Here is a 55842-nt window from a genome sequence, read left to right as displayed (position 1 = left end):
GGCGCCCTGGCGTCCGGAAACACCTCCCGAGCTGACGGCATGACGCAAGACCTCGAACTCCAAGTTAGGAAAGATGACAACGACCGCGAAGGGTTGAACTGGGCACGTATTGCCGGTATCACCTGCGCGATCGCTGTGCATGCCGCGGCGCTCCTGTTGTTGCTGGCCCCAATGACGCCACCTGCCCAGCAGCAGGACGAAGAGCAGGTGACGATGGTCAACATCATCAAGCCTCCGCCGCCGCCCCCGCCGCCGCCGCCGCCGCCGCCGGAACCGCCCAAGGAGCTCAAGCAGCCTCCGAAGGAACTGTCCCCGCCGCGACCGACCCCGACTCCCCCGCCGCCGGACCAGCCGCCGGTCGAGAATCTGGACCCGAGTCCGATCGACCCGCCTGCGCCGCCGCCGGCCCCGCCTGCGCCGCCGACGGCCGCCAGCGACATCGGCTCCAGCGTCGATCCGTCCTCGCGTCGCCTGAATCCGCCGAAGTATCCGCCGACCGAAGCCCGTCAGGGCGTAGGCGGTACCGTAGTCCTGGTCATCAGCATCGACGCCCAGGGCAACGTCATGGACGTGCAGGTCGAAAAATCCAGCCGTAATCGCAATCTGGATCGCGCGGCCATGGACGCTGCCCGCAAGTGGCGCTTCAACCCTGAAGTGCGCAACGGTCAACCGGTCGCCAGCCGCGTCCGCGTTCCCGTCGATTTCGTCCCGCCGACCTGATCGGGGTCGGCGCGACTGTTGTCCCGCCTGATGAACACCGCTTCTTCGTAATACCTTCTTTCCTTTCCACGACATTCAAAGGTAAGCGTCATGCTGCAGCAAACCACCACCGCCGCCGCCGGAGGCTCCAACGCTGAAGCGCTTCAGCAGATGAGCTTTTCGCATCTGTTGCAGAACTTCGACCTCGTCGGCTGGATCGTGTTCATCACGCTCACGCTGATGTCGGTTCTGTCGGTCTACTGGATCGTCATCAATTTCGTTAAGAATCTGCGCCTGCGCGGCTCTTCCGACCGCGTCGTCAGCACGTTCTGGGAAACCCCGAACGCCCAGGACGCGATCCGCTACATGGAAGAACAGTCGCGCAGCGAACCGTTCTCCAAGATCGCCCTCGACGCCGCCCAGGCCGCCGCTCACCACCAGCGCCACGAAGGTTCGCGTCTGGTCGAGTCGCTGAACCGCTCGGAGTTCGTCGATCGCGCCCTGCGTCAGGCCGTGACCCGCGAGAGCTCGCGTCTGGAAGCCGGTCTGACCGTGCTCGCCACCGTCGGCTCGACCGCTCCGTTCGTCGGTCTGCTCGGTACGGTCTGGGGCATCTACCACGCCCTGCTCCGCCTCGGCGCCAGCGGCGAGTCCTCGATCCAGGCCGTTGCCGGCCCGGTGGGTGAAGCGCTGATCATGACCGCGATCGGTCTGTTCGTCGCGATCCCGGCCGTGCTCGCCTACAACTTCTTCGTGCGTCTGAACCGTGTCACGAACAACAAGTTCGACACCTTCGCCCACGACCTGCACGACTTCTTCGCCACCGGCTCGCGCGTCGGCGAACTGTCGAACAAGCGCTAATCAACACTGACGCCTCTCATTTAGCGTAGTTGGAGTTCGGACATGGCCTTCAGTACAGGCAACGACAACGGCCCCATGGCCACCATCAACGTCACGCCCCTCGTGGACGTGATGCTGGTGCTGCTGATCATCTTCATGATCACCGCGCCGCTGATGACCCATAAGGTCGAGATCAAGCTGCCCGAAGCCACGCTCACCAAGACGGAGGAGCCGCCCAAGACTCCGCCGATCACCTTGGCGATCCAGGAGAGCGGTTCGCTGTACTGGAACGATGAGCCGGTCACCCGCGACCAGCTGGAGAGCCGTCTTTCGGTTGAAGCACAAAAGACCCCGCAGCCGCAGATCAACGTCCGCGGCGACCGCACCACGAAGTACCGCGTCGTCAACGACGTGGTGACCATTGCGCAGAGGCAGGGCATGCGCAAAGTCGGCTTCATCGCGATCAAAGAACGTTAATCGGAGACCGAGCACATGGCTTTCAGCAACAACTCCGATAGCGGCGCGATCTCCGACATCAACGTGACCCCGCTGGTCGACGTGCTGTTGGTGCTGCTGATCATCTTCATGGTCACGGCGCCCACGGTGTCTTACCCGATCGACGTCAACCTGCCGCAACCGACGTTGAACCCGCCGCCCCAGACGCAGGAGCCGCCGCCGCCGATCGCGCTGCGGATCGATGCGACTGGCCAGGTGTTCTGGAACGACAACCCGACGCCGCTGCAGGCGATCCCGGGGATGATGAAGGAAACGGTTCAACGCGATCCCACCAATCAACCTCTGCTAGAAATCGACACCAACGAAGACGCCGAATACGGCATCCTCGCCAAGGTGCTGGCTTACGCCAAAAACGCAGACATGAAAAAGATCGGTTTCGTGCAGAAGTAATTCTTGCGAAACCGACGCTTACCGTCGTGAGAACGCCGCCCACCGGGCGGCGTTTTTTTATGCGCGATCGTCCCCTCTTGCGCGACGAACTGTGACGGGATTAACGTGAAGCCGGGCGTCCCGCCCCAGGATGGAGGTGCTTATGGCCGGCTCCGCTTACTCCGTTTCCGCCTACCGCAACGACGATGTCGTCGCCGAAATCAACGTCACGCCCCTGGTCGATGTGTTGCTGGTGTTGTTGATCATCTTCATGGTCACCGCGCCGGTCCTGACCGGGCAATTGAACCTGAGCCTGCCCGTTCCTAGCGACAAGCCGGTACCGGTCGCGCCCAAGGCGATGCTGATCGTCGAGCAGGACGGGAGCTTCGAGCTCGATGGCCGCAGTCTGTCGGCAACCGAGTTGCCGGCCACTCTCAAGGCGCTCGCGGTGGCCTCGCCCGACACGGTCCTTGAGGTCGGCGCGAACGCCGATGCCGATTACCAGGGCTTCACTCATGCGATCTCGGCGGCGCGCGACAGCGGCTTGAGCAATATCTCGACACGCTGATCGTTCTTGCGTGCGCTGATCGTTGGCATCGATGCAGTTCGCACCGATGCAAGCCGGGACGGCCGCCTGCGAGGGCGGCCGTTTTCATGGCCTCGCGGCTGGCCTCGCGTCGCGACTGCGTTAATTCGGTCCTGCGCCTGCAACGGCGCTAACCTTCTGTAGGAGCGGCGTCCTACTGGATTTCCTTCGGTCACAAGCCGCGACCAAGGGATGCGCAGAGCCGACAACGCCGTCGTCGCTCGTCGAAGCGGTGTACTTTCGCAGGGTAGGAGCGGCGCGAGCCGCGACCGCGCTGTGATGGTCTTGCGGCGCGTCTATCAAGCGAGAGCAGAGCTTCCGTCCGCTGACGCGGCCGGGTTACTTTCTTTTGCTAAGCCCAAAAGTCCGTCTGGATTCCCTTCGGTCAAAGGTAACCAAAGGGAGGGCTCTCCTTGCAAGGGCACAGGCCACGAGTTCGCGGCTAGCGCCGGGATTTTTCGATAGGACATCCTTGTCCTATCGAAAAACGGCGCACGTCCTGTGCGCCGCCCTCCGGGTCTACGATCGCATCGCAAGTTCGCAACTGCGCCAAGCTTTAGCGGCAACGGCAACGCTGTTGAGACATAGACGCCCATCCCGGCCGACGACGGCCGCTGAACGATCGCGGTCGCGGCTCGCGCCGCTCCTACCCCGAAGCAGCGTCGGTGTTGCCGTTGCTGTGCGCCGAGCCGCACTCGCGAAGGCGATAGAAGACCCGGAGGGCGGCGCGCAAGGATGCGCGCCGTTTTTCATCGGGACAGGGATGTCCCGTATGAAAAATCCCTGCGGATGCACCGCTCGTGCGGGCCCGTGATTCAAAGAAAAGCATTTTTCTTTGGTTACCTTTCTTTTGTTGCTTATGACAAAAGAAAGTAACCCGCCGCTTTAGTGGCGGAAGCTTTTGGCGTTTGATCTTGATCTTGCTTGAGCGTTACGCCGCAAGATCGAAAGGGCGCGGTCGCGGCTTACGCCGCTCCTACCCTGCGACAGCACGCCGCTTCGATGAGCTACATCGGCGCTGGTGCCTCTGCGCGTCCCGCGGTCGCGGCTTACGCCGCTCCTACAGGAGACTGTGGCGAATAACACCGCAAGATCGAACGAGCGCGGTCGCGGCTCGTGAGCGTAGGAAATCCCCGTGGGACGCCGCTCCTACCCCGCGCGCCGATACGCGACCAACGCCCGCTCAACGCGCCTTCGCGATCACATCCAGATATCCGCGCACCGTCGCATCCAAACCTTGATACAAGGCCTCGCCGATCAGGGCATGGCCGATCGATACTTCGAGTACGTTCGGTACGCCGCGCAGGAAGGCACCGAGGTTAGCCTGGCTGAGGTCGTGGCCGGCGTTGACGCCGAGTCCGGCCGCCTGCGCGCGTCGGGCGGCGGCGGCGAAGGTTCGCAGAGCGGCGTCGAGGTCGCCGCCCTCGAAGGCTTCGGCATAGGGGCCGGTATAGAGCTCGACCCGCGCGGCGCCGAGTTCGGCGGCGCGCTCGATGCCGTCGCGGTCGGCGTCGGCGAACACGCTGACGCGGCAACCGAGTTCGGCCAGTTCGGCGATCAAGGGGCGCAGCCGGTCGCCGTCGCGCTCGAAATCGAAGCCGTGGTCGGAGGTGAGCTGGTCGTCGCCGTCGGGCACCAGGGTGACCTGCGCGGGACGGGTTGCCCGACACAGCTCGATCAGGCCGGGATAGCCCTCGCGCGGCGGTGCGAACGGATTGCCTTCGATGTTGAATTCGACGCCGCGGGCGCGGGTCAGTTCGGCGAGCGTGTAGACATCGTCGGCGCGGATATGGCGTGCATCGGGACGCGGGTGCACGGTGATGCCGTGGGCACCCGCATCGAGGCAGGCCTGCGCGGCGTGGCGCACATCGGGCTCGCCGCCGCCACGCGAATTGCGCAGCACGGCGATCTTGTTGACGTTGACACTGAGGGCGGTCATGACGCGAAGCGTAGCGCGCCGCGTCAGGCACGGCGAGTGGTCGGGTGCTTGGCCAGGCGATGCCGCCGGATTGCGCCCGGTCCGGCGCGGCCGGACTCGCGGCGGAGAGGCTTCAGTTCGGCGAGGATTCCGACTGCGACGAAGCGGCGAGCTTGCGCGCTTCGGCCTGCTCGCGCAGGCGGCGCAGTTCCATCGGATCGACGATCGAGGACACATCGCGGCTGGTGTTGTCCAGGCGTCGCGCGAGCAGACTCATGACGCCGGCGATCATCAGGCCGAGTGCGGCCAACAGGCTGACCGCCAGGATCCCCGGCGAGGTGGTTTTCAACGCCAGCACGAAGGCGGCGGCGGCCAGTAGCAGGTAAACCCAAGGCATTGCGGCGTGCTCCCTGACGAAAAATCCCGATGGCGGTACCGGGCCGGTACGGACGGCTCCGACCGGGTCCAGGCCGAGTGTAGCGCGCACCCGCGGCGGCGGCAGCTGGAGCCGCCGGCGGATGCGACCAGCGGCACAAACCGCTAGAGCAACGGCGAGACCAGCCGCGCCAGGGCCTCGGGCAGGCGCGCGCGCCACAGCGAACGTTCCCGGTCCGGGCGTACCCGCGGCGCTCGCGAGCACTCTTCCTGAATAAGGGCCGCCAGCTCGCCGGCGAGCTGCTCGTTGTAGAACATCACCGAGATCTCAAAGTTGAGGCGAAAGCTGCGGTGATCGAAATTGGCGCTGCCGATGATCGCCATCTTGTCGTCGCACAGCAGCGCCTTGCTGTGCAGCATGCGCGGGCCGTACTCGTGGATCTTCACCCCGGCATCGAGCAACTCGTCGAAGTAGGAACGCGCCGCGTACGTCACCAGGCGGCTGTCGCTGAGCTTGGGCACCAGCAGGCGCACGTCGAGCCCGCCCAGCGCGGCCGAGGTCAGGGCCATGCGCGCGGCCTCGCTGGGCACGAAATAGGGCGTGACCAGCCAGACCCGGCGTTGTGCGGCGTGGATTGCGCCGACGTGCACGCGGTGGATGGCTTCCCAGGGCGAATCCGGCCCGGAACTGACGACCTGCGAGGCCACGCGCCCGGGTTGCGGCGGCGGATGTTGCATCTTCAGCGGCGGCTGGCCGGTGGCGTAGCACCAGTCCTCGGTGAAGACCAGTTCGAGCTCGCGCACCACGTCGCCTTCCAGGCGCAGATGCAGGTCGCGGTAGGCGTCCTCGCGCAGCCGCTCGTCTTCCTCGTCGGTGATGTTGATGCCGCCGGTGTAACCGACACGGCCGTCGATGACGACGATCTTGCGGTGGGTACGCAGGTTCAGCCACGGCCGGCGCCAGAACCAGCGCAGCTTCATCGGATGGAACCAGGCCACTTCGGCACCGGCCTCGAGCAAGGGCTTGATGAAACGCCGCGAGGTCTGGCCGGAGCCGACCGCATCCATCAGCAGCCGCACCTTGACCCCGGCCCGGGCGCGCTCGATCAGGGCGTCGCGCAGGGCGGTGCCGGTGCGATCGGGCAGATAGATGTAGTACTCCAGGTGGATGTGCTCGCGCGCCTGGGCGATGTCGGCCAGCAAGGCGGTGTACTTGGCGCCGCCGTCGATCAGCAGGCGCACGTCGGTCGCGGTGGTCGGCGGCAGGCCGGTGGTGGCCTGGCCGAGCTTGGCCAGTTCGATCGCTTCCGGCGACGGCGTCAGGCCCGCCGGCGGCGCCGGCAGCGAGGCGCGGGCGCGCACCCGGCGCAGGCGCTGGCGGTGGATGCGCAGCGGGCCGAAGAAGTAATAGATCAGGAAGCCGATGTAGGGCAGCGCCGCCAGGCTGATCAGCCAGCTGATCGTCGCCACCGGCTCGCGCTTCTGCAGCACGATCCAGAAGCCCAGCCCGAGCAGATACACCGCCCAGCCGATCGTCAGATACAGGCCGAGGTGGGGAATGGCGAGCAGGTCTCGCCAAAGGTCGGGCAACAGATCCAGCACGTGTCGGAACTCCATCGATGCAGCGGCGCCGCCGGCACGGCCGCGCGGGCCTAGGCTAGCCCGCCGGCCCGGGCCGGCATAGCCCGGACGCCGTACGCATCGCGGCGGCGACTGCCGATGCCGGCAAAGACCGGCCGCGATCCGGCGACGTAGGATGCGGCATCGCCCGCCCGAACCACAGGAAGGATTCCCATGATTCACCGGTTCCTCATCGCCGCCGCCTTGCTCGCCCTGCCCCCTTCGCCGGTGTTCGCCGCCCAGGCCGAACCACGCAGCATCCACGTGTCGGGTTCGGCTGAGATCAAGGTCGTGCCGGACTTGATCCTGCTCGACGTCGGCGTCGAATCGCGCCATGCCCAGCTCGACCAGGCCAAGCGCAGCAACGACGAGAACGTCGCCAAGGCGCTGGCCTTCCTCAAGCGCAGCGGCGTGCCGGACAAGGACGTGCAGACCGATTTCATCAGTATCGAACCGACCTACCACACCGACTATTCGTTCACCAAGCCGCAGATCTACATCGTGCGCAAGAGCATCGGCATCAAGCTGAGCCGCATCGGCGACCTCGAGAACGTGTTGACGGGGCTGCTGGGCAGCGGCGTGCAGTACATCCACGGCATCGAATTCCGTACTTCGCAATTGCGCAAGCACCGCGATGCGGCGCGGGCGCTGGCTGTGCAGGCGGCCAAGGAGAAAGCCGACGCGCTGGTCGCCGACCTGGGCGTGCGGCGCGGCCCGGTGCTGAACGTGTCGGAGTCGTACTCCGGCGGCTGGTGGCGCAGCGGCAGCCGTTGGGGCAATGGCATGAGCGGCGGCCAGATGGTGCAGAACGTCATGCAGAATAGCGGCGGCGGCGAAGCGGCCGACGGCGAAACCCTGTCGGTCGGCCAGATCAGCGTCAGCGCCTCGGTCAGCGCCAGCTTCGCGATCGAGTAATTCCCGGCAGGGAATACACGACCCGCGGCAAGCGATGCCGCGGGCATGCCTGCCTCGCCGCATTCAGCTTGCCGGCAATACGCCGGCGCAACCGAGCGATGCAACCTAGCGATCCAGTCGCGTCGCGAAACCTGCGACGGCGCCGGCGTAGGCTGCGCGGATGGACGCTGCGCGCAAAGCCCAACTCTCGATCCAGCCCACCGCTTTCAAGGGGCGCGGCGCGGCGTCGTACGTCGCCGGGCGCTACGCCGTCACCACCGTCCAGGGCGAGGACGACGGTTGGGGTTCGGTCTACGCAGACGCCGATGCGAGCTCGCGCCCGGACACCCAAGTGCGCGAGGAAACCGCGCGCAGCATCATCACCCGCAACGATTCGCCCGACATCGGCTTCAGCCAGTCGGTCAATCCCTATCGCGGCTGCGAACACGGTTGCGTGTACTGCTTCGCGCGGCCCTCGCATGCCTACCTGGAACTGTCGCCGGGTCTGGATTTCGAGACCCGGCTGTTCGCCAAGGTCAACGCCGCCGAACGCCTGCAGAACGAACTCGCCCGCCCCGGCTACCAGTGCGCGCCGATCGCGCTCGGCATCAACACCGATGCCTACCAGCCGATCGAGCGCCGTTACCGCATTACCCGCGGGGTCATGGACGTGCTCGACGCCTGCTCGCATCCCTTCAGCATAATCACCAAGAACGCCTCGATCGTGCGCGACGTCGAAGTGCTGGCCTCGATGGCGCGGCGGCGCCTGGTGTCGGTGTATTTCTCGGTCACCACCTTGGACAACCAGCTCTCGGCGAAGATGGAGCCGCGCGCCTCGGCGCCGCATTCGCGGCTGAAGGCCATGCGCACCCTCGCCGAAGCCGGCGTGCCGGTCGGTGTGCTGGTCGCGCCGACCATCCCGATGATCAACGACGGCGAGCTCGAACAGATCCTCGCCGCCGCGCACGAGGCCGGTGCGCGCGCCGCCGGTTACGTGCTGCTGCGCCTGCCGCACGAGCTCAAGCAGGTCTGGCGCGACTGGCTGCAACTGCACTACCCCGATCGCGCCGCGCACGTGATGAGCCTGATCCAGCAGATGCGCGGCGGCAAGGACTACGACAGCGCCTTCGGCAAGCGCATGCGCGGCGAAGGTCCGTTCGCGCAGCTGATCGGGCAGCGTTTCCAGAAGGCCTGGCGCAAGCACGGCTACGGGCGGTTGCCGGCCTTGGACACCAGCCAGTTCGTCGCCCCGCGCAAGCCCACCCCGCAGTTGGAATTGTTCTGAGCCGGCATCGACGGCGGGTACCCCGGCACGGTCGCACTCAGCACGCGGCTTCGCGCGCTGCCGCCGCTGCACCGATGTCTTCCTCGATGTCCTCGCCGACCCGATCCGGCATGGCCGCCGGCTCGTGCGCCGAGGCGTTGCCGAGCAGTACATAGGCGAGCCAGGCGATCGCCGCGGTGACGCCGGCCAGACCGTACATCAGCCAGGCGAAAGCCTCGTCGTAACTGCGCAGCAGCACGGCGGGGTCGAGCGCGGGCAACAGTGCCTGCGCGCGCGCGGCGTCGCCGGTGGCCAGGCGTTGCGCTGCCTCGGCGAGGGCGTGGCCGTCGAGCGCGCCCAGGTCGTGCAGACGCAGCTTGAGCAGGCTGGCCAGGGCCGCGGCGGCGACCGCGATGGCGAGGCCTTCGCCGGACACGCGGCTGGCGCCGAACACGCCGGCGGCCATGCCGGCGCGTTCCTTCGGCACCACGCTGATCGCCAGCCCGTCCATCAGGCCCCAGGGCACCGCCGAGCCGGTGCCGATCAACAGCATCGGCGCGATCAACTGCGCTGGCGAGGCGTCGCCGGCGATCGCACCGAGCCAGACCAAGCCGGCGGCGGCGAGCAACAGGCCGGCGCCGCACAAGGCGCCGGCGGCGATGCGATGGCTCAGCACCGCGGCCAGGATCGGCACGACCAGCATCGGCGCCGACAAGGCGATCATCAGCAGGCCGGCGTCGAGCGCACTGTGGCCGTGGATGCCGATCAAACGCACCGGCAGCACGATGATCAACACCAGGTAGCACAGGCCGGTGCCGATCGGCAGCAACTGCGCGCCGACGAAACGCGGCAGACGGAACAGGCTGAGGTCGAGCATCGGCCGCGCCGCCCGCGTCTCCACGCGCACGAACAGCGCCAGCAACAAGGCCGCGCCGGCCAAGGCGGCGAGCACCCAGGGATCGCTCCAGCCGCGTTCGGGCGCTTCCAGCACGCCGACCGTCAACAGCGCGAGCATCGCGGTCGAACTCAGGCTGCCGCGCCAGTCCAGGCCGGTCGCGGCGGGATCGCGCGACTCGCGCATGCGCGGCAGGCCGAACACGGTGGCCAGCGCGGCGATCACCAGGCTCGACAGGAACACCGCGCGCCAGCCCTGTGCCTGCACCAGCCAGCCGGCGAGGCTGGGCCCGAACGCCAGGCCAAGGCCGAAACTCGTTCCCAGCAGGCTGAAGGCGCGGATGCGTCCGGGGCCGTGGAACTCCTGCGACAGCGCGGCGTTGCCGCCGGCCAGGGCGAGCGCGGCGGCGATGCCCTGGACGATGCGCAGGGCATTGAGCGTCGTCAGGTTCGGCGCCAGCGCCAACAGCAGCGACACCACCGCATAGGACACGATGCCGATGGCGAAGATGCGCTTGCGTCCATAGGTGTCGGCGAGCGTGCCGGCCGCCATCAGGCAACTGCCGAAGGCGAGCATGAAGGCGTTGGTCATCCAGTTCAGCGCGACCGGGCTGCCGCCGAGTTCGGCGGCGATGGCCGGAATCGCCACCGGCGGGCCGGTGAAACTCAGCGGCAACACCAGCCCGGCCAGGCACACGGCGCCGAGGATCAGGAAACGGTCGAGGCGGCCGGAGGCGTCGGCCGTGGGGTCGGAAGGGGGCATGGCGATTCGCGCGAGGGGCAGGCCGCCAGGGTAGAAGCGCCGCAATCGAAGAAAAACATCGGTCTGATCCGCGCTTTATGGAACAATTGTCCGCAATTGCGCCAACCGGAACCCCGATGGACAAGCTCGGCAGCCTGCTCGCCTTCGTCCGCACCGCCGAGACCCGCAGCTTCGTCGCCGCCGGGCGTCACATCGGAGTGTCCGCGTCGGCGGTCGGCAAGAGCGTGGCCAAGCTCGAACAGCAGCTCGGCGTGCGCCTGCTCCAGCGCAACACCCGCAACGTGCGCCTGACCGAAGAGGGCCGCATGTTCTACGAGCGTTGCCGGCCCTTGCTCGACGAACTCGACGAAGCCGAAGCGATGTTGACCCATGCGATGCAAGCGCCGCGCGGACGCTTGCGGGTGGGCCTGCCGACCGCGGGCTATCGCTTTCTGGTGCCGGTGCTCGGCGAGTTCCGCGCACGTTATCCCGAGGTCGAGCTGGAACTGGATTTCGACGATCAGCTGGTCGACGTGATCGACGGCGGTTTCGACGTGGTGATCCGCAGCGGCGACATGCCCGACTCGCGGCTGCGCGCGCGCCGGCTCGGCCCGTTCTGCTTCATGCTGTGCGCCTCGCCCGACTACCTCGCGCGGCGCGGCGAACCGCGCCTGCCGTCCGACCTGGAAGCGCACGACTGCATCCATTTCCGCTTCGCCAACAGCGGCAAGGTGCAGGAGTGGTCGCTGCGGCTCGAGCCCGGCGAAGCGCCGCCGCACCTGCCGCCGGCGTTGATCTGCAACAACAGCGAAGCGGCGGTGCTGGCCGCGGTGCACGGGCTGGGCATCGTCTACACCGTGGATTTCCTGGTCCGCGACCGGCTCGCCTGCGGACAGTTGCGGCGCGTGCTGCCCGGCTTCGAGACCCAGCGCGGGCAGTTTTGGGCGCTGTGGCCGGCGCACCGGCATATCTCGCCGAAGCTACGGGTGTTCCTGGACTTCATCGACGAACATCTGTTCGTGCACCAACCGATCGCATGACCGAGAACCGACGCTACGCCGTCGCTGACGCCATCGCACAGCGCGCAGTCCGATGCAGCCGCTGGAAAACGACGGCGTTCGCGAGCAAGGTGTGTCCGGAAAGGTCGACGGCATGCGCGAGGCCCGCGCCGATGCCGTCGTCGATCCCCCAATGCCCCTCTTCAGCGCAGCCCAGGACCCCGCCGCCGTGACGCCACCCGCCCTCGCCTCTTCCGCATTGCTCGCCGTAACGCTCATGGCTTCGGCATCGGCGTTCGCCGCCCCGCCCGCTTCGGCGAAGCCCTCTTTCGATTGCGCCAAGGCCGCCAGCGCGGTCGAGAAAGCGATCTGCGGAAACGACGGCCTGGCACGCGCCGACGCCGCGGTCGGCCGCGCTTACGAGCGCCTGCGCAAGTCGCTCGATGCCCAGGCCGCGAGCGGACTGCGCGAGGACCAGCGCTGGTTCATCGGCATTCGCGATGCGGCCTACGACAACGCCACCGCGGCGAACCGGACGCAGTCGCTCAAGGCCTTGCTCGACGACCGCGTGCGTACTCTGTCGCAGATACGTGCGCAGCCGGCGGCGGGATGGGTCGGCAGCTGGCGCAACCTCGCCGGCGGCATCGACGTGGTCGACGACGGTGCCGGCCGTTTGAAGGTCGAGGCGAATGCCGCGCATCCGCTCGATGGCCGCTGGTTGTGCGATGCCAGCGGCAGCGGGCGTAGCGCCGGCGCGGCGTTGACCGTGCAGGTCGAGGGCGGCGAGCGCAGTTCCCTGAAGCTGACCCGCGAAGGCGCGGCTTTGCGCGTGCAGGCGCTGGATGCGAGCGGCAAAGCCTTGCTCGGTCCCGACTACTGCGGCCACAACGGCAGCCTCGAAGGCGTGTACTTCGCGGTGCCGCCCGGCAGCGACTGAGCGACCGACGACCGGCCGCATTGGCCGCCGAATCGCAGGCTGCGGATCGTTGGCGAGTCGATGAAAAACGGCCCCGCTGCGCAGGTGCGCAACGGGGCCGCAACAACGGCAGGTGCGGCTAGTTCAGGGCACGGGCCGCTCAGCTCTTGCAGCGCAGACCGGTCGAACCTTCCGGCAGCGAGACGTTGACCGCTTCCCAGGCGCAGGCCACCGACTTCACCACGCTGGCCTTCAGCAGGCCCTTGTCGACCAGGTCCTGGGCCGCGGTCTGGGTCGCTTCGCGCGCCTGCGGATAGGACGACTGCGAGGTCAGGTACAAGGTGTTGGCGCGGTACCAGATCTGCCCGGCGGTGTTCGGGGTGATGCCCTTGAGCCCGGTCGCGCCGTTGCAGACCAGGTCGGCCGGCAACAGGGTCTTGCGATGCGACTTCGGCACCTTCTGCCCTTCGGCGAGCAGATAGAAGAAGTGGTTGCCGACACCGGAGGTGTAGTGCGGGTCTTCGTCGGTGAAGCCGCCGGCCGGGTAGCAATCGAAGGAACCGCTGCCGTCCTCGGCGACGTCGAGGCTGGGCTTGAACATGTAGCGCAGCGGCGTGCCGTCGAGCATGACGTTCTCGCCGATCAGGTAATCCGGCGGGTCCTTCGGGCTGTTGTCGAAGAACTCGACCAGGGTGCCGTGGATGTCGGAGGTGGCTTCGTTGAGGCCGCCGGCGTCGCCGGCATAGGCCAGGTTCGAGGTCGCCTGGGTCACGCCGTGCGACATTTCGTGGCCGGCGACGTCGAGCGCGACCACCGGGTTGGAGATGCCGTAGTCGCCGTTGCCGTAGACCATGCGCTTGGCCTCGCCGTCCCAGAACGCGTTGGTGCCGCCGGCGTCGATGAAGTAGAAGATCGAGAAGGTCACGTTGACGAAGCTTTCCACGCCCTTGCTGTCGCCGAAGATACCGACGCGGTCGTACAGCTTCTTGTAGTAGTCCCAGGTCTTCGACACGCCGTAGTGGGCTTCCACGCCGGTGCGCTCGATGTTGGACATCTGCTCATTGCCCCAGACGTTGTCCTTGTCGAACATCGGCGGTGCGGTGAAATCGCCGCCGCCGAAATACAGGTCGACCACCGTGCCGCCGGTGTTGTGCAAGGTGCCGCCGCCGCGCTTGTCGTCGCGCAGCAGATAGCCCGCGCCGCGGCCGTCGCTTTCCTCGGCGCCGACCTTGCTGGTCGAGATCGCGACCTTGCCTCGGGTGATGGTGAAACCCTCGCCCTGGGCCGCTTCGGCGCTGTAGATCTTGCTGTCGCGGCCGAGGAAGGCGCCGTTGTCGGCATCGACATAGATCATGTCGTGGACCGGACGCTCGGCCTTGTTGAGGCCGCGGAAGGTCACTTCGTACGCGAGTTTCGGCTGGTTGTCCTGGGCGAAATACACCACGCGCGAGGTCGGCTTATCCATGAAGCGGCCGGCGAAATGCACGCCGGCGTCGGTCACCGCTTGCGCCACCGACAGCTTCGGCGCCTTGGCGCCGCCCTGGCCGAGCTTGAGGTCCATGGTCTTGCTGACCGAGGTCAGCAGGCCGTCTTTCATGTGCGTGACCAGGTCGCCGCCGATCACCGGCAGGCCCTGGTAATCGCGATTGAAACGCACGTGCTCGCTGCCGTCGGCTTCGACGACGACATCGCGCGGCAGGTATTGCTCGGCATCGATCGCCTCGCGATCGGCCTGGGCGCCGGTGCCGTGCAGCTTCTGCGCGAGCAGTTGTTCGCGAGCGCGTGCCACCGCCGGATGCTTCGCGAGCTGGGCGCTGGGCGTAGCGCCGGAGACGGTCGGCGCGAGTGCGAAGCCCGAGGAGTGCGCATTGGCGTGAGCTGCGGCGGCCGTCTTGGCCGATGCATTTGCGGCGTTGCTGCCGGCCTGCGCCGACGCGTTGCCCGCATCGCGGTAGTGCTGCGCGGTGACCAGCGCGGTCGCGGTAGTGCCGGTCACCGCCAGCAGGATGGAAGCGGTCAAGACACGTTGTTTCATGGACATGCGGTTTCTCCGAGTCGTAGATCGAAATAAGAAAAGACCAGCCAAGAGCCGCCGCGCGAACGCAGTCGCGAAGCGGTGTCGTGCATTGCGGCAGAGGTCGTGCATGCCCCGAAGACGATTCGTCGCAAGCGGCGGCTCGTCTTCTTCGGCCCCTCCCCATAGATGGGAACGCGCCCGGGTAACGACCCCCTACCTGGAGAGCAGCGGCGATGCGTATCGCGTATACGAATTGAGATGCGCGTCAGACTGTGTGCGCGTATGCAATATCGTCGACGAGGCGACGACATTGCGGGGGATGCGAAATCGCACGCGGGGCGTGGGGGATTCGGCCCGTATCTTCGTCTCGGCATCGGGTTCGCGGTTGCGGCTCGCGCGGCTGCTACAGGAGACTTCCGTTTTCGAGGCACCCTGATGCTTCAAGGGTAGGAGCGACGCGAGTCGCGACCGCGCAGTCGCCCGTGTCTGCGCCGGTAACCGCAAGTCCGCGGTCGCAGCTTGCGCAGCTCCTACAAGAGGCTTCGAAGCTTCGAGGCGATCTGCTGCTTGAGGGTAGGAGCGACGCGAGTCGCGACCGCGCGGTCGCCCGTGTTTGCGCCGGTGGCCGCAGGCCCGCGGTCGCAGCTTGCGCAGCTCCTACAGGCTTCGAAGCTTCGAGGCGATCTGCTGCTTCGGGGTAGGAGCGACGCGAGTCGCGACCGCGCGGTCGCCCGTGTCTGCGCCGGTGGCCGCAAGTCCGCGGTCGCAGCTTGCGCAGCTCCTACAAGAGGCTTCGAAGCTTCGAGGCGATCTGCTGCTTGAGGGTAGGAGCGACGCGAGTCGCGACCGCGCAGTCGCCCGTGTCTGCGCCGGTGGCCGCAGGCCCGCGGTCGCAGCTTGCGCAGCTCCTACAGGCTTCGAAGCTTCGAGGCGATCTGCTGCTAGAGGGTAGGAGCGACGCGAGTCGCGACCGCGCAGTCGCCCTTGTCTGCGCCGGTGGCCGCAGGCCCGCGGTCGCCGCTTGCGCAGCTCCTATAAGGGGCTTCGGGCTTTCGAGGCGATCGGAGGCGCGAACCCTCAGCGCCGCGGCGCCGGCATGATGTGCGACAGGTAGATGCGGCTGTCTTCGAAGATGCGGATGGCGACCGGCAGGCCGAGCTGCACGGTGAGGTGGAAGGCTTCGGTCTTGGCCGCTTGCGAGGCCTGGATGGCGTCGTTGAAGCATTCGTCGGCGACGTCGCAGGAAAGGCGACGGCCTTGGTAATCGGATTCGCTCAGTTGCACCGTGTAACGCATGACCGCGCCTGGATTCGGAGGAATCGAAAGGAAGAAGGGCCCCGGCCCAGCTGGACCGCTTGCTCAAGGCGGCGACCGATCCTTTGCTGAGCGGCTTCCTTGCCAACGCACTCGTCGCGCTGCCGGGGCCTGTGTAAGTTGAGGCAAGCTGTGACCGATTGCTCTCAGTGGATCGCCGAACGTGGCGTAGGAAATTCCCTACCCTTCGAGCGCGAGCGGATCGCCGATGGCAAAGGAGACTGCGAGGTGGCCGCCGGCCCGCGAGGCCGAGGCGCATCGTCGAAACCCAGTCGAAGCATGCGACGGCGAAGGCGCCGCGGCCGTCAGGACGACAACGGCCACAACGGCCCATCGAGCCACAACCAACGCGCCATCCAGGCGCTGACCAGGGCGACCATGGTCGTCAGCGGCAAGCCGATGCGCAGGAAATCGTTGAAGCGGTATTGGCCCGGCCCGAGGATCAGCAGGTTGCCGTGATGGCCGATCGGGGTCAGGAAGGCGGCGACCGCACCGAGCGCGGTGCAGACCACGAACGGCGTCGGTGGCAGGCCGAGGGACTGCGCCAGCGAGATCGCGATCGGGCCGAGTAGCACGGTGGTGGCGGCGTCGGACAGGATCTGGGTCAGCAAGGCGGCGGAGGCGAACATCACCAGCAGGATCGCCAGTGGCGACCAGCCCGCGACCACATGCAACAGGCCCTGCGCGAGCAATTGCGCGGTGCCGGTCTGTTCCATCGCCACGCCGAGCGGGATCACCCCGGCGATCATCACGAAGATGCGCACGTCGATCTCGCGATAAGCCTGTTCGACGTCGACGCAGCGCGTGGCGACCATCGCCACCGCGCCCAACAGGAAGGCCAGCGACGCCGGCAGCCATTCGGTGGCCGCGGCGATCACGGTCGCGGCGAGGATCGCCAGCGCCAGCGGCGCGCGGATGCGGCGGCGCGCTTCGCCGGCGAACGGCACCAGCATCAGGAAGCCATGGTGCGCGGCCAGTTCGGCGAAACGCGAGGGCCGGCCCCACAGCACCAACAGGTCGCCTTCGCGCAGGCGTGCGTCCGACAAACGCGGCGCGACTGCGCCCTGGCGACGCCACAGACCGGCGATGACGGCATGGAAGCGGCGCGCGAAATCGAGTTCGCGCACGCTGCGTCCGATGAACTCCGAGCCCGGCGCGACCACCGCCTGGACCAGCTGCGGTTCGCCGTCGCCTTCGCCGGTGACGCTGTCGCCGAAGCGCGCGATCGCATTGAGATCGAGCCCGCTGTCGTCGTGCAGCGAGGCGAAGGCGTCGGCCGACGCTTCGACCAGCAGGATGTCGCCGCTGATCAGCGGGCTGCTCGGGCCGAGGTCCTGGCGGCGTTGGCCGTCGCGCAGCCAGCCGGTCAGGACGAAGCGGTCGCCGAGGGCTTTCTGCAACTCGGCCAGCGGGCGCGTGCTCCAGCGCGAGCCTTCGACGATCAACAGTTCGGTGCGGTAACGGTCCAGGCGCAGATAACCGTCGTCGCCGTGCTCGCCGCCGCGCTTGGGCAACAGCCAGCGCGTGGCGAGCATGTAGACCACGCCCAGCGCGACCAGGGCCAGGCCGATCGGGGTGATCGAGAAGATGCCCAGGCCCGGTGCGCCGGTGCGTTCGATCAGGTTGTCGGCGAGCAGGAAGGCCGGCGCGCTGACCAGGGTCAGGGTGGTGCCGAGGGAGGCCGCGAACGACATCGGCATGAGCAGGCGCGACGCCGACAGCCCGCGCGCCTTGGCGAAGCGGGTCAGGATCGGCAGCATCATCGCCGTGACCATGACGTGGTGGGTGAACGAAGACAGCGCCGCCACCGCGGGCATGGTGACCGCGATCGCGCGGCTCTCGCTCTTGCCGGAGGCGTCGCCGATCCACTGGCCCAGGCGCTCGGTGATGCCGGTCGCGGCCAGGCCGCCGGAGATCACGAACACCGCCGCGACGATGATCGCCGGCTCGCTGGCGAAGCCCGACAAGGCCTGCTTGGCGTCGAGCACGCCGGTCAACACCAGCGCCAGCAGGGTCAGCATGGCGGTGACGTCGACCCGCAGCCGTTCGCTGATGAACAGATACAGTGCTGCGCCCAGGATCAGCAGGAAGGCGATCTGAGGAAAATCCATGCCGGCATTGTGCTCGACTTGGCTGTGTCGGCGCCGTATGCGACCGTCTACCGTGCCGTCACGAGCCGGGCGGATACACTCCCCGGTCACATAATCCGCCGAAGACCCTTGTCCCTGCACCGATGAGCCTACCGCGCGCCACGACCACCGCCGACCACGCCACCGCTGCAGTGGCGTCGAAGATGGGCGACGATCGTTTCCGTCAGGCCATGGCCGCGTCGAACATCGGCATGGCCATCGTCTCGATCGAGGGCATCTGGCTGGAAATCAATCCGGCGCTGTGCGCGATGCTGGGCTACCGCGAAGACGAGTTGCGCGGCCATCACTACAGCGAAGTGACCCATCCCGACGATCTGGCGATCAGCAACAACCTGGTCACCGCGCTGGTCAACGGCAGCCTGGCCTCGGTCGACGAACACAAGCGCTATGTGCATCGCGACGGCAGCGAGGTCTGGGTGCAGCTCAACGTCGCGGTGATGCGCGACGAGTCCGGCGCGCCGCAGTATTTCATCTCGCACATGCGCGACATCCGCGGCGAACGCGAGGCCGGCATCGCCCTGAGCGCCCGCATCGAGGAACGCGGCGCCGCGCTCGACGCCTCCAACCGGCAGCTGCAGCTGTTCGCCGACGCGGTCGCCCACGACCTGCGCGCGCCGCTGCGCTCGATCGAAAGTTTCTCCGCCCTGCTCAGCGAACGCGCGATCGAACGCTTGAACGAGACCGATCGCGATTACCTGGGGCGCATCCGCGCTGCGGCCTCGCGCATGACCAGTCTGCTCGCCGCGCTGACCGAGTTGTCGCACGTGACCCGCGCCGAGATGCGGGTCGCGCCGGTCGACCTGAGCCTGCTCGCCGACTGGGTCGGCGCCGAGCTGCAGGACGCCGATCCGCGCCATCGCGGCGAAGTTTCAGTCCAGCCCGGCCTGCAGGTCGAGGGCGACGAGCGGCTGCTCAAGCTGATGTTGAACCAGCTCATGCACAACGCCTGGAAGTTTTCGTGCGAGCGCGAAGGCCAGGTCGAACCGGTGCGCATCGAGGTCAGCGGCGAGACCGTCGCGGGCCGCCTGCTGCTGACCATCCGCGACCACGGGGCCGGTTTTGACATGCGATATGCTCACAAGCTGTTCGAGCCCTTCCAGCGCCTGCATGGGCCGGACCAGGGCGGCGGTCACGGTTTGGGCCTGGCGATCGCGCGTCGCGTGGTCGAGCGCCACCGCGGCGAGCTGCGCGCTCATTCGCAGCCCGGTGCGGGCAGCACCTTCATAGTGGAATTGCCTGTCGCCACGACAGGCGAGGAAAATACAGATGCATAAGGAAATCCTGCTGGTCGAAGACAATCCCGACGACGTCGAGCTGACCCGGCTCGCTTTCGACGAGGCCAAGATCGCCAACAGGCTGGTGGTGATGGGCGACGGCGCCGAGGCGCTGGATTACCTGTTCGCACGCGGCCGTTATTCCGATCGCGACCCCAGCGATCTGCCGTCGATCGTCTTGCTCGACCTCAATCTGCCTAAGGTCGACGGCCGCGAAGTGCTGCAGGCGATCCGCGCCCACGAGCCCACCCGCACCCTGCCGGTGGTGGTGCTGACCACCAGCACCGAGCCCTTCGACGTCGAAGCGAGCTACGCGCTCGGGGTCAACAGCTACATCCAGAAGCCGGTGGATTTCGAGCAGTTCGTGTGGGCGGTCAAACAGGTCGGCTTGTACTGGCTGGTGTTGAACCACCCGCGTAATCCCTGAGGTTTGGCGGGTTGGCGGCAACGATTGGTCGCTAACAGCTAACAGCAAATCCCCCTGCCCCCTGCCCAAACGGGGGAACTTGCGGGGGATGCGTGCTTGTACGCGCGATGCCTGCGTCGATTCGCCTGCTTTCAGAAGGCGGCTGGCACCTGCGTAATGGCTGCGCCGGGCGATTTGCTTTCGCCCGCTACGCAAGCAACCTCATGCCTGGAGCCTTAGCGCCCGCCGAACAACTGCTCCGCGCGCTGGAACAGGATCCAGCTGGTCGCGATGTATTTGTCGCCGCCCTTGGGCCGGTTGCCGCGGTGGGTGTGGGTGAACGCGGCCGGTGCGATCAGCAGGTCGCCGGCGCGCGGGACGATCTTGCGGCGCTGGTACAGGAACTCGGTCTCGCCTTCCTCGAAGCCGTCGTTGAGGTAGATCGTCCACAACACGTGGCGGTGCAGGGTCTCGGCGCCCGGGTCGCGCGGGTACAGCTCGCAATGCCAGTACGGATAACCGCCGCGATCGGCGGTGTAGCGCTGCAGGTTGATCGAACCCGGACGGAACACGGTCTGGGCGATCGGCGCCAGTGCGTTGTCGTCCATCTCGGCCATGCGTTCGGGGGTGAGACGGTGGCGCTTGCCGTCGGCCGACGGCGCTTCCAGCATCAGCGGCGCGATCATCGTGTGCGGGTAGCGGCGCAGATAGCTCAGCAGGCCGCGGAACACCGCCAGGTTCAGGGCGATCTCGACGTCCTTCCAGCCTTCGCGGCCGGTGATGGTCAGGTCGCGGCTGTCCTTGAGGTCGGGCATCACCCCGCCGCCGACCCGGCCCGGCTCGCTCTCGCGGCTGGCGTCGAACCGGCGCAGCAGATCCGCGCATTGCTCGCGCGTCAGAGCCTCGGGATAGACCTCGATGAAATCGTCCGGGGCGTCGATCGTCGATGACATGGCTGGGGAAGCGAGCGCGGGAAGGCGGTCATCCTCGCACGCGAAGCGCGTTGCAAAAAGGCAACGGCGCCGATGCGCCTGTTTACACGGAGCGCTCGCGAGCCTATCGGCCGCCGAATCAAGCCCCACGGGGGATTGCCGCGATCGCCGCATCGACCGGTCCGGGGCAGGCAGGTAACGCGGCCGCAACGCTTTCGCCGGACAGTCTCGGGGCGACGCCGCCGAACGGAGAAAATAATCAATTAATTCAAATGCTTGAATTGTTGGCACGGCTTTCGCGACGGCTCCCGTATCAGTGCCGTCGAGACCCATCGAGCGGCCAGGTTTCCCGGTGCTGTCGGTTCCGACGGCGCTCGCGTCGGGACGGAGGTGTGAGGCCTCCGTCCCGATTTTTTGGCCGCGCTTCGCATTGCCCTCGCTGTTTGCCGTTCCCCCTTTGGGCAGAGGGACAGGGGGGATTTGTTCTTTCCCGCCTCGACGCATCGCGCCGAACAGCAAATCCCCCGCGTCGTAGTCGATTCGGGCTTCGTGCTCTGTCGGGCGCTCGCCCCCTTTGCCAAAGGGGCGATGCGAGAAAGGGAGCGTAACGGACGCACTCGTCTATCACCGATAGCGATGTCGGGGCTCAGCGCGCCGCAACCGCGGCCAGAGGCTCGCCTTCGCTCGGCCAGGGGTCGGCCCAGGCCGGGATGCGCATCAAGTCGTCGAGCCAGCGCAGGATGTTCGCGAACGCATCGAGCGGCATGTCCGATTCGCGCCAGTAGGCCGCCATCGAGGCGAGTTGGAAGTCGGCGATCGTCAGCCGGCCGCAAGCCACGTAGCGACGATCGGCCAGATGCGCGTCGAGCACGCGGGCGAACCTGATCAGTCCCGCGGTTTCCGCCGCCAACAGCTCCAGGTCCGGCGGACCGAGTCCGAACGTGTTCTTGACCACGTGCTCGAAGTAGAACGGCGAGACCGCGTTCGCCCAGTGGCAATCGTTCCACGACAGCCAGCGCAGCACTTCGACTTGTTCGTCGGGCGAGTGCGCCGGCCACATGTCCGACCCTTGCTTGATGCACAGGTAAGCCATGATCGCCGAGGACTCCCACAGCACCCGCTCGCCATCGACCAGGGTCGGCGCCTTGCCGTTGGGGTTGAGGGCGGTGTAATCGGCGGCCTTGAGCTCGCCGGCCATCAGGTCTTTCTCGATCAGCTCGGCGTCGATGCCGAGGTGTTTGACCAGCGCCAGTACCCGTCGCGGTGCCTGCGCCCTGATCCAATAGATCCTCATATCGGTGCTCCGTTGCCTGGGGTGGTATCCATCCGACGAACGGCAGGGCGGCGAATCGACACGGCAGGGCCGTCGTCGCCTGCGCGCGACGCGGGTCGCGGCGGACGTTACGGCCCTGGGTGGCGGCGTAACCATATGATTGTATTCAGTATTTTTCGCCATCCGGCGATGGCCGCCGGCGCTTGCCCGGCGCATGGGCTGCTGAAGCGGCGGTCGCTCGGAGGGTGCGGGCGGTATCGCCCGACGCGGGATGCGCTGCGGTCCGAATGAACTCAACAAGGGCCGCGTATCGTGCCGGAATGATGCATGAGTTCCTCATATCGAACCGCGTCGAGCTGATCGCCCGATGCCGGGCGAAGGTCGCCTGCCGCGCACCGCCGGGCGTTCCCGAAGCGGAGCTGGACCATGGCATCACCATATTCCTCGAGCAACTGATCAAGACCCTGCAGGTCGAACGGACCTCGGAGCCCGCGCGCAGCCGCAAAGTGTCCGGGCCGACCGGCGGAGGCAAGCCGGCCTTGTCGGAGATCGGCGAAACCGCGGCGCTGCACGGCAAGGAACTGCTCGCGCACGGCTACAGCATCGACGCGGTCGTCCACGATTACGGCGATCTGTGCCAGGCGATCACCGACCTGGCATTCGAACGCGACGTGCGAATCGATATCGACGAGTTCAGGACGCTCAATCGCTGCCTCGACAATGCGATCGCCAACGCGGTGACCGAATTCGGCTATCAACACGATTTCGCCCTCGCCGGCCAGCAGGTCGACGCGTTGAACGAGAAGCTGGGGTTCTTCGCCCACGAATTGCGCAATCACCTTTGCACCGCGACGCTCGCGCTGTCGATCATCAAGGAGGGCAACGTCGGCCTCGGCGGCGCCACCGGCGGCGTGCTCGACCGCGCTCTGGTGAGTCTCGGCAACTTGATCGACCGCTCGCTGGCCGAGGTGCGCATGACCGCCGGGATGCCGGTGCATCAGCACCTGTTTTCGCTGGCCGAATTCATCGCCGAGATCAAACTGTCGGCGTCGCTGGAAGCGCAGGTCAGGAGCTGTAGCCTGGCCGTGTCGAACGTCGATCCCTTGCTGGCGGTCGATGCCGACCGCGACCTGCTGTTGTCGGCGGTGGGCAATCTGCTGCAGAACGCGTTCAAGTTTTCCCATCCCGGCAGCGAGATCGTCCTCAACGCCTATGCCGCCGCCGACCGCATCCTGATCGACGTCGAGGATCGTTGCGGCGGCTTGCCGCCAGGCGATGCCGAGCGCTTATTCCATCCTTTCACCCAGGCCGGGGCGGACACCAGCGGCCTGGGATTGGGATTGTCGATCGCCCGGCGCAGCATTCTGGCCAACAAGGGCGAACTCAGCGTCCGCAATCTTCCCGGTTCGGGCTGCGTGTTCACCATCGACCTGCCGCGCCGTTCGCTGGCGCACGCCGGACGCTAGCCGAGCGGCCGGCACGGAGCCCTCGCAACGAAGCCGGGCCGGGCTCAGACCGTTTCGGCTTCCTCGGAGACGTCGTCTTCGCTGCTGCGCATGCCGAGTTTCTGCATGAGGCGGTACAACGTCACCCGCGATACGCCGAGTTCGCGCGCCGATTCGCCGAGGCGGCGGCGGTTGCGGTGCAGGGCGCGTTCGATCGCTTCGCGGGTGGCGGCGTCGCGCGCTTCTTCCAGGGTCATCGGTTGGCCGTCGCCGAGCGCACCGATGCGCAAGTCGGCGGCGGTGATGTAGCGGCCCTCGGCCATCACCACGGCCTGGCGCACGCGGTTGATCAGTTCGCGCACGTTGCCGGGCCAGGCGTGGCGGTGCATGGCGTGGCGCGCGCACGGCGAAAAACCCCTCAGGCCGCGGGTGTTTTCCCGCGAGTAACGCTGCAGCGCGTAGTCGGCGAGCAGGTCGATGTCGCCGCCGCGTTCGCGCAGCGGCGGCACCTGCAGGCGCAGCACGCACAAGCGGTGATAGAGGTCGCTGCGGAAACGGCCTTCGGCGACGGCGAGGTCGAGGTCGTGATGGGTCGCCGAGACGATGCGCACATCGATCTTGGTGGGGCCCTGGCCGCCGAGCCGGTCGATGCTGCCTTGTTCGAGGAAACGCAGCAGCGAGGTCTGGCTTTCCAGCGGCAGGTCGCCGATTTCGTCGAGGAACAAGGTGCCGCCGTCGGCCATTTCGATGCGGCCCAGCTTGCGTTGCTGCGCGCCGGTGAAGGCGCCGCGTTCGTAGCCGAACAGTTCCGACTCGATCAGGTTGTGCGGAATGGCGCCGCAGTTGATCGCGACGAAGGGATTGCGCTGGCGGCGCGAATGGCGGTGGATCGCCATCGCCGCGAGTTCCTTGCCGGTGCCGGTTTCGCCGGCGATGAAGGCCGGCGCGTCGGTCGATGCGGCCTTGTTCAAGATCCGGCTCAGCGAACGCATCGCCTCGCTTTCGCCGACCATGCCGTCGACGTAGCTGGATGCGGCATCGTCGTTATGACCGCAGGCCAGCGCGGCCATGCCGTAGGCGTGGCCGATCACCGTATGCAGCACGGTTTCGGGGCAGGGCAGGGTGACGTAGTCGTAGCAGTAGTCGCGGATCAGGCGGCGCACGATCGGGTCTTCGACCTGGTCGGCGGTGACGCCGGCGATCCAGCCGGCGTTGTGCGTGCTCAAGGCCGGACCGAGTTCGTCGAGGTCGCGCGCGTCGAAGCCTTCGCGCAGATCGATCAGCACCGCATGCGGCAGGCGCAGGTTGGCGTGCAGCATGCGTAGCGCGCCGCGCGCATCGACGGCGCGGCGTAAGGTCCAACCCAGGGTCTGCAACGCCGCCAGGGCGTGCATGCGCCCGGCGCCGCCGGGGCTCAGATACAGCAGCTCGCGGCCGCCGAAATCGCGCGCCGGAGCTGGTTTGGGCGAAGTAACGCCGTTGGTCGCGTAGCGACCTCCCAAGTCGCGCCGAGTACTGTTCGACATCGCTTTTCCCCGCGGGCGCAAGGCGCCGATAATTACTGCAAGTGTTACTACCAACGCACACTCGAAGCAAAGCCGGTCATCGGGCGACCGGTATCGGCGGCGATGCGCGTTTAGGCATCGCCGCGCGTCGATTCATCAACGCGGTTCAGTTCGTTCAGCCGGGGGCGGGCCGAACGAGTGGGGGCATCTCGGGAGTGATGCCTCGGCGGCATCGGCATTCCCTCCCGGAGCGGGAGGGAGCCCTGTTCATAGTTTGATCGAGCCGGCCTTAGGCCTGTTCAGCATCGTGTTCGCGGTGATAGCGCACCGCGGTTTCGACTTCCTGTTTGCTGCCGATGAACACCGGCACGCGCATGTGCAGGCCGGTCGGCTGCACTTCGAGCATACGCTGGCGGCCGGTGCTGGCGGCGCCGCCGGCCTGCTCGACCAGGAAACTCATCGGATTGGCTTCGTACATCAGGCGCAGCTTGCCGCCCTTGTCGGCGCACTTGGCGTCGAGCGGATAACTGAAGATGCCGCCGCGGGTCAGGATGCGGTGCACGTCGGCGACCATCGAGGCGACCCAGCGCATGTTGAAGTCCTTGCCGCGCGGGCCTTCCTTGCCCGACAGCAGATCGGCCACGTAGGCCTGCATCGGCGGCTGCCAGTGGCGCTGGTTGGACATGTTGACCGCGAATTCCTTGGTTTCCTCGGGAATGGTCATGTTGCGCGTGGTCATCACGAAGCTGCCGACTTCGCGGTCGAGGGTGAAGGCATGGGTGCCGTTGCCGATGGTCAGCACCAGCATCGTGCTCGGGCCGTAGGTCGTGTAGCCGGCGCAGACCTGTTCGGTGCCGGCCTGGAGGAAGTCCTTGTCGGCGGCCTGGGTCACGCCGTCCGGGCAACGCAGCACCGAGAAGATCGTGCCGACCGAGATGTTGACGTCGATGTTGGACGAACCGTCGAGGGGATCGAACAGCAGCAGGTAGTTGCCGCGCGGATAGACGTCGGGGATCGGGTGCGAGGTGTCCATCTCTTCCGAGGCCAGGCCGGCGAGGTGGCCGCCCCAGGCGTTGGCTTCGAGCAGGATCTCGTTGCTGAGCACGTCGAGCTTCTTCTGCGCCTCGCCCTGGATGTTCATGCTGGCTTCGCCGGGGGTGCCGGCTTCGCCGAGCACGCCGCCGAGCGCGCCCTTGCCGACCGCGATCGAAATGGTCTTGCAGGCGCGGGCGACGACTTCGATCAGCAGGCGCAGGTCGGGGTTGATGCGTCCGGCGCGCTGTTCTTCGATCAGGTAGCGGGTCAGGGAGATGCTGCTGGGAACGGGGGAGGGTGCGGACATGGCGGGGGCGGTGGCGGCGAGGGCCGCCATTGTCGCCGATGCCGCGTGCGCGGCGCAGTCCTGCGGCGCGCGTGTTCAGTCGGGACGCAGGCCGTCCGGGCGCAGGCTGTCGGCCTCGCGGCGCAGGTGGCGCTCGGTCACGCCGAAAGTCTGGGCGACCTCGCGCTGGCTGCGGCCGGCGCGCACCGCGGCGCGGATGCCGACCCGGCGCAGGCCGACGAACACGCCCCAGGCCGAAGGGATCTCGATGGTGCCGGCGGCGCTGGCGCGCTCGAGCAGGCGGCGGTGGGTGGGGGCGTCCAGCTCCACTCCGAGCCGGGTCGAGCAGGCCTTGCGGCTGCGCGACAGGTACAGCCGGCGGCCGCCGTGGCGGCGCACCAGCCGCAGCATGGCGTCGAAACCTTCGAGCGCGGCGACCTCGGCCGCGACCCAGGGCAGCGACGACAGCACCTCGACCCGATGCGCTTCGCAGAACCGGCACAGCACCTCGAACTCGACCGATTCCGGTTCCGGCAGGCCGGCGAAGCAGGGATGCGACTCGATGGCCGCTTCGACGGCGTCAGTGCGTAAAGAGATAGTCATGTCCGCCAGAACGCGGCAGGCGCCTGGCCGTGAAGCGTCGAGGGCGCTGCGCAGGACGAACCGCGACGCAGGCGGCGCTTACGAGGACGAGGTGCATGCACCGCTGGGATGTTCGAGCGCGAAGTCGGCGCTGCGAATGGCGTGCGTTTCGCGTTGCGGTTCACCAAGCGAGCGAGCGGTCCGGCAGGGGCCGCGTTTCACCGACAGGAGAATGAAGATGCGCTATTTGATTCAACCTTGTAATTCGCCGCTTGCCATCAGCCGATGCGAATGGGCGAGCGCGCGAGCGATTGGTCCGGTCGACGGCCAGGCCGTGCCCACGGTGCGTTTTCTCCAGTTCTTTTCCTCCATCGGCATTTTCGCCAGCAATGCCGATCGCAGCCGGGTGATCGGCATCAATCTGCCTTTGTCAGACGAGCAGGACAACCTGTTCAGCGTTGACGACGTGGCTTCGGTGACCGCGTTGCTGGCGGATTTCCCGGAGAATCGGTCGATCGTCGGCAATATCGCGCTGTGGCAGAACAATCTCTGGAAGCCCTTCGACGCCTTGGTCGACAGCGTGCCGTATGCCGAGCAGATCGATTACGGCGGGGGTATCTACGCCGCGGGCTTCGACATCGTCGGCGGATTGCAAGTCTTGTTTCGACGGAGCTAGCGGACGCGGCAGTGCCGGAAACGTCGAGCGCGAACGGATTCGTGCCGGGCCGGGTTCGGTACGAAGCGGCGCTGCGGACCGCGTCCGCATATCGCGCTGCGGCGCGGGCCGCTAGAAGGGATTCTGGCGCGGCATCGGCTGCGCCCCAACCACAGGAGAGTTCCGATGCCCTATCAGATCAATCGTTGCTTCACCCCGCTCAACATCGGCGAATGCGAATGGGCCAGCGCCCAGGCGATTCTGCCCGTCAACGGCCAAGCCGTGCCGACGGTGCAGTTCGGCAACTTCACTTCCTGCATCGGCATCGTCGCCAGCAATGTCGACGCCACCGAGGTCATTGGTATCCACCTGGTCATGATCAACGATCAGGATGAAGCGTTCACGGCGGCCGACGTGCCCACGGTGATGGCGCTGTTGGCGGACTTTCCGGAGAATCAGTGCATCGTCGGCCAGATCGGGTGGTGGCAGGATAATGTCGGGCCGGCTTTCGATGCCCTGGTCAATGCCTTGCCGAACGCGGGGCAATCCGATCAGGGCGACGGCATCTACGGCGCCGGCCTCAACAGCGTCGACCAGTTGGAAGTGCTGTTCCAGCCGCTGAACCCCTAATCGCGACAGCGCACGCGACAGCGCAAACGCAGGATTGGGCCCGGTTCGATCCGGCACTCGCCCGACACGCCCGATACGACGCAAGCAGGCAGGCGGCGAAGCGCTACCATGGCGCGTTCGTCCGCCTGTCCCGGTGCCGTGTCCGAATCCGCGCCCAGCCGCAAAGTCCTGCACGTCGACATGGACGCGTTCTACGCGTCGGTCGAGCAGCGCGATGCGCCGGAACTGCGCGGCCAGCCGGTCGTGGTGGCCTGGCGCGGCGCGCGTTCGGTGGTGTGCGCGGCCAGCTATGAGGCGCGCAAGTTCGGCGTGCGCTCGGCGATGCCGGCGGTGCGGGCCGAACGCCTGTGCCCGCAGGCGGTGTTCGTGCCGCCGGATTTCGTCCGCTACAAGGCGGTCTCGCGCCAGGTGCGCGAGATCTTCGCCCGCCACACCGACCTGATCGAGCCGCTGTCGCTCGACGAGGCTTATCTCGACGTCACCACCACCAAGACCGGGTTGCCGTCGGCGACCGCGACCGCCGAGGCGATCCGCGCGGCGATCCGCGAGGAGACCCGGCTGACCGCATCGGCCGGGGTGGCCTCGAACAAGTTCCTGGCCAAGATCGCCTCGGACTGGCGCAAGCCCGATGGTTTGTTCGTGATCCGCCCGCACCAGGTCGAGGCCTTCCTGGCGCCGCTGCCGGTCGGGCGATTGCCCGGGGTCGGCAAGGTCATGGAGGCCAAGCTCGCCGAGCTCGGTGTGAGCGTGGTCGCCGACCTGCGCGCGCTCGGTGCGCTGGCGCTGGAGCAGCGCTTCGGCCGCTGGGGCCGGCGCCTGCACGAACTCTCGCTCGGCATCGACCACAATGCGGTCGAGCCGGAGCGGCCGACCCTGCAGGTGTCGTCGGAGGACACCTTCGAGCGCGACCTGCCGTTGGAGCAGGTCGAGGCCGACATCCGCCGGCTCGCCGGCAAGACCTGGGCCGGCTATCAGCGCGAGCTGCAGCGCAGCCCGGGGCGGGTCGCGCGCACTGTGGTGCTCAAACTCAAGACCGCCGACTTCCGCATCCTCACCCGCAGCCTGACCGCGGCGCATCCGCCCGCCGACGAGACCGAGCTGGCCGACATCGCCTGCGCCTTGCGCGCGCGGGTCGAGCTGCCGGCGCAGACCTTGTTCCGCCTGGTCGGCGTCGGCCTGTCGGGGTTCGCCGAAGACGAGGACGGCGCGGTCCAGTCGGACCTGTTCGAGCACGAGCCGAGGTCCGACTGAGGGCGCAGCCGATACGCGCTCCAGGCTCAGGCCTCGGCGGTCTCGTTTTCCATCCGCACCACGTAGCGCATCGCGTCCATGCGCAGCGCACGCACCGGCGCTTCCAGCCCGCGCGCGGCGTCGCTCCACAGCGGCGACTGGCATTGCAGGTTGAGGCAGCCGAAGCGGCGCGCGGCATCGAGCGCGTGGCGGAACAGTTCGGCCTCGATGCCGCGATCGCGCCAGGGTGCGCGCAGGTAAGGGTCGTCGAGCTGCAGGCAATAGGCGCGTTCGAGCATCGAGAAACCGGCGGTGGCGCTGGCGTAGCCGACGTGCAGGCCGTCGACTTCGGCGATCCAGGCCCAGGCGCCGAACGGCGGCTCGAACAGCACTTCCATCAGCTCCAGCGCATCGCTGCGCGGCGGGCCGTAGGGCCGGCGCTCGAGGGCGAGCTGCTCGGCGTGTTCGTTGCACAGCTCGATCAGCACGGCGGCGTCGTCGCGGACCACCGGGCGGACCACGAGGCCGGCCAAGGTCCTGGGCGCGAGGGCGGATGGGTCGGGGGCGGCTAGCTGGGGCTTCATGGGCAGCGGATTCCGGGAGAGGGAGGGGGAGGAGGCGGTACGGGCAGGGGCATCGGTGCCGCGTCGTCGTCGTCGCGGCGGCGGTGCGGACGCGGGTGCGGGCGCGTCGATCCGCGCCGGCGGGGGTAGCATCGTCGTCAGCGGCGCGCGCGAGGCGCCGACAGCGGCGGCGAAGAACGGCGGGGCGAGCATGGCGAGGCTCCGTACCGGGGGTGCAGCGCATCCTGCGCGCCTGCCTTTAAGAAGTTTTTAATCGTGCCGGCGCACTGTGCGGCCGGCGATGCGACAAGGTGACGCAAGGCGAGGCATGAACATCCTGCTGGTGGAAGACGACGCGATGCTCGCCGAGGCGGTGCGCGCAGGCCTGATACACGACGGTTGGCGCGTCGATTGGGTCGCCGATGCGCCCTTGGCGAAGACTGCCTTGGTCGATCACGACTTCGACGCGGTCCTGCTCGATCTCGGCCTGCCCGGCGGCAGCGGCCTGGGCGTGCTGGCGACTTTGCGCGGCCGGTACGACGCCACCCCGGTGCTGATCGTGACCGCGCGCGACAAGCTCAGCGAACGCATCGCCGGGCTCGATGCCGGCGCCGACGACTACATCGTCAAACCTTTCCAGCTCGACGAGTTGTGCGCGCGCTTGCGCGCGGTGATGCGGCGCAGCCAGGGCCGGGTCTCGCCGGTGCTGAGCTGCGGCACGGTGGTGCTCGACCCTGCGCGGCGCCTGGTCACCCGCGACGGCGAACCGGTCGCGCTGAGCGGGCACGAGTTCCGCACCCTGATGCTGTTGCTCGAACGCCAGGGCCGGGTGGTCACTCGCGAGCAACTTGAGGAAGCCGTGTACGGCAGCTCCGGCACCATCGAAAGCAACACCATCGCGGTGTACGTGCACCAGCTGCGGCGCAAACTCGGCGAACACCTGATCGTGACCGTGCACGGCTACGGCTATCGCGTCGGCGCGGGGGCGGCATGAGCGCGCCCGCTGCGCCTGCACCCGCTACGCCTGCACCGGCCGCGCCCGCGGCGGTCGCCGACAAACGTTGCCGCGGCACGCGCTCGTTGCGTTGGCGGCTGACCTTCGTCCTGATCAAGAGCGTGCTGCTGGCCTGGTTCGTTTGGATGGGCTGCCAGATCTGGCAGCTCGGCCGCGAGCACACCGGTTTTCTCGACAACTCGCTGCGCGAGATCGCCGAGCAGGTGCTGGCGTCGATGCCGGAAGGCTTGGAGCGGCTGCCCTCGCGCGACCCGAAGCGGGTCACCGTGCCGGTTGCCGCCGATCGCAAGATGAGCTTCCAGGTGTGGGCGCAGGGCCGCAACGTGGTGTATTCGGCGGCCGCGCCGCTGGAACCGTTGAAGCCGGACTTCCGCGACGGCTTCGCCCGCCGCGAGATCCATGGCGAGCGCTGGCAGGTCTACAGCCTCACCGACCGCCAGCGCGGCCTGGTGGTGCAGGTCGGCCGTACCAAGCAGATGGCGATCCAGGAACTGCAGGGCTGGATCCTCGGCAGCCTGCTGGCCGCGGCGCTGATCCTGGTGGTGTTCGGCCTGGCGATGTGGATGGTGATCGGCCGCTCGCTGCGGCCGTTGACGACTTTGCGCGACACCTTGCGCCAGCGCCCGCCGCTGGATCTGACGCCGTTGCCGAGCGCCGAGTTGCCGAACGAGTTCCGGCCGCTGGTCGACGCCTTCAACAGCCAGCTCGAACGCGTCGACACCGCGGTCCAGCACGAGCGCCGTTTCATCGCCGACGCCGCCCACGAACTGCGTACGCCGCTGGCGGTGCTCAGCACCCATGCCGAGCTGGCCCTGCGCGCCGACACCCTGGAAGAAAAGAACGCCGCGCTGCTGCGCTTGCGCGCCGGCGTGCAGCGCAGTGCGCGTCTGTCCGAACAGTTGCTGGACCTGGCCCGGCTCGATGCCGGCGAGGAGTCGGTGCGGCTGGCGCCCTTGGACCTGTCCGACCTGATCGTGCTGGTGATCCGCGACTTCGAGACTCTCGCTCGCGAACGTCGCCAGCGCATCACGCTGCGCGCCGAACCGACGCGCTTGCTCGGCGACGTCGACCAGCTCGGCATCCTGCTGCGCAACCTGATCGACAACGCGGTGCGCCATGCCGGCGCCGACGGCACCATCGCGGTGTCCTGCCACGCCGATGGCGACGATGCGGTTGCGTTGTGCGTCGCCGACAACGGCCCCGGCGTGGCGGTCGACGACTGCCAACGCATCTTCGACCGCTTCTACCGCGCCCCGGGCAGCCCGGACGGCGGCAGCGGCATCGGCCTGTCGCTGGTCGCGCGCATCGCCCAGACCCACGGTGCCCGCATCGAATGCGGCGAAGGCCTGGAGCGGGGCGCCGAGGACCCGCGCGGCCCCGGCCGCGGCTTCGAGGTGCGGGTGGTGTTCCCGGCGGCCCCGGTGGTTTGAGGCGGGGCGGTCGGGGCTAGAGCAACAACAGCAACAGCAACAGCAACAGCAACAGCAAATCCCCCCTGACCCCTCTCCAAAGGGGGAACTCGGAGTGTTGGAGCAGCGGTTCGTGGTGGGTTCTTAAGCGCGGTCGATTCAAAGCGTGTCGCCCGACCCGCGCCATCCGCTCGATCCGACCGAAACATCCCGGAAGCATTCTCCCTTTGGAAAGGGGGCGGGGGGATTTGCCGTTGCCTTTGTTGCTGCCTTTGCCCTTGCTTGTGCTTTCGCCTCTCACCGGGCCCTGCTGACAGCAGGCTGGCAGCAGCCCCCGCGCACAGTGGCGGCGTGCGATCGGCACGGCCTGGCCCGACGCGGCCACGGGGGAAGCGCGAGATGGACCGGCAACGACGATTGATCCTGCAGTTGGGGGCGAGCGCGCAGCTCGCGGCGATGAGTTCGGTGCTGCAGGCCGCGCCGTTCGGCGAGGCGGCGGCGGCACCCGCCGGCGGCGGCCCGACCGCGCCCGACCACGACGGCCGCCACGATTTCGACTTCTATCACGGCCGTTGGCAGGTCAAGAACCGGCGCCTGGCCAAGCGCCTGGTCGGCAGCGACGACTGGATCGAGTTCGACGCCACCGACGAATGCCGGCCGGTGCTCGGCGGGCTCGGCAGCGTCGACCGCTACCTCACCGCCTGGGGCGGCGGCATCGAAGGCTTCGCCCTGCGCCTGTACCAACCGGCGACAAGGCTGTGGCAGGTGTACTGGGCCAGCGACCGCGACGGCGTGCTCGAAGCACCGCTCAGCGGTAGCTTCGGCGACGGCATCGGCGTATTCCACGGCCTGGAGGCGCACGAAGGCCGAATGCTGCCCTCGCGCGCGACCTGGTCGGAGATCACCGCCGACAGCGTGCGCTGGGAGCAGGCTTTGTCGGCCGACGACGGCCGCACCTGGGAAACCAACTGGGTCATGTGGATGACGCGGCAGGCCTGAGTGTACTTTCGAGGGTTCGAGCGATGAACGATACGAGCACGGCCGGCGACGGCCGCCACGACTTCGATTTCCTGCACGGCCGTTGGCAGGTTCACAACGAACGCTTGCGCGAGCGTCTGGCCGGCTCCGACGATTGGCAGATCTTCCTGGCCACCCAGACCTGCGCGCCGGTGCTCGGCGGGCTCGGCAACGTCGACGCCTTCGTCTCCGATTGGGGCCGGCCCGGGGCGGAAGAGGGCTTCCAGGGCATGACCCTGCGCCTGTTCAACCTCGAACGCCGGCAATGGAGCATCTACTGGGCCGGCAGCCACGACGGTGTGCTCGAACCGCCGGTGGTCGGCGGCTACGAGAACGGGGTCGGGGTGTTCTACGGCGAACTCGAACACGAAGGCCGGTCGGTGCTGGCCAAGTTCGTGTGGAGCGACATCAGCGCCAACACCGCGCATTGGCACCAGGAATTCTCGGTCGACGGCGGCGCCAGCTGGGAGACCAACTGGCATATGTGGATGCACCGCAGCGACGAGCACGGCCGCTTGCTGCACGAGGACGCGGTGATCGAGTTGCGCCAGTACCGGATGCAGCCGGGCCGTCGCGACGACCTGATCGAGCTGTTCGAGCGCGAATTCATCGAGTCGCAGGAAGCGCTGGGCATGCACGTGATCGCGCAGTTCCGCGACCTCGACCAGGCCGATCGCTACACCTGGGTGCGCGGCTTTCCCGATCACGCCCTGCGTGCGGCTTCGCTCGACGCGTTCTACGGCGGGCCGATCTGGAAGCGCCATCGCGAGGCGGCCAATGCGACCCTGCTCGACAACGACGACGTGCTGATGTTGCGGCCGGTGCGGCCGGGCTCGGGTTTCTCGGTCGCGCCGAACGCGCGTGCGGCGGTCGGCAGCGCCGTGAGCGGCGAGGGTGTGGTCGCGATCGGCCTCTGCGAACTGGGCGCGCCGGCCGATGACGGGTTCGCCGAGCTGTTCGAGCAGCGCTTCGCACCCTTGCTCGGCGCCGGCGGCGCCGAACTGCTCGCGACCTATGTCAGCGACCCGTCGCCGAACGGCTATCCGCGCCTGCCGGTGCGCGAGGGCGAACAGGTGCTGGTCTGGTTCGCCCGTTATGCCGACGAAGCCGCGCAGCGCGCCCACGCCGCCGCCCTGGACGGCGACCCGCGTTGGCGCGCGCTGCTGGCCGATGCGATGCTCGGCGACCTCAAGCAGGCGCCGCGGCTGCTGCGCCTGGCGCCGACCGCGCGCTCGGAGCTGCGGGCATGAACGCCGGCAGCGACGGTCGAACCGCGAACCCCGCGCCGCCGCTTGAGCCCGGCGCGGCGGCGCGGGATCATGCCGGATGCGCCGCGCCGACCGCCTGTTCCTGCTGATCCATGCCCTGCGCGGACGCCGCCATGCGATCACCGCCCAGCAACTGGCGCAGACCCTGGAAGTGTCGCTGCGCACGGTCTACCGCGACGTCGCCGATCTGCAACGCTCCGGCGTGCCGATCGAGGGCGAGGCCGGGGTCGGCTATCTGCTGCGCAAGGGCGCGGACATCCCGCCGCTGATGTTCAATCCCGACGAGCTCGAAGCCCTGGTGGTCGGCACGCGTTTCGTGCGCGCCTTCGGCGGCGAGCGCCTCGGCCGCGGCGCCACCGCCGCCCTGCTCAAGATCGAGGCGGTGCTGCCGCCGGAGCTGCGCGCGCGCAGCGCCCGCACCCGCATCTTCGCCCCGCAGTTGGACAACCGCATCGAAGCCAGCGGCCTGATCGATGCTCTGCACGGTGCGGTGCTCGACCAGCGCGTGCTGCGCGTGGTCTACCGCGACGGCGAGGCCCGTGCCAGCGCACGCGAAATCGAACCGCTTTGCCTGTCGTTCTGGGGCGGCAGTTGGACCCTCGGCGCTTGGTGCCGCTTGCGCACCGATTTCCGCAGTTTCCGCCCGGACCGCATCGTCGAATACGCCGCCACCGGCGAGAGCTTCGTCGACACCCGCGAACGCGGCCTCGACGCCTATCTGCGTTCGGTTGGCGTTGCGGCGAGCGATTCGGGTTGAGGGTGGGGATTGGGGGCGTGCGGATCAAAAGCAAATCCCCCCTCTACAAAGGGGGGAAGAAGATAGCCTCCCGATTCCCGATTCCCGATTCCCGATTCCCGAACCACTCAACGAATCTTCACCGCCTCCAGCCGTGCCAGCTTGTCGGGGTTGCGCATGATGAAGATGTCGCGCAGACGGTCGTCTTCGTCGTAGCCGAAGCTCACCGCGGCTTCGATGCGGCCCTCGCGTTCGAGGATCACGCCGCGCGAGCCGTTGAGGTCGACGAAGGTCCAGCGGTCGTTGCGGCAGGCCGGGTGCAGGATGCGTTCGATGAAACCCAGCACCGCGTCATGGCCGTGCAGCGCTTCCGCCGCCGCGCTGACCTTGCCGCCGCCGTCGGCGCGCAGGGTGATCTGTTCGGACAGCAAGGCGGCGAGGGGCGCGGTGCGGCCCTCGGTCAGGGCGGTCTCGAATGCGGCCAGCAACTGGTCCTGCTGCTCGGCCGGGGTGACGTGGCGGACTTTCTCCTGCTCGACGTTGGCGCGCGCACGCTGGACCAGCTTGCGGCAGGCGGCTTCCTCGATCTCCAGGGTGCGGGCGACGTCGGCGTAGGACTGCTCGAAGATCTCATGCAGCAGGTAGGCCGCGCGCTCCTTCGGGGTCAGCCGTTCGAGCAGCAGCAGGAACGCGGTCGACAGCGACGAGGCCAGCGACAGCTGTTCGTCGGGACGTTCGGCCGCGGCGGTCTGGATCGGCTCGGGCAGCCAGGAGCCGACGTAGTCGACGCGGGTGCGATGCGCCGAGCGCAGCAGGTCGATGCAGCGACGGGTGCAGGCGGTGGTCAGCCAGGCAGCGGGGTTGTCGATGTTGCTGCGGTCGGCGTCCTGCCATTTCAGGAAGGTGTCCTGGACCGCGTCTTCGGCATCGGCGCGCGAGCCGAGGATGCGGTAGGCCAGGCCGATCAGCATCGGCGCCGATTGCGCGAACAGTTGGGAGTCGTCGGAAGCGTTCATGAGTCGGTTCGGGGGGCGGGCGCTGCGCGCCCGCGTCTTGCGGCGATGGGGGTGGCGAGTATGCGCGGGATCGCGGGCCTCAGTGCTTGGACACCTGCAACCGGTTCCACAGATTGATCATCGCCACTGCCGCGGACATCGCGCCGATCAGCTGCTCGCTGTAGTGCTCGCGCAGGGCTTCGCGCAACGCGCCGTAGTCGGTGTGCTCGTCGAGCGTGGTCAGGGCTTCGGTCCAGGCCAGAGCGGCGCGTTCGGCGGCGCTGAAGTCGGCGACATGGCGCCAGACCACCAGGCGGTCGAGGCGATCGTTGCTTTCGCCGTCGGCGCGGGCCTCGCGCAGATGCATCTTGACGCAGAAGGCGCAGCCGTTGATCTGCGAGGCGCGCAGCTTGATCAGGTGATAGATCGGTTTGGCCAGGCCCAGGCCGGCGACGGCGGCCTCGACTTGGCCGAGCTGGGCCAGGATCTCGGGAATTTCGCGTTCGTATTTGATCGGGGCGGTGGTGCTCATGGGGCGGTCTCCGGTGGGTGATTCAGTGGCTTATACCGGTTCGACGATCCAGCGGGTCGCCGTGTGACGTCCGGGGCGAAAAAGTTTCGTCCGGGCAATGAGGCCGCTGCGGCTGCCATCGCCATTGCCATTGCCTTTGATGTTGCCTTTGATGGTGCTATGCGCCGATTCGCACTCGCGAAGGCAACAGAAGACCCGGAGGGCGGCGCGCAGGGATGCGCGCCGTTTTTCATCGGGACAGGGATGTCCCGTATGAAAAATCACCGCGTATGCATCGCTCGTGCGGGCCGGTGATTTAAAGAAAAGCATTTTTCTTTGGTTACCTTTCTTTTGTTGCTTATGACAAAAGAAAGTAACCCGCCGCTTTAGTGGCGGAAGCTTTAGGCGTTTGATCTTGATCTTTGAGAAGCCTCAAGCAAGAGCAAAGCTTCCGTCCGCTAACGCGGCCGGGTTACTTTCTTTTGCTAAGCCCAAAAGAAAGGTAACCAAAGAAAAGGGCTCTCCCTGCAAGGGCACAGGCCACGAGTGCGATGCGCGCGCCGGGATTTTTCGATAGGACATCCTTGTCCTATCGAAAAACGGCGCACGTCCTGTGCGCCGCCCTCCGGGTCTCCATTTGACCGGTAAAGCGGCAAAGCAGATCAAAATCTCGGCAACGGCAACGGCAACGGCAACGGCAACGCTGTTGAGACATAGGCGCCCATCCCGACCGACGATAGCCGCTGAACGACCGCGGTCGCGGCTCGCGCCGCTCCTACTCGGAAGCGCTTGCCAACCCCATGCCATCGTGATGCGCTTCTACGATTCCCGATTCCCGATTCCCGATTCCCGATTCCCGATTCCCGCCCCTAAATCACCCGCAGCGTAATCGCCTTCAGCACCGCGCGGGTACGATCGCGGGTGTCGAGTTTGTCGAGGATCACCGAGACGTAGTTCTTCACCGTGCCCTCGGCCAGGAACATGGCGCGGGCGATCTCCTTGTTGGAGTAACCGCCGGCCATCAGCCGCAGCACCGAGACTTCGCGCTCGGTGAACAAGGCGCGCGGGGCGTCGTCGGCGTGGTAGCGGTAGCGGGCGCGCACCGGCTCGGTGCTGACCGGCTGCAGCAGGACTTCGCCGGCGGCGACGCGCACGATCGCATCGCGCAGGTCTTCCGGGGCCGCGTCCTTGAGCAGGAAGCCCTGCGCGCCGGCCTCGGTCGCGCGCAGCAGCAGCTCGCTGTCGTCGAAGGTGGTCAGCAGCAGCACCGGGGTGCGGTCGCCGCGTGCGCGCAGGCGCAGCAGGGCGTCGATGCCGTCGAGGCCGGGCATGCGGATGTCGCTGAGGATCACGTCGACCGGGGTGTCGGCGAGGCGGTCGAGCAGGGCCTGGCCGTCGTCGGCCTCGAAGGCGATGCTCAGGCCCAGGCGTTCGAGCAGGGCGCGCAGGCCGGCGCGCACCAGCATCTGGTCGTCGGCGAGGGCGATGCGCAGGGGGGCGCTCATCCCGGCAGCCTCGCGTCGATGCGCATGGCGCCGCGCTCGTTGCGGGCGAAGCTCAGGCTGCCGCCGGCCGCGGCGATGCGTTCGCGCATACCGGCCAGGCCATTGCCTTCGCGCAGCGTGCCGCGTACGCGGCCGTCGTCTTCCACGCGCACCTGCAAGTGCTCGCCGTCGCGCTGGATCGAGACCCGCACGTATTCGGCGTCGGCATGACGCGCGCTGTTGGTCAGCGCTTCCTGTACCAGCCGCAGCAAGGTTTCGGCGAGGGCCGGATCGGTCAGGTGGATGCGTTCGTCGATGTCCAGCTCCAATGCCGGCCGCGGCATCGGCGCGGCGAGGGCGCGCAGGGCGGTGGCGAGGTCGAGGCCGCGCGAATCGCGCAGTGCCTGCACTACGTCGCGGATGTCGCCGAGCAATTCGCCGGCCAGCTGCTGCGCGAGCTGCACTTCATAGCGTTGGCCGAGGTCGGGCTCGGCGGCGAGCGCGCGCAGGTTCAACATCATCGCGGTGAGCTTGTGGCCGGCGACGTCGTGCAGCTCGCGCGCCACCCGCAGGCGTTCGGCATCGCGCGCGCTGTCGGCCAGCAGGGCGCGCGTGGCGAGCAGGTCGGCATTGACCAGGGCCAACTGGTCGCGAGTACGTTCGGCGGTGCGCGCATAGTGGGCGATCATCGCCGCGAAGCCCTGGAAGCCGGCGAAGATCAGGGTCACCACCAGCGGCGCGCCGTGCCCGGCATTGCGCATGATCAGATACAGCGCCAGGTTCAGCAGCAATGCGACGATCAACACCGGCCGCGGCGGATAGACCAGGGCGAGGTGGGCGATCAGCACCACCAGCAAGGCCGGCGAGGTGCCGCCCTTGGGCGCCAGCCAGCACACCGCCAGCGCGCACAGCGTCTCGACCGCGAACAGCGCCAGCTTGCGGCGCGGGCGCGAGGGCGGGATCAGGTCGCTGGCGAGAAAACTCAACAGGAAGCCGATCATCGCCGCCCACTGCGCGACTTGGTCGCGGGTGCCGTCGTGGCGCAGCGACAAGGCCACCGCCAGCCAGGTCAGCACGGCGGGCAGGTTGATGGCTTGGAAGATCACGCGCAGGGCGGCAGGCATGCCGGGATGCTGCGCGTGAGCGTGCGCAGTGGCAATGGCCGCGGCGCAGAAAGTGACTTCCGGCAGGGTGAAGTCCTGACTCCTGGGCCCTGCCGCCGCGCCCGCCCGCGAACACCATGGCCTCACCCGGTAACCGCGCCGGACGCGAGGAGACACCGCCATGGCATCGGCCTACGAATGGATCAAATACCTGCACATCGCGATCGGCTGCCTGGCACTGATCGGTTTCTGGACCGCGGGCCTGGCCCGCAAGGGCAGCCCGCTGCACCGGCGCGCCGGCCAGGTCTTCCTGATCGCGATGACCGGCATCCTCGTCACCGGCGTGCCGATGGCTCTGCACAAGTGGCAGGGCGGCCAACCGATCACCGCAGCCTTCCTCGGCTATCTGCTGGTGATCACCGCCACCGGCGTGTGGACCAGTTGGCGGGCGGTCCGCGACAAGCGCGACGTCGTGCGCTACACCGGCCCGGTCTACGTCGCCCTGGCCGCGCTGTCGCTGCTGTCGGGCGCGGCCATCCTGGCGCTGGGCCTGAAGGTCGGCGCGCCCCTGTTGAGCGGTTTCTCCAGCATCGGCTTGTTCATCGGCGTCGACCTGCTGCACAAGCGCTGGCGCCGCGACCGTCTGGCGCAACGTCCGCGCTGGTGGCTGATCGAGCACTACACCGCGATGATCGGCAACGGCATCGCCACCCATATCGCCTTCCTCGGCATCGGCCTGCCGCGCCTGTTGCCGGCGATCGACGGCGTCGCCCTGCACTACGCGGCCTGGTTCGGCCCCTTGGTGGTCGCGGTCGGCGCCAAGCTCTGGTTCGACCGGCGTTGGAAGCCGGCCGCGACGACGGTGGCGGCGAACGCGACGCGCGGCATCGCATGAAGTTCTGCTATCGCTGCGAATCGCTGCGACCGGCGACCGGATCACAGCGCGCGGCAAAAAGAAAGTGTCGAGGGTTGAGCCTTGCCGAAGCCGATAGCTTGCAACCGTAAAAGCTATCGGCGCATCTCACCATCACTCTTCACCGAAACGGCAACGCTCATGAACCGATCCGTCCTGTACCGCCACGTCCTGCCGATCGCGCTGTTGGCGAGCGGTAGCGCCCTCGCCGCCGAACCCGCGGCTCAGGCCGCCGACCCGGCCGCGGCGCAGACGCAATGCCATACGGGCGCCTATCGCCTCGACGACGATCGCGTGGTCGATATCGCCCGCACCAGCGCCGCCGGCGTGCTGCGCTGGCGTCTGCTCGACGGCAGCACCGGCAAGCTGGTGCACAAGGACGGCGCCTGGACCAGCACGCGCGGCTGGACCGACCAGGCCGACGGCGTGGCGGTGTCGTTCGGCGATTGCGCCGACGGCCGCATCCGCTACGCCGGCCATGACGGCCGCAAGCTGAAGTTCGACGTCACCGAAACCCGGTTCAAGGGCAACGGCGTCGACCTGCGCGGCCGCCTGGTGTTGCCGCCCGGCGAGGGCCCGGTGCCGTTGGTGGTGCTGGTGCACGGTTCCGAGAACTACTCCGGCGTCGACATGTATCACCTGCAGAACCTGTTCCCGGCCAACGGCGTCGGCGTGTTCGTTTACGACAAGCGCGGCACCGGCGGTTCCACCGGCAAGTACAACCAGAACTTCTATCAACTCTCCGACGACGCCGCCGCGGCGTTGCGCGAGGCCAAGCGTCTGGCCGGGCCGCGCGCCGGCCGCACCGGTTTCCAGGGCGGCAGCCAGGGCGGCTGGGTCGCGCCGCTGGCAGCGAGCAAGGAACCGCAGGCCGAGTTCGTCGTGGTCGGCTTCGGCCTCGCCGACGGCGTGCTGGCCGAAGACCGCGACCAGGTCGCGATGGACCTGCGAGCGGCCGGCTTCGGCGATGCCCAGACCCTGGCCAAGGCGCGCGAAGTGTCGGACGCGACCGGCCTGATCGCCTCCAGCGACGGCCAGCGCGGCTGGAAGGAACTCGAAGCAGTGCGCGCCAAGTACGCCGCACAGCCGTGGTGGAAGGCGCTCAAGGGCGAGTACACCGGCCTGGTGATCAACCACACCCGCGCCGAAGTCCTGGCCGAGCTGGCCAAGCAAGACGTCGATGTGAGCTGGGACTACGACCCGATGCCGGTGCTGCGCAGCCTGCCCGTGCCGGAGCTGTGGATCCTGGGCGGTTCCGACGTCGAAGCGCCGTCCGATGAAACCCAGAAGCGCCTGATCGGATTGGCCGGCGAAGGCCGCCCGATCACCAGCGCGCTGTTCCCGCAGGCCGATCACGGCATCCTCGATTTCGAAGTCGACGCCAAGGGCGAGCGCCAGCACACCCGCGTCGCCGAGGGCTATTTCGCGATGCAGCTGGACTGGATCAAGCACGGCAAACTCGACGGCAAGCCCTATGGCAAGGCCAAGGTGCTGGCCGAGGCGAAGTAAGGCGGCTCGTCGTTTGCATCGACGGAATCGAAGGCTCCGGTTTCGTGCGAACCGGAGCCTTCGCGTATCGGCGGCCGAAGCTGAAGCGCGCGGCAGCACGTTGCAGTTCGAAGTCGTACGACATGGCGAATCGTCATGACGACGTTCCACATGGTTCGCGCGTCTTTACGCAACGGTAACCCGCGCTTTACGCATCGGCGCGGGCGATCCACTAGAACGGAAGCTCCTCGGTATCGCCTCGCGACAGGAGCACCTCATGCGGATCACGATCGTCGGAGCGGGTTTCAGCGGCAGCGCGCTCGCCAGCGAATTGGCGCGGCAAGCGGGACCCGGCGTGGAGTTGTGCCTGATCGGCGTGGCGGACAGTTACAGCCGCGGCGTCGCCTATGGCGAAGCGCGGTCCGAGCATCTGCTCAACGTGCGCGCGAGCGAGCTCGGCGCGACGCCGGATCAGCCCGGCGCCTTCGCCGACTGGCTCAACCTCAGCGATCGCGCGCGGGTCAGCTATCTGCCGCGATTGGCCTACGGCGAGTACCTGCATGCGCAACTGCAGACCGCCGTTGCCGGCAGCACCGCGGCCTTCAACCAGATCCGCCAGGAAGCGATCGCGGTCGAACGCGCTTCGGCCGGCTTTCGCGTGCACTTGGCCGACGGCAGCGATTTCCTCAGCGATCGCGTGGTGCTCGCGGTCGGCGCCTTGCCGCCGCAAGCGCTGGCCGGGGTCGGGCCGCGCCTGGCGATCCATCCGAGTTACCTGGGTTGGCCCTGGCAGGACGGCGCGATCGATGCGATCGACCCGGATGCGCGGCTGCTGATCGTCGGCACCGGCCTGACCATGGCCGACGTGGTGACGACCCTGCATCGACGTGGCCATCGCGGCCCGATCGTGGCCCTGTCGCGGCACGGCCTGTTGCCGCGTGCGCACGGCGACTACCCGCCGGCGGAGATCGCGTTGCCGCCGGCCGTGTTGCAGGCGCTGCACACGCATGCGCCGCGCGAGGTCTTGCGCGCCCTGCGCACCCTGGCGCCGGTGGTCGACGACTGGCGCAGCCTGATCGATGCCTTGCGCCCGCATCTGCAGAACTTCTGGCGCGGCGTGCCCATGCCGCAACGTGCGAGTTTCCTGCGTCACCTGCGTTCGTACTGGGAAGTCGTGCGTCACCGCATCGCGCCGCAGCTGGCCGAACAGCTGCAGGCTCTGCGCGAAAGCGGTCAGCTGCAAGTACGTGCCGGCCGCTTGCTGCGAGCGCGACGCGGCGACGACGCGGTCGAGGTCTTGATCCGCGAACGCGGTGGCAGCACCTTGCACAGTGAGCGCTACGACGCGCTGATCCGTGCCACCGGGCTCGACACCGACGTCGAACGTACCACTCACCCGCTGGTCGCGCACTTGCGCGAATCGGGCCTGGTCGCGGCCGATCCGTTGGGGCTGGGCTTGAAGGTCTCGGACCGGTTCGAGGTGCTCGACAACAAGGGCGGCGCGGTGCGCGGTCTGTACGCGATCGGGCCCCTGCTGCGTGCACAACTGTGGGAAATCACCGCGGTACCGGAGTTGCGCAGCGCGGCGCGGGAGTTGGCTGGGCAGTTGCTTTCGGCGACCGCCGCGGCGCGTGCTGCGGGCGCACAGCGGCTGGCCGTTGCCGGCTGAGCTCTTGCTCCTACAGGGCTGGGCTGGATGGGTGCTTTGCTCTTGGGTAGGAGCGGCGCGAGCCGCGACCAAGGGACGCGCAGAGGCGATAACGCTGATGTCGCTTATCGAAGCGGTCTGCTTTCGCGGGGGGTAGGAACGACGTCCTACTGGATTTCCTTCGGTCGCAAGCCGCGACCGCGCTACGTCCCCCTTCGGCGTTTCCGGCCGTGGGACGGTAAAGCAACATCAAGAGCAAAGCTTCCGTCCGCTGACGCGGCCGGGTTACTTTCTTTTGCTAAGCCCAAAAGTCCGTCTGGATTCCCTTCGGTCAAAGGTAACCAAAGAAAAGGGCTCTCCTTGACGAAGCTCCCTTGCAAGTTCGCAGCTCGCGCCGGGATTTTTCGATAGGACATCCTTGCCCTATCGAAAAACGGCGCACGTCCTGTGCGCCGCCCCCCGGGTCTCCAGGCGTTCTCGCGAATTCGGCACTGCGCCAAGCTCATCACAGCAACAGCAACATAGGTGTTGCCGCAGCCGTAGAGATTTTGCGGTTGCGGTTGCTGTGCGTCGCCTCGCATTAGCGAAGGCCATAGAAGACCCGGAGGGCGGCGCGCAGGGAAGCGCGCCGTTTTTCATCGGGACAGGGATGTCCCGTATGTAGATCCCCGCGGATGCATCGAACGTGCGGGTCCGTGATTCAAAGAGAAGCATTTTTCTTTGGTTACCTTTCTTTTGTTGCTTATGACAAAAGAAAGTAACCCGCCGCTTTAGTGGCGGAAGCTTTTGGCGTTTGATCTAGATCTTGCTTGAGCGACACGTCGCAAACCCGACATAGCGCGGTCGCGGCTCGCGCCGCTCCTACCCTGCGCCAGCACGTCGCTTCGACAGGCGACTTCGGCGTTGTGGTCTTTGCGCGTCCCGTGGTCGCGGCTTATGACCGCAGGAAATCCAGCAGGACGCAGCTCCTACAGAAGCTGCGTCGGCATCCATTGCTGAATCCCGCGAAACAGCGCCGTCCGGCTCAGACGTCGCCGTCGGTCAGCCAACCCTCGCCGCTGCCGCGCTGGAACACCGTGTCGGTGGCGAGCACGTCGCCGGCCGGGATCGAATCCTGGGTGGCGAGGCGGTCGTAGATCGGGGTGAAGTCCGGTTCGGTCGCCCGCATCAACTGCTCGAAGCTGTCGATAACGAAGTAGGTCTTCTGGTAGGTGTCGATGCGGTAGCGGGTGCGCATGATCCGCTCCAGATCGAAGCCGATCCGGTTGGGCGCGGCCGACTCCAGGCAATGGATCGATTCGCTCTTCGACGAGACGATGCCGCTGCCGTAGATGCGCAGGCCGTCGGCCTGCTTGATCAGGCCGAATTCGACCGTGTACCAGTACAGCCGGGTCAGGTGGACCAGCGCTTCGGGGTTGATGCCGTGCGCTTTGAGGCCGCCGCGGCCGTAGGCCTCCATGTAGTCGGCGAACACCGGGTTCATCAGCAGCGGCACGTGGCCGAACAGGTCGTGGAACAGGTCCGGCTCGGCCAGGTAATCGATCTGCTCGGGCTTGCGGATCCACCAGGTCACCGGGAAACGGCGGTTGGCGAGGTGGTCGAAGAAGGTCAGTTCCGGCAGCAGGCCCTCGACGCCGATCAGCTCCCAGCCGGTGTGCGCACGCAGCACGCGGTTGAGGTCCTCGAACTTCGGGATCTGGTGCGGGCTCATGTGCATGGCCCGCTGCGCGGTCAGGAACTCGTCGCTGGCCCGGCCGACCAGCACCTGCTGCTGGCGCTCGAACAACTGCGCCCACACCGCATGGTCCTGGCCCGAATACGACGCCCACGGCTGCTCGATCACGGCGGTCGTATAGACCGGCACGTAGCCCTTGTCGGTGAGCTGGTGTTCGACGCGCTGCGGGGTGGCGGGGGTCATGGCCGTGGGGCTCCTGGAACGTCCCGGACAGTCGGGGACCAGATGACTTTAACCGCGCTGCGGCGCAATAAGCTTGCGTTGTTGCGCGTCAAAGCCGGATTGGCGCAATATTGTTGCGTCAAAACCAGGATGGACGCTGAGTTGGCCACCATAGAACTCGACCGTACCGACATCGTCCTGCTCGCCGAGCTGCAGCGCGACGGCCGCCTCACCAACGCCGAGCTGGCCGAGCGCGTGCACCTGTCGGCTTCGGCCTGCCTGCGCCGGGTCCAGCGCCTGGAACGCGAAGGGGTGATCTCCGGTTACCGCGCCGAGGTCGATCCCGAGCGCCTCGGCCTGGGCCTGCAGGCCTTCGTGCGGGTGCGCCTGGGCCGCCACGACAGCGAGGCGGTCGCGGCCTTCGCCGAGTTCGTCGAAACCTGGGACGAGGTCGTGGCCTGTTACGCGCTGACCGGCGACATGGACTATCTGCTGCAGATCGTCGTGCGCGATCTCGAGCACCTGTCGCGCTTCCTGCTCGATCGCCTGCTCAACCAGGCCGGCGGCGCCGACATCAACTCCAGCCTGGTGCTGCGTACGGTCAAATCTTTCCGCGGCCTGCCGCTGCCGTCGCGCTGACCAAGTCGCCGTTGTCGGCGGGCGCGGCCTCCGGGTCGGCGTCGGGATCGTCCTGAGGTTCCGTTTCGGGTTGGGCGGCGGGCGCTGCGGGCTCGGCCGGCGCGCCCTCATCTTTCAGCAGATCGATGCGTTGCCCGCTGCCTTCGATCGCCACCTCGATCAGCGAATAGGTCCAGCGATCGGCCTCGCGTTCGCCCTTGATGTAGAGCCGCGCCTCGCCCTTGGGGCCGGTCAGCGGCACCGACAGGTCGGCATGGCCGCTCGCGTTTTCGGTGCTCAGCGTGCCCTGGATCATGCTGCCGGTGCGCAGCGGGGTGCCGAGTGCGGCCACGACCTCGGCATTGCCCTCGGCCAATGCGATGGCGTGCCGGTACGGCTCGCTGGCTTTCATCACCCCCGACAAGCCCTTGATGCCCAGGCCGATGACGCCGACCAGCAACAGGCCGGCGAGCAGGATCAGAGTCAGGCAACCGCTCGGCACCGCCCACTTCCAATTGCGGCCCCACCAGCCGGGGTTCGGGCGTTCGTCGTTCATGGCGTGCTCCGCGGAGTCGGTCGGCGGTCAGTGTCGCCGCGAATGGTATTGCTGGCCAGCGAAGCCGCCGGACGAGCGCCGCGTCGTTGCTTCAAGCGCCTTCGATCGCCGCCAGCGCCGCCGCACGCGCATGCAGGGCGGTGGTGTCGAACAAGGGGATCTCGACATCGCCGGCGCCGATCAGCAGGCCGATCTCGGTGCAGCCGAGGATCACGCCCTGCGCGCCGCGCGCGACCAGGCCGGCGATGACGTCGCGATAAGCCTGCCGCGACTCGTCGCGAATACGGCCCAGGCAGAGCTCCTCGTAGATCACCCGGTGGACGAGTTCGCGGCCGGCCGGGTCGGGCACGATCACGTCGAGGCCGTGGCGTTCGATCAAACGCTGGCGATAGAAGTCCTGTTCCATGGTGAAGCGCGTGCCGAGCAGGCCGATCCGGCTCAATCCCGCCGCGCGGATCGCCGCGCCGGTCGGGTCGGCGATGTGCAGCAACGGCAAGCCGGACGCGGCTTCGACCGCATCGGCGACCTTGTGCATGGTGTTGGTGCAGATCACCAGCAACTGCGCGCCGCCGTCGCGCAGCGAGCGCGCGGCCTGGCCGAGCAGCACGCCGGCCGCGTCCCAGTCGCCGGCGTGTTGCAGGCGTTCGACCTCGGCGAAATCGACGCTGTACAGCAGCAGCTTGGCCGAATGCAGACCGCCGAGGCGTTCGCGTACGGTTTCGTTGATCAACCGGTAATACGGCAGGGTCGATTCCCAGCTCATGCCGCCGAGCAGGCCCAGCGTCTTCATCGCGACTTGGTTCATCGCCGCAGTATAGCCACGCGTTCGCGCGGCATCGGCGCGCGCGGTGGCGCTCAGCGGGTTGCCGCGGCACCCCTCGACGATGCACGTGCATCGAGGCCGCCGAAGCGCTCGCCGAAGAAGTCGCCGGCGTTCCAGCGCGGCCGCTGCGGCGCGTCGGCGACCGACTGGCCGATGCGCGCGTTGAGCCGGGCCAGGCGTGCGGCATCGCCGTACTGGATCGGCTGGGTCGCATCGTCGCCGGGCTGGTGATAGCGCTCGCTCAGGAAATCGCGTTGGTGTTTGCCGGCATCGACGCCGGACTGCCGTGCCTTCACCCCGCCGGTCAGGTACACCGCCGGCACGCCGGCGCGGATGAAAGCGAACTGGTCACTACGGATGAACACGCTTTCCTGCGGCGAGGGATCCGGCGACAGGCTCACCCCGACTTCGTCCGCGGCCCGGTCCAGCACCGCCTGCAGGCTGGAATGCTCGACCCCGATCGGCACCACGTCGCGGGTCGGCACCAACAGCACCGGCATGTCCATGTTGACGTTGGCGACCAGCGAGTCGCGCGGTACCGTCGGATGCCGCGCATACCACTCCGCGCCGAGCAGGCCTTTCTCTTCGGCGGTCACCGCGACGAACAGCAGCGAACGCTTCGGCGGGGTCTTCGAACGCGCGAGCTGTTGCGCGGCTTCGAGCATGATCGCCACGCCCAGGGCATTGTCGAGCGCGCCGTTGTAGATCGCATCGCCCTGTACCGGCGCGCCGATGCCGATGTGGTCGAGGTGGGCGCTGAACAACACGTGCTCGCGCTTGAGTGCGGCATCGGTGCCGGGCAGCACCGCTACCACGTTGCGCGATTCGGCCGGCTCGATGCGCGTCTGCGCCGACAGTTCGATCGTGCCGGGCAGCTCGAAGCCGCGCAGCTTGCCCTCGCGCGCATCGCGAAACAGCGCCGCGGCGGTGTGGCCGCCGGCGTCGAGCAGGGCGCCGGCGCCGGCCGCGCTGACCTGGGCGATCACCTGCAGTTGCGGGAAGGTATCCAGCGCGCGGCCATCGGCATCGCGCAGGCGCATGCCCGGGCGGGCCCAGTTCTCGGCGCCGCGCGCCCAGGGCTGGCGCTTCTCTTCGTCGTCGGTGGAGACGATCACCGCGCCGATCGCGCCGCGCTCGACCAGGGCGGCGAATTTTTCCCGGAACGAGCTGTAGAACGCGCGCCGGTCGGTATCGAAGCGCGGCGGCGCGCCGTGGAACAACACCGCGATCTTGCCGCGCAGGTCGACGTCGGCGAAATCGTCCTGCTCGAGTTCCGGCGCACGCACCGCTTGGCCGACGAACACCGCCGCCGCGCTCACCCGCGCATCGCCGCGATCGAAATTGAGCTGCGGCAGGAACTGCTCGCGGAACTTCAAGGCGGTGGCGGCCCCGTCGCGGCGGATCACCAGCGAGCCGCCGCCGTCGACGCGTTTCGCGCGCAGCAGCGGCACGCGCTGGAAATAGCGACCGTCGTCGCCGGCCGGGCGCAGCCCGATCGCGCGCAGGCGTTCGGCGACGTACAACGCCGCCAGGTCGTAACCGCGGGTACCGGCCTCGCGGCCTTCGAGTAGATCGTCGGCGAGAAAGCGCAAGTCCGATTCGATGCGGCGCGCGTCGGCGCCGGCGCTTTCGTCGTAGCCGTCCGGCGCCGGCGGCGGTGGTGCGGCGCGCTGGCAGGCGGCGAGGGTGGCGATCAGGCAAAGGCCGACGACGGACCGGAAGGGCGAGTAGCGCATCGATTCCCCAAGCGATGAGGTCGCGGAATCCCGCGACGGACGACTGCGGACTGCGCCAGCGACGCTACCACCGCGGGGTGGTGGCGCCAAGGTGAGGGGCTTGTGGTCTAGGGGTAGAGCAAAAGCAAATCCCCCCTAGCCCCCTTTTTCAAACGGGGAATCGATGTCTGCGGGCGTGGGGGACGTGGCTTACTGGAGAGGGCGCGTTCTATTGCCGCCGACCGCCGATCACTGGCCTCAAGCCGCTCCCCATCCAGCACATAGGCGCTCCTATTCCCCCCTTTGGAAAAGGGGGCTAGGGGGGGACTTGGCTTTGGGCGCGCAGCAGCTTTCAGTTAAGAGGAAGAAGGCCGCCCAACCGCCGAGTCCACCGCAAGTTGTTCGCGATGGACGCTATCGGTGTGATCGTTCCCTCAGTGTCGAGGGGCTGAGAGATTCGACTCTCTCAGCCCTCAACTCCGCCAAGGATTGTTGTTGAGGTCCTTGGCCCGCGAGTCGAACACATCGCGCGCATCCAGGAACAGCTCGCCGTCGCGTTGGGAGTTGGCGAACAGGTGATAGATCGTGCCCATGCGCTGGCTGTAGCTTTCCCAATGATTGGTCTTGGCGTTGTTGATGTCGGTCTCGTCTTCGTTGTTCGGATTGCCGTCGAGGCCGTTCAGTCGCGTGCGCACTTCGTCGCCGAGCTTGATGGTGCGGCCGTCGGCGGTGACGAACTCGCGGCCGGAGTCGAAGTTGACCCGGTTGTCGGAGTTCTTCATGTCCAGGTTGAGGTTGATCTCGCGGCCACCCTCGCCGTCGCGGTCGGGCACGTGCAGATCGATCCAGTGCTCGCCGAAGCCGCCCGGATTGACGATGCCGAAGCCGCGCATGCCGTTGCTGATGTCCTTGTTGATGATGTACTGCTCCTGCAGGCCGATCAGGCTGTTGGCGTACAGCATCAGCTCGCCGCGATGGTCCTTGGCATCGGCGAGCTTGGCCGGGTCGGTGATCGCGGCCTCGCCGTCCTTGAGCTTCATCGAGTCGTAATAGGCCTTGAAGGCGTTCTTCATGTCGAGCTGGGTGTCGCGGCCGTCGGTATAGGTCAGTTCGCGGCCGGCATATTTGTTCTCGAAGCTCGACCAGAACTGCTCGAAGCTCATCTCGCGGTTCTTGCCGCCGCCGAAGGTGTCGACGAAGTGCTTGAACGAGGGCGAGATGTCGGAGCCCAGCATGGTGTTGCCGACCGACAGCCAGTACTTCGGGTTGCCGCCCATTTCGCCGAGCGCGATGCCGAGGGTGCCGTCGAGGTTGCGGCCGATTTCGTCGGAGGCCCATTGCGCGAACGTCGCCCAGTTGGCGTTGTCCTTGCCGAGGATCTCGCTCATGCCGGTGGAGAGCTCGTGATACTGCTCGGTCACGCGTTCGTTGCGCTCCATCCGGTCGGGATAGGCCAGCAGCAGCTCGCCGCTGGTGTGCAGGCCGTCGTCGGCGAGGAACGCGCTGCGCATCGACATGAGCTGTTCCTTGCTGAATTCGACCTCGCCTTCGAAGACCTTGGAATAGCCTTTGGACGCGACCGTGTAGTCCTGGACCAGGCTCTCGTACCAGTCCTGGTGGCCCTGCACGGCCTTTTCGAAGCGCTGCATCAGCGCCTGGTTGGCGTCGTTGGTGATGAAGGTTTGCATCTCGCAGGAACTCAGGCCGCTGAAGGCGACCATGGCGCGCCTGAATCCGCCGTTGTCGTTCAAGTTCTGCGCGTCCATGTACTGGCCGATCAAGCCCGGGTTCTGGCTGCCGCGGACGAAGCCGGCGTCGATCTTGCCGGCGTCGATCTGGCCGCGGTCGATGCCTTCGGCGAAGGCCGCATAGACCTCGCTCTTCTCGTGCTGCGAAATGTCGCCGTCGCTGGTCATCCAGTTGAGGCGGTCGGAGTGCATCCACGACTTGAACGCGCCGCCGTCGCGGTCGAGGATGGTGTTGATCAACTCGGCCTGGAACTCGCGCGACTGGCCGCTGATCTCCTTGGCGAACACGTCCATGCGTTTTTCGTAGTTGTCCTTCCTGAAATCGCGGTCGCCGGCGTCGAGGACGCGATCGGCGGCGCTGTCGACCTGCTTGGGGTCCGGCGCCTGCGCCTGGACGGTGGTGACCGAAGGTGAGGAAACCGGATCGTAGGGAATCATGCGCACGCGTTCGCGAGGAGGAAGGCGGGCACTGTGAGCCGCAAGCTGAATGCGGCCAACTAGGGCCATTCCCAGACTTCTCGATACTGCGATGACGGTCGCGAAAGTCGAGCGTCCAAGCGGCTTGCGGCGATGGCGATCGTCATGTCGCTGGGCATCGGGCCGCGCCCGCCCGAGGAAGAGTGCGAAGCCGGTCGCAAAGACGCGATTTGCCGCGGAAAACCTGTCCGAGCGCAGTGCATGCACGCGTTGGTCAGAAGGCTCACCCACAACGAGGAGTCGATCATGTCCAACGCAAGCACGTCCATCGTCGCCGCCTACTGCGAAGGCCTGTTCTCCAAGAGCGGTGGCCAGACCTATGTCAACGGCCTCAAGGCGTCCGGTTTCAACACCGCGATCCTGGCCCTCGCGCATCCGCACTACCAGGACAAGTCGCCGCCGGCGCCGGACAAGTGCAAGGGCGACCTGTACTACAACGACCTGGAGATCGTGTCCAACGGCCAGTACGTCGGTCCGCCGGAATGGGTGCCCCTGGTCAATTCGCTGACCCAGGGTACGACCGGTATCGAGCGCGTATGGCTGTCGATCGGCGGTGGCGGCGTCGGCGATTACGGCAACATCCAGAAGCTGATCGCCGAGTTCGGCAGCGGCGAGAAGAACCCGCTGTTCCAGAACCTGGTCGCGTTGAAGAAAACCTTCCCGGCGATCGAGGCCGTCGACCTCGACGACGAGGAAATGCAGGACCAGAAGCTGATCGTCGCCTTCAGCCGCATGCTCGGCAAGGCCGGCTTCAAGGTCACCTTCTGTCCCTACTACAACCCCGAGTTCTGGGTCGGCTGCCTGGCCGAACTGCAAAAGACCGATCCCGGCCTGGTGATCGCGTTCAACCTGCAGTGTTACTCCGGCGGTGCCGGCAACGATCCGGAAGAGTGGATCCAGGCGCTGCAGCAGACGCTGGGCAGCGGCTTCCCGGCCAGCTTCGTGATTCCCGGCGTGTCGACCGATTCGACCCCGAACCAGGTCCAGCAGCAGTACGCGCAATGGGCCAGCGACGGCATTGGTGGCGGCTTCCTGTGGACCTACGAATCGGCGGGCACGCAGGCGCCGGATTACGCCTCGGCGATCGCCACCGGCGTCGGCACGGCCGCGGCATTGCGCGGCTCAGTCGAAGTAGAACGACGCCCCAAGACCTCCCTGTAGGTCAGGGCTGTTGCGGTCCAGGCCGACGTCGAAGGACGCGTCGAGCTGCACGCGCGGGGTCGCCATCCAGGTGACCCCGCCGCCCGCGACCGAAGTGGTCGAGGCGTGATCGCTGCACGACATACCGGCCTCGACATAGATCCCGGTGCGGTCGCTGAGCGCGAAGCTCAGGCTCGGCGACCAGGTCCAGGTGTCGACGCCGTCGCTGCGGTCGAGGTTGAAGTACAGCGCGCCGGCAACGCGCTCGTTGAAGTCGTAGCCCAGCGTGGTGCCGAGGGTGTACTGGGTCGCACCGTTGCTGAAATCGCGCTCGCCACTGGCGGCGGTGACCGCGCCGAGCACGGCCCACGAAAACGCTTCGTGCGAGGACGGCAGCGCGACCTTGAGGGCCAGGCCGGTGTCGCCGGCGCCATGGCGGGAGCGGCTGCCGTCGCCGTCGCGTTCGCTCAGCCGGTTATAGGCCGAGGTCGCCAGTTGCAGCTCGACCCGCTCGCTCAGGCCCAGACGCAGATTGGTGTTCGCACTGTAGAGCCGGCTGCGGCTGCCGCCGTCGTCGTTGCGCTCGAAATCCGGCAGGCCCTGCTCCCAGGCGAAGGCGCCGCGCGGCAGGGTGTCGGTCGAGAACGAGATGCCGGGCCGGTCGAACGAAGGCGGTTGCGGGGATTCGGAGGTTTGCGCGGCGGCCTGCGCGGTCGTGATGGCGAGCGTCGTGGCGAGCGCGCCGACCCCCCCCACGCGCCGCGGCAAGCGCTGGCCTCGCGTGCGTCGCGGTAAGCGCGACGCGCGGCCTCACGGCTTGACCCACTGGCCGCGCTGCATCTCGCAAGCCTGCTTGATCGCGGCGATCTGCGCGGCGTTGCGCTTGTAGTAGTAGATACGGGCCTTGGCGTTCATCGGCGAATCGCAGATCGCGACCGCGCCCGAGGGACAGGCCTCGACCGGCCGCGCCGAGACTTGGCCGCCGATCTCCGCCAGACCCGGCAGCGAGCTGTTGCATTGCGGCTTGGGCGCGTCTTCGGAGGCCGGCGGGTCGGTCTCGGTGCATTCGTTGATGATCTGGCCCAGCACCTGGCCTTCGATCATGCAAGCGTTCTTGGCGTGGACGAACGGCGAGGCGGCGAGCAGGAGGCTGCACGCGAACGGGACAGTCAGGCGGCGCATGGTCGGGGCTCCAAAGAAGGGATCGCGGCGTCGCTCAAACGTGGCGGCCCGAAGTCTTCGGCGTGGTGCGGGCCGTAATCGGGCGATCAGTCTGCGGACGTGGCGCCACTTTAGCGCCAGGCGATGCGGAGCGCGCGGCGGCGAAGGCTATTCCTCCTGTCCCTCGCGCGACGGAAATCGCAAGACCACGCCGCGTTCGCCGTCGACCGGGCGGTTCCACAGCACCGGCACGCGTTGCGGGCTCGGCGGTTCCAGTTCGTCGCGTGCCGGCACCAGCTCTTCGTCCTCGTCTTCCCAGCTGTAGCGCTTGCGCGGCGGCAGCGGGTCGCGCAGGCGGAACGCGAAAGCGGCGATCACGCCGGCGACCGCGCCGCCCAGGTGGGCCTGCCAGGACACGCCGATCTCGCGCGGCAGCACGGTCAGCAGCATGCCGCCGTAGAGCAGGAAGGCGATCATCGCCGCGGCGATCGAGGGGCGGTCGCGACGCAGCACGCCGAGGGTCAGGACCAGGAACATCAGGCCATGGGTCAGGCCGCTGGCGCCGAGGTGATAGCTGCCCGGATCGCCCAGCAGCCAGGCGCCGAGGCCGGCGCCGAGCCAGAGGATCGGCAGTGCGCGCAGGGTCGCCTTCGGGTAGACCGCGCCGGCCAGGGTGCCGAGCAGCAACAGCGAGGTCGCGTTGGCGGCCAGATGCTCGATCGAGCCGTGCAGCAGCGGCGCGGTCAGCAGGCCGACCAGGCCCTGCGCCGACCACGGCTGGACGGTGAAGGCGCGCACGTCGAACTGGCCCTGGGCGGTAAACACCGCGATCAGTACCAGGACGAAGGCCAGGCTGGCGTTGAGCGCGCGTACCAACCGGCTACGGTCGGCCTTGCGTTGGGCCGGGGTGTCGGGGATCGGGGCTTCGGTGGGCAGGTGCATATCACCGAGATTGGCACCGCCCGGAAGGAATACAAGCCGCGTTCGTCGGGCCGGTTTGTCCCGCCAGCGGGACGGCGGCAGGGTCGGGTGGCCCAAGCCGGGCGAGGCGGAGGCCCGTCCCCGGTAGAATGGCGGGATGAATAACGAACTCCCCACCGTACGCCTCAAGAACGCCTGGAAATCCACCCACCCCTGGATCTTCCAGCGCCTGGTCGACAAGCCGGCCCAGCGCCCCAAGCCGGGCTCGATCGTCAACGTGCTCGGCGTCGACGGCGACTGGATCGGCCGCGGCTTCTACAACGGCCACTCGCGCATCGCCCTGCGCATGCTGGAAAACGATCCCGACGTCGAAGTCGACGCCGACTGGTTCGCGCGCAAGATCGCCGCGGCCGTGTCGCTGCGCCGCGACGTGCTCAAGCTCGACGAGGTCAGCGACGCTTGGCGCGTCGTGCACAGCGAGGGCGACGGCCTCAGCGGCCTGGTGGTCGACCGCTACGGCGATCTGCTGGTGGTCGAGTACTTCAGCGCCGGCGCCTTCCGTCACCGCGAATGGATCTACGACGCGCTGCGCCAGCAGTTCCCGGGCTGCCGCTTCTATGCCTTCGCCGACGAGCACGTGCAGAAGCAGGAAAGCTTCGACTTCCGCGGCACCGAGGCGGTGCCGCCGGCGACGATCACCGAGTACGGCATCAAGTTCCGCGCCGACCCGGCCGGCGCGCACAAGACCGGCTTTTTCGCCGATCAGCGCGACAACCGCGAATGGCTGTCGCAGCAGGTCGCCGGCAAGCGCGTGCTCGACCTGTGCTGCAACACCGGCGGTTTCGGCGTCTACGCCAAGGTGCGCGGCGCCGAGGAAGTGGTCGGCGTGGACATCGACGCCGATGTGATCAACATTGCCAAGGCCAACGCCAAGCTCAACGGCGCCCAGGTCAAGTTCGTCCAGGCCGACATCTTCCCGTACCTGCGCGACGTCGCGAACGCCGGCGATCTGTACGACGTGGTGATCCTCGACCCGGCCAAGATGACCCGCGACCGCGAGCAGGTGATTCCGGCGCTGAAGAAGTACCTCGACATGAACAAGCTGGCGCTCGGCGCGCTCAAGCCTGGCGGCCTGTTCGCGACCTTCTCCTGCACCGGCCTGGTCAGCGAAGACCAGTTCCTCGACATGCTGCGCCGGGCCGCGTTCTATGCCGGGCGCACCGTGCAGGTGCTCAAGGTGTCCGGCGCGGGCGCCGATCACCCGTGGTTGG

General features: G+C 67.5%; 52 protein-coding genes (1 of these 52 only partly in view). 26 read left to right on the top strand and 26 right to left on the bottom strand.

Annotated features, from left to right (window positions below):
* Positions 1-39 precede the first annotated feature (39 nt).
* The 5 genes from GLA29479_RS05985 to GLA29479_RS05965 all read left to right on the top strand — a co-directional run bounded on the left by GLA29479_RS05985 (position 40) and on the right by GLA29479_RS05965 (position 2992).
* Positions 40-720 carry an energy transducer TonB gene (locus GLA29479_RS05985; protein WP_036149770.1) on the top strand — a complete coding sequence of 227 codons (681 nt, stop codon included), beginning with the start codon at positions 40-42 and terminating at the stop codon, positions 718-720.
* A 90-nt stretch (positions 721-810) separates the two neighbouring features.
* Positions 811-1560: a MotA/TolQ/ExbB proton channel family protein gene (locus GLA29479_RS05980; protein WP_031374035.1), complete on the top strand. Its 750-nt coding sequence runs from the start codon at positions 811-813 to the stop codon at positions 1558-1560.
* Positions 1561-1602: 42 nt separating this feature from the next.
* Positions 1603-2016: an ExbD/TolR family protein gene (locus GLA29479_RS05975; RefSeq protein WP_057916049.1), complete on the top strand. Its 414-nt coding sequence runs from the start codon at positions 1603-1605 to the stop codon at positions 2014-2016.
* Between the two features lie 15 nt (positions 2017-2031).
* On the top strand, positions 2032-2445 hold the full coding sequence (locus tag GLA29479_RS05970) for an ExbD/TolR family protein (RefSeq protein WP_057916050.1): 414 nt from the start codon (positions 2032-2034) through the stop codon (positions 2443-2445).
* Positions 2446-2587: 142 nt separating this feature from the next.
* On the top strand, positions 2588-2992 hold the full coding sequence (locus GLA29479_RS05965) for an ExbD/TolR family protein (protein ID WP_057971072.1): 405 nt from the start codon (positions 2588-2590) through the stop codon (positions 2990-2992).
* Positions 2993-4193: 1201 nt separating this feature from the next.
* Here GLA29479_RS05965 and GLA29479_RS05960 read toward each other — a convergent pair.
* The 3 genes from GLA29479_RS05960 to cls form a co-directional block, all read right to left on the bottom strand.
* The gene (locus tag GLA29479_RS05960; protein WP_057971071.1) at positions 4194-4949 is read right to left on the bottom strand and encodes a pyridoxine 5'-phosphate synthase; all 756 of its coding nucleotides are present in this window, start codon (positions 4947-4949) and stop codon (positions 4194-4196) included.
* 112 nt (positions 4950-5061) lie between these two features.
* Positions 5062-5325 carry a hypothetical protein gene (locus GLA29479_RS05955; protein ID WP_031374311.1) on the bottom strand — a complete coding sequence of 88 codons (264 nt, stop codon included), beginning with the start codon at positions 5323-5325 and terminating at the stop codon, positions 5062-5064.
* A 143-nt stretch (positions 5326-5468) separates the two neighbouring features.
* Complete coding sequence (gene cls / locus GLA29479_RS05950) at positions 5469-6920, bottom strand: cardiolipin synthase (protein WP_057971070.1); 1452 nt, start codon at positions 6918-6920, stop codon at positions 5469-5471.
* A gap of 177 nt (positions 6921-7097) precedes the next feature.
* Between cls and GLA29479_RS05945 the strand changes: the two genes are divergently transcribed.
* Both GLA29479_RS05945 and GLA29479_RS05940 read left to right on the top strand, forming a co-directional pair.
* Positions 7098-7838: an SIMPL domain-containing protein gene (locus tag GLA29479_RS05945; protein ID WP_057971069.1), complete on the top strand. Its 741-nt coding sequence runs from the start codon at positions 7098-7100 to the stop codon at positions 7836-7838.
* A gap of 160 nt (positions 7839-7998) precedes the next feature.
* Positions 7999-9102, top strand: a complete 1104-nt coding sequence (locus GLA29479_RS05940; RefSeq protein WP_057971068.1) for a PA0069 family radical SAM protein — start codon at positions 7999-8001, stop codon at positions 9100-9102.
* Between the two features lie 37 nt (positions 9103-9139).
* On the opposite strand, the gene GLA29479_RS05935 is transcribed toward GLA29479_RS05940, so the two are convergent.
* The gene (locus tag GLA29479_RS05935) at positions 9140-10738 is read right to left on the bottom strand and encodes an MFS transporter (RefSeq protein WP_057916056.1); all 1599 of its coding nucleotides are present in this window, start codon (positions 10736-10738) and stop codon (positions 9140-9142) included.
* 116 nt (positions 10739-10854) lie between these two features.
* Here GLA29479_RS05935 and GLA29479_RS05930 point away from each other — a divergent pair, with 116 nt between their 5' ends.
* Both GLA29479_RS05930 and GLA29479_RS05925 read left to right on the top strand, forming a co-directional pair.
* Complete coding sequence (locus GLA29479_RS05930; RefSeq protein ID WP_057971067.1) at positions 10855-11757, top strand: LysR family transcriptional regulator; 903 nt, start codon at positions 10855-10857, stop codon at positions 11755-11757.
* Between the two features lie 187 nt (positions 11758-11944).
* Complete coding sequence (locus GLA29479_RS05925) at positions 11945-12652, top strand: lysozyme inhibitor LprI family protein (RefSeq protein ID WP_169795617.1); 708 nt, start codon at positions 11945-11947, stop codon at positions 12650-12652.
* Positions 12653-12791: 139 nt separating this feature from the next.
* Here GLA29479_RS05925 and GLA29479_RS05920 read toward each other — a convergent pair whose 3' ends face one another.
* The 3 genes from GLA29479_RS05920 to GLA29479_RS05910 form a co-directional block, all read right to left on the bottom strand.
* On the bottom strand, positions 12792-14672 hold the full coding sequence (locus GLA29479_RS05920) for a M4 family metallopeptidase (RefSeq protein WP_169795616.1): 1881 nt from the start codon (positions 14670-14672) through the stop codon (positions 12792-12794).
* Between the two features lie 1053 nt (positions 14673-15725).
* On the bottom strand, positions 15726-15944 hold the full coding sequence (locus tag GLA29479_RS05915; RefSeq protein ID WP_057971064.1) for a hypothetical protein: 219 nt from the start codon (positions 15942-15944) through the stop codon (positions 15726-15728).
* Positions 15945-16267: 323 nt separating this feature from the next.
* On the bottom strand, positions 16268-18073 hold the full coding sequence (locus tag GLA29479_RS05910; protein ID WP_057971063.1) for an SLC13 family permease: 1806 nt from the start codon (positions 18071-18073) through the stop codon (positions 16268-16270).
* 122 nt (positions 18074-18195) lie between these two features.
* Between GLA29479_RS05910 and GLA29479_RS05905 the strand changes: the two genes are divergently transcribed.
* Positions 18196-19386, top strand: a complete 1191-nt coding sequence (locus GLA29479_RS05905) for a sensor histidine kinase (protein ID WP_057971062.1) — start codon at positions 18196-18198, stop codon at positions 19384-19386.
* On the top strand, positions 19379-19813 hold the full coding sequence (locus GLA29479_RS05900) for a response regulator (RefSeq protein ID WP_057916063.1): 435 nt from the start codon (positions 19379-19381) through the stop codon (positions 19811-19813). Before GLA29479_RS05905 ends, GLA29479_RS05900 begins: the two co-directional genes overlap by 8 nt.
* Positions 19814-20028: 215 nt before the next feature.
* Here GLA29479_RS05900 and GLA29479_RS05895 read toward each other — a convergent pair whose 3' ends face one another.
* Positions 20029-20745: a 2OG-Fe(II) oxygenase gene (locus GLA29479_RS05895; protein WP_057971061.1), complete on the bottom strand. Its 717-nt coding sequence runs from the start codon at positions 20743-20745 to the stop codon at positions 20029-20031.
* A 625-nt stretch (positions 20746-21370) separates the two neighbouring features.
* On the bottom strand, positions 21371-22018 hold the full coding sequence (locus tag GLA29479_RS05890; protein ID WP_057916065.1) for a glutathione S-transferase family protein: 648 nt from the start codon (positions 22016-22018) through the stop codon (positions 21371-21373).
* Positions 22019-22320: 302 nt separating this feature from the next.
* Between GLA29479_RS05890 and GLA29479_RS05885 the strand changes: the two genes are divergently transcribed.
* The gene (locus tag GLA29479_RS05885; RefSeq protein ID WP_057973084.1) at positions 22321-23463 is read left to right on the top strand and encodes a sensor histidine kinase; all 1143 of its coding nucleotides are present in this window, start codon (positions 22321-22323) and stop codon (positions 23461-23463) included.
* 44 nt (positions 23464-23507) lie between these two features.
* Here the strand turns inward: GLA29479_RS05885 and GLA29479_RS05880 are convergent, their stop codons facing one another.
* The 3 genes from GLA29479_RS05880 to GLA29479_RS05870 all read right to left on the bottom strand — a co-directional run bounded on the left by GLA29479_RS05880 (position 23508) and on the right by GLA29479_RS05870 (position 26871).
* Positions 23508-24968, bottom strand: coding sequence for a sigma-54 dependent transcriptional regulator (locus GLA29479_RS05880; protein ID WP_082638325.1), 1461 nt, complete (start codon positions 24966-24968; stop codon positions 23508-23510).
* Positions 24969-25236: 268 nt separating this feature from the next.
* Positions 25237-26289, bottom strand: a complete 1053-nt coding sequence (locus GLA29479_RS05875; protein ID WP_057973083.1) for a class 1 fructose-bisphosphatase — start codon at positions 26287-26289, stop codon at positions 25237-25239.
* A gap of 75 nt (positions 26290-26364) precedes the next feature.
* A complete protein-coding gene (locus GLA29479_RS05870; protein ID WP_057971060.1) occupies positions 26365-26871 on the bottom strand; it encodes a hypothetical protein in 507 nt (168 codons plus the stop codon).
* On the opposite strand from GLA29479_RS05870, the gene GLA29479_RS05865 reads away from it, so the two are divergent.
* The 3 genes from GLA29479_RS05865 (at position 26870) to dinB (ending at position 29386) form a co-directional block, all read left to right on the top strand.
* Complete coding sequence (locus GLA29479_RS05865; RefSeq protein ID WP_144436372.1) at positions 26870-27526, top strand: hypothetical protein; 657 nt, start codon at positions 26870-26872, stop codon at positions 27524-27526. The genes GLA29479_RS05870 and GLA29479_RS05865 overlap by 2 nt on opposite strands.
* 165 nt (positions 27527-27691) lie before the next feature.
* Positions 27692-28135 (top strand): hypothetical protein, encoded by a 444-nt coding sequence (locus tag GLA29479_RS05860; RefSeq protein WP_057916069.1) that lies wholly within the window; start codon positions 27692-27694, stop codon positions 28133-28135.
* Positions 28136-28243: 108 nt separating this feature from the next.
* Positions 28244-29386, top strand: coding sequence for a DNA polymerase IV (dinB, locus tag GLA29479_RS05855; RefSeq protein ID WP_082638323.1), 1143 nt, complete (start codon positions 28244-28246; stop codon positions 29384-29386).
* 26 nt (positions 29387-29412) lie between these two features.
* Here the strand turns inward: dinB and GLA29479_RS05850 are convergent, their stop codons facing one another.
* Positions 29413-29949, bottom strand: a complete 537-nt coding sequence (locus GLA29479_RS05850; protein WP_144436371.1) for a GNAT family N-acetyltransferase — start codon at positions 29947-29949, stop codon at positions 29413-29415.
* Between the two features lie 307 nt (positions 29950-30256).
* Between GLA29479_RS05850 and GLA29479_RS05845 the strand changes: the two genes are divergently transcribed.
* The 5 genes from GLA29479_RS05845 (at position 30257) to GLA29479_RS05825 (ending at position 35394) form a co-directional block, all read left to right on the top strand.
* Positions 30257-30922, top strand: coding sequence for a response regulator transcription factor (locus tag GLA29479_RS05845; RefSeq protein ID WP_031374282.1), 666 nt, complete (start codon positions 30257-30259; stop codon positions 30920-30922).
* Positions 30919-32373 (top strand): ATP-binding protein, encoded by a 1455-nt coding sequence (locus GLA29479_RS05840; RefSeq protein ID WP_057971058.1) that lies wholly within the window; start codon positions 30919-30921, stop codon positions 32371-32373. Before GLA29479_RS05845 ends, GLA29479_RS05840 begins: the two co-directional genes overlap by 4 nt.
* Before the next feature lie 378 nt (positions 32374-32751).
* Positions 32752-33351: a hypothetical protein gene (locus GLA29479_RS05835; RefSeq protein ID WP_211265035.1), complete on the top strand. Its 600-nt coding sequence runs from the start codon at positions 32752-32754 to the stop codon at positions 33349-33351.
* A gap of 23 nt (positions 33352-33374) precedes the next feature.
* The gene (locus tag GLA29479_RS24355) at positions 33375-34619 is read left to right on the top strand and encodes an NIPSNAP family protein (RefSeq protein WP_057971057.1); all 1245 of its coding nucleotides are present in this window, start codon (positions 33375-33377) and stop codon (positions 34617-34619) included.
* A gap of 76 nt (positions 34620-34695) precedes the next feature.
* A complete protein-coding gene (locus GLA29479_RS05825; protein WP_057916072.1) occupies positions 34696-35394 on the top strand; it encodes a helix-turn-helix transcriptional regulator in 699 nt (232 codons plus the stop codon).
* Positions 35395-35501: 107 nt separating this feature from the next.
* On the opposite strand, the gene sigJ is transcribed toward GLA29479_RS05825, so the two are convergent.
* From sigJ to GLA29479_RS05805, 5 genes are all read right to left on the bottom strand, one after another.
* Complete coding sequence (gene sigJ / locus GLA29479_RS05820) at positions 35502-36389, bottom strand: RNA polymerase sigma factor SigJ (protein WP_057971056.1); 888 nt, start codon at positions 36387-36389, stop codon at positions 35502-35504.
* Between the two features lie 79 nt (positions 36390-36468).
* A complete protein-coding gene (locus GLA29479_RS05815) occupies positions 36469-36900 on the bottom strand; it encodes a carboxymuconolactone decarboxylase family protein (protein WP_057971055.1) in 432 nt (143 codons plus the stop codon).
* Between the two features lie 30 nt (positions 36901-36930).
* Positions 36931-37209: a hypothetical protein gene (locus tag GLA29479_RS24350; RefSeq protein ID WP_144436370.1), complete on the bottom strand. Its 279-nt coding sequence runs from the start codon at positions 37207-37209 to the stop codon at positions 36931-36933.
* Positions 37210-37748: 539 nt separating this feature from the next.
* Entirely contained in the window at positions 37749-38384 is a 636-nt protein-coding gene (locus GLA29479_RS05810; RefSeq protein ID WP_057916075.1) for a response regulator transcription factor, read from the bottom strand.
* The gene (locus GLA29479_RS05805; protein ID WP_057971054.1) at positions 38381-39487 is read right to left on the bottom strand and encodes a sensor histidine kinase; all 1107 of its coding nucleotides are present in this window, start codon (positions 39485-39487) and stop codon (positions 38381-38383) included. The genes GLA29479_RS05810 and GLA29479_RS05805 overlap by 4 nt, the downstream gene beginning before the upstream one ends.
* Before the next feature lie 160 nt (positions 39488-39647).
* On the opposite strand from GLA29479_RS05805, the gene GLA29479_RS05800 reads away from it, so the two are divergent.
* The 3 genes from GLA29479_RS05800 (at position 39648) to GLA29479_RS05790 (ending at position 43536) form a co-directional block, all read left to right on the top strand.
* Positions 39648-40361 carry a hypothetical protein gene (locus GLA29479_RS05800; protein WP_057971053.1) on the top strand — a complete coding sequence of 238 codons (714 nt, stop codon included), beginning with the start codon at positions 39648-39650 and terminating at the stop codon, positions 40359-40361.
* Between the two features lie 159 nt (positions 40362-40520).
* Positions 40521-41888 (top strand): alpha/beta hydrolase, encoded by a 1368-nt coding sequence (locus tag GLA29479_RS05795; RefSeq protein WP_057971052.1) that lies wholly within the window; start codon positions 40521-40523, stop codon positions 41886-41888.
* A gap of 256 nt (positions 41889-42144) precedes the next feature.
* Entirely contained in the window at positions 42145-43536 is a 1392-nt protein-coding gene (locus tag GLA29479_RS05790) for an FAD/NAD(P)-binding protein (RefSeq protein WP_057971051.1), read from the top strand.
* Positions 43537-44539: 1003 nt separating this feature from the next.
* On the opposite strand, the gene phhA is transcribed toward GLA29479_RS05790, so the two are convergent.
* A complete protein-coding gene (phhA, locus tag GLA29479_RS05785; RefSeq protein WP_057971050.1) occupies positions 44540-45433 on the bottom strand; it encodes a phenylalanine 4-monooxygenase in 894 nt (297 codons plus the stop codon).
* A gap of 141 nt (positions 45434-45574) precedes the next feature.
* Between phhA and GLA29479_RS05780 the strand changes: the two genes are divergently transcribed.
* Positions 45575-46051 carry an Lrp/AsnC family transcriptional regulator gene (locus GLA29479_RS05780; RefSeq protein WP_237051712.1) on the top strand — a complete coding sequence of 159 codons (477 nt, stop codon included), beginning with the start codon at positions 45575-45577 and terminating at the stop codon, positions 46049-46051.
* Here the strand turns inward: GLA29479_RS05780 and GLA29479_RS05775 are convergent.
* From GLA29479_RS05775 to GLA29479_RS05760, 4 genes are all read right to left on the bottom strand, one after another.
* Complete coding sequence (locus tag GLA29479_RS05775; RefSeq protein WP_057971048.1) at positions 46014-46586, bottom strand: cytochrome c oxidase assembly factor Coa1 family protein; 573 nt, start codon at positions 46584-46586, stop codon at positions 46014-46016. The two genes, GLA29479_RS05780 and GLA29479_RS05775, sit on opposite strands and share 38 nt — an antisense overlap.
* Before the next feature lie 91 nt (positions 46587-46677).
* A complete protein-coding gene (locus GLA29479_RS05770; RefSeq protein WP_425599961.1) occupies positions 46678-47391 on the bottom strand; it encodes an aspartate/glutamate racemase family protein in 714 nt (237 codons plus the stop codon).
* Positions 47392-47441: 50 nt separating this feature from the next.
* Positions 47442-49145: a M20/M25/M40 family metallo-hydrolase gene (locus tag GLA29479_RS05765; protein WP_057971047.1), complete on the bottom strand. Its 1704-nt coding sequence runs from the start codon at positions 49143-49145 to the stop codon at positions 47442-47444.
* Positions 49146-49597: 452 nt separating this feature from the next.
* Positions 49598-51310 carry a hypothetical protein gene (locus GLA29479_RS05760; RefSeq protein WP_057971046.1) on the bottom strand — a complete coding sequence of 571 codons (1713 nt, stop codon included), beginning with the start codon at positions 51308-51310 and terminating at the stop codon, positions 49598-49600.
* Between the two features lie 285 nt (positions 51311-51595).
* On the opposite strand from GLA29479_RS05760, the gene GLA29479_RS05755 reads away from it, so the two are divergent.
* Complete coding sequence (locus tag GLA29479_RS05755) at positions 51596-52510, top strand: hypothetical protein (RefSeq protein ID WP_144436369.1); 915 nt, start codon at positions 51596-51598, stop codon at positions 52508-52510.
* Here GLA29479_RS05755 and GLA29479_RS05750 read toward each other — a convergent pair.
* From GLA29479_RS05750 to GLA29479_RS05740, 3 genes are all read right to left on the bottom strand, one after another.
* Entirely contained in the window at positions 52472-53257 is a 786-nt protein-coding gene (locus tag GLA29479_RS05750) for a transporter (RefSeq protein WP_248842801.1), read from the bottom strand. The two genes, GLA29479_RS05755 and GLA29479_RS05750, sit on opposite strands and share 39 nt — an antisense overlap.
* Positions 53258-53299: 42 nt before the next feature.
* The gene (locus GLA29479_RS05745; RefSeq protein WP_057971044.1) at positions 53300-53671 is read right to left on the bottom strand and encodes a hypothetical protein; all 372 of its coding nucleotides are present in this window, start codon (positions 53669-53671) and stop codon (positions 53300-53302) included.
* Between the two features lie 147 nt (positions 53672-53818).
* Complete coding sequence (locus GLA29479_RS05740) at positions 53819-54592, bottom strand: rhomboid family intramembrane serine protease (protein ID WP_057971043.1); 774 nt, start codon at positions 54590-54592, stop codon at positions 53819-53821.
* Between the two features lie 136 nt (positions 54593-54728).
* On the opposite strand from GLA29479_RS05740, the gene GLA29479_RS05735 reads away from it, so the two are divergent.
* Positions 54729-55842: the 5' portion of a class I SAM-dependent rRNA methyltransferase gene (locus GLA29479_RS05735; RefSeq protein ID WP_031373977.1), read on the top strand. The gene runs 56 nt beyond the window's last position; 1114 of the gene's 1170 nt are visible here — the first part of the coding sequence; its start codon is at positions 54729-54731; the stop codon falls past the right edge of the window.

The organism is Lysobacter antibioticus (assembly GCF_001442535.1).
In the GTDB taxonomy this organism is placed as follows: domain Bacteria; phylum Pseudomonadota; class Gammaproteobacteria; order Xanthomonadales; family Xanthomonadaceae; genus Lysobacter; species Lysobacter antibioticus.
This window is presented reverse-complemented; position numbering and strand designations above follow the sequence as displayed.

Coding starts and splice junctions, on each gene's coding strand:
- GLA29479_RS05865 (WP_144436372.1), top strand. CDS start 26,870: ATGTCCGCCAGAACGCGGCAGGCGCCTGGCCGTGAAGCGTCGAGGGCG.
- GLA29479_RS05860 (WP_057916069.1), top strand. CDS start 27,692: ATGCCCTATCAGATCAATCGTTGCTTCACCCCGCTCAACATCGGCGAA.
- GLA29479_RS05790 (WP_057971051.1), top strand. CDS start 42,145: ATGCGGATCACGATCGTCGGAGCGGGTTTCAGCGGCAGCGCGCTCGCC.
- GLA29479_RS05900 (WP_057916063.1), top strand. CDS start 19,379: ATGCATAAGGAAATCCTGCTGGTCGAAGACAATCCCGACGACGTCGAG.
- GLA29479_RS05765 (WP_057971047.1), bottom strand. CDS start 49,145: ATGCGCTACTCGCCCTTCCGGTCCGTCGTCGGCCTTTGCCTGATCGCC.
- GLA29479_RS05930 (WP_057971067.1), top strand. CDS start 10,855: ATGGACAAGCTCGGCAGCCTGCTCGCCTTCGTCCGCACCGCCGAGACC.
- GLA29479_RS05945 (WP_057971069.1), top strand. CDS start 7,098: ATGATTCACCGGTTCCTCATCGCCGCCGCCTTGCTCGCCCTGCCCCCT.
- GLA29479_RS05875 (WP_057973083.1), bottom strand. CDS start 26,289: ATGTCCGCACCCTCCCCCGTTCCCAGCAGCATCTCCCTGACCCGCTAC.
- GLA29479_RS05840 (WP_057971058.1), top strand. CDS start 30,919: ATGAGCGCGCCCGCTGCGCCTGCACCCGCTACGCCTGCACCGGCCGCG.
- GLA29479_RS05970 (WP_057916050.1), top strand. CDS start 2,032: ATGGCTTTCAGCAACAACTCCGATAGCGGCGCGATCTCCGACATCAAC.
- GLA29479_RS05955 (WP_031374311.1), bottom strand. CDS start 5,325: ATGCCTTGGGTTTACCTGCTACTGGCCGCCGCCGCCTTCGTGCTGGCG.
- GLA29479_RS05895 (WP_057971061.1), bottom strand. CDS start 20,745: ATGTCATCGACGATCGACGCCCCGGACGATTTCATCGAGGTCTATCCC.
- GLA29479_RS05985 (WP_036149770.1), top strand. CDS start 40: ATGACGCAAGACCTCGAACTCCAAGTTAGGAAAGATGACAACGACCGC.
- GLA29479_RS05975 (WP_057916049.1), top strand. CDS start 1,603: ATGGCCTTCAGTACAGGCAACGACAACGGCCCCATGGCCACCATCAAC.
- GLA29479_RS24355 (WP_057971057.1), top strand. CDS start 33,375: ATGAACGATACGAGCACGGCCGGCGACGGCCGCCACGACTTCGATTTC.
- GLA29479_RS05805 (WP_057971054.1), bottom strand. CDS start 39,487: ATGCCTGCCGCCCTGCGCGTGATCTTCCAAGCCATCAACCTGCCCGCC.
- GLA29479_RS05960 (WP_057971071.1), bottom strand. CDS start 4,949: ATGACCGCCCTCAGTGTCAACGTCAACAAGATCGCCGTGCTGCGCAAT.
- GLA29479_RS05835 (WP_211265035.1), top strand. CDS start 32,752: ATGGACCGGCAACGACGATTGATCCTGCAGTTGGGGGCGAGCGCGCAG.
- GLA29479_RS05795 (WP_057971052.1), top strand. CDS start 40,521: ATGAACCGATCCGTCCTGTACCGCCACGTCCTGCCGATCGCGCTGTTG.
- GLA29479_RS05915 (WP_057971064.1), bottom strand. CDS start 15,944: ATGCGTTACACGGTGCAACTGAGCGAATCCGATTACCAAGGCCGTCGC.
- sigJ (WP_057971056.1), bottom strand. CDS start 36,389: ATGAACGCTTCCGACGACTCCCAACTGTTCGCGCAATCGGCGCCGATG.
- GLA29479_RS05940 (WP_057971068.1), top strand. CDS start 7,999: ATGGACGCTGCGCGCAAAGCCCAACTCTCGATCCAGCCCACCGCTTTC.
- GLA29479_RS05745 (WP_057971044.1), bottom strand. CDS start 53,671: ATGCGCCGCCTGACTGTCCCGTTCGCGTGCAGCCTCCTGCTCGCCGCC.
- dinB (WP_082638323.1), top strand. CDS start 28,244: ATGGCGCGTTCGTCCGCCTGTCCCGGTGCCGTGTCCGAATCCGCGCCC.
- phhA (WP_057971050.1), bottom strand. CDS start 45,433: ATGACCCCCGCCACCCCGCAGCGCGTCGAACACCAGCTCACCGACAAG.
- GLA29479_RS05800 (WP_057971053.1), top strand. CDS start 39,648: ATGGCATCGGCCTACGAATGGATCAAATACCTGCACATCGCGATCGGC.
- GLA29479_RS05770 (WP_425599961.1), bottom strand. CDS start 47,391: ATGAACCAAGTCGCGATGAAGACGCTGGGCCTGCTCGGCGGCATGAGC.
- GLA29479_RS05845 (WP_031374282.1), top strand. CDS start 30,257: ATGAACATCCTGCTGGTGGAAGACGACGCGATGCTCGCCGAGGCGGTG.
- GLA29479_RS05935 (WP_057916056.1), bottom strand. CDS start 10,738: ATGCCCCCTTCCGACCCCACGGCCGACGCCTCCGGCCGCCTCGACCGT.
- GLA29479_RS05740 (WP_057971043.1), bottom strand. CDS start 54,592: ATGCACCTGCCCACCGAAGCCCCGATCCCCGACACCCCGGCCCAACGC.
- GLA29479_RS05885 (WP_057973084.1), top strand. CDS start 22,321: ATGCATGAGTTCCTCATATCGAACCGCGTCGAGCTGATCGCCCGATGC.
- GLA29479_RS05920 (WP_169795616.1), bottom strand. CDS start 14,672: ATGTCCATGAAACAACGTGTCTTGACCGCTTCCATCCTGCTGGCGGTG.
- GLA29479_RS05850 (WP_144436371.1), bottom strand. CDS start 29,949: ATGAAGCCCCAGCTAGCCGCCCCCGACCCATCCGCCCTCGCGCCCAGG.
- GLA29479_RS05870 (WP_057971060.1), bottom strand. CDS start 26,871: ATGACTATCTCTTTACGCACTGACGCCGTCGAAGCGGCCATCGAGTCG.
- cls (WP_057971070.1), bottom strand. CDS start 6,920: ATGGAGTTCCGACACGTGCTGGATCTGTTGCCCGACCTTTGGCGAGAC.
- GLA29479_RS05905 (WP_057971062.1), top strand. CDS start 18,196: ATGAGCCTACCGCGCGCCACGACCACCGCCGACCACGCCACCGCTGCA.
- GLA29479_RS05815 (WP_057971055.1), bottom strand. CDS start 36,900: ATGAGCACCACCGCCCCGATCAAATACGAACGCGAAATTCCCGAGATC.
- GLA29479_RS05965 (WP_057971072.1), top strand. CDS start 2,588: ATGGCCGGCTCCGCTTACTCCGTTTCCGCCTACCGCAACGACGATGTC.
- GLA29479_RS05980 (WP_031374035.1), top strand. CDS start 811: ATGCTGCAGCAAACCACCACCGCCGCCGCCGGAGGCTCCAACGCTGAA.
- GLA29479_RS05775 (WP_057971048.1), bottom strand. CDS start 46,586: ATGAACGACGAACGCCCGAACCCCGGCTGGTGGGGCCGCAATTGGAAG.
- GLA29479_RS05810 (WP_057916075.1), bottom strand. CDS start 38,384: ATGAGCGCCCCCCTGCGCATCGCCCTCGCCGACGACCAGATGCTGGTG.
- GLA29479_RS05760 (WP_057971046.1), bottom strand. CDS start 51,310: ATGATTCCCTACGATCCGGTTTCCTCACCTTCGGTCACCACCGTCCAG.
- GLA29479_RS05755 (WP_144436369.1), top strand. CDS start 51,596: ATGTCCAACGCAAGCACGTCCATCGTCGCCGCCTACTGCGAAGGCCTG.
- GLA29479_RS05910 (WP_057971063.1), bottom strand. CDS start 18,073: ATGGATTTTCCTCAGATCGCCTTCCTGCTGATCCTGGGCGCAGCACTG.
- GLA29479_RS05890 (WP_057916065.1), bottom strand. CDS start 22,018: ATGAGGATCTATTGGATCAGGGCGCAGGCACCGCGACGGGTACTGGCG.
- GLA29479_RS05825 (WP_057916072.1), top strand. CDS start 34,696: ATGCGCCGCGCCGACCGCCTGTTCCTGCTGATCCATGCCCTGCGCGGA.
- GLA29479_RS24350 (WP_144436370.1), bottom strand. CDS start 37,209: ATGCTTTTCTTTAAATCACCGGCCCGCACGAGCGATGCATACGCGGTG.
- GLA29479_RS05880 (WP_082638325.1), bottom strand. CDS start 24,968: ATGTCGAACAGTACTCGGCGCGACTTGGGAGGTCGCTACGCGACCAAC.